The 54,058-nt window shown below is 59.6% G+C and carries 62 protein-coding genes (1 of these 62 cut by a window edge); 37 read left to right on the forward strand and 25 right to left on the reverse strand.

The window, feature by feature from the left end; all coding sequences use genetic code 11:
* From QEZ52_RS03270 to cobD, 3 genes are all read right to left on the reverse strand, one after another.
* Window positions 1-930: the 5' portion of a lytic murein transglycosylase gene (locus QEZ52_RS03270; RefSeq protein ID WP_406647936.1), read on the reverse strand. 240 nt of this gene lie to the left of the window's left edge; only the first 930 of its 1,170 coding nucleotides appear in the window; it begins with the start codon at window positions 928-930; its stop codon lies off the left edge, out of view.
* Window positions 931-1,142: 212 nt separating this feature from the next.
* On the reverse strand, window positions 1,143-2,054 hold the full coding sequence (gene cbiB, locus QEZ52_RS03275; RefSeq protein WP_406647937.1) for an adenosylcobinamide-phosphate synthase CbiB: 912 nt from the start codon (window positions 2,052-2,054) through the stop codon (window positions 1,143-1,145).
* On the reverse strand, window positions 2,051-3,013 hold the full coding sequence (cobD, locus tag QEZ52_RS03280) for a threonine-phosphate decarboxylase CobD (RefSeq protein ID WP_406647939.1): 963 nt from the start codon (window positions 3,011-3,013) through the stop codon (window positions 2,051-2,053). Before cobD ends, cbiB begins: the two co-directional genes overlap by 4 nt.
* A gap of 629 nt (window positions 3,014-3,642) precedes the next feature.
* On the opposite strand from cobD, the gene QEZ52_RS03285 reads away from it, so the two are divergent.
* Window positions 3,643-4,005 carry a response regulator transcription factor gene (locus QEZ52_RS03285; RefSeq protein ID WP_406647940.1) on the forward strand — a complete coding sequence of 121 codons (363 nt, stop codon included), beginning with the start codon at window positions 3,643-3,645 and terminating at the stop codon, window positions 4,003-4,005.
* Window positions 4,006-4,316: 311 nt separating this feature from the next.
* Here the strand turns inward: QEZ52_RS03285 and QEZ52_RS03290 are convergent, their stop codons facing one another.
* Window positions 4,317-5,291, reverse strand: coding sequence for a glutathione S-transferase family protein (locus QEZ52_RS03290; RefSeq protein WP_406647942.1), 975 nt, complete (start codon window positions 5,289-5,291; stop codon window positions 4,317-4,319).
* A 226-nt stretch (window positions 5,292-5,517) separates the two neighbouring features.
* Here QEZ52_RS03290 and QEZ52_RS03295 point away from each other — a divergent pair, with 226 nt between their 5' ends.
* The gene (locus QEZ52_RS03295; RefSeq protein WP_406647944.1) at window positions 5,518-5,874 is read left to right on the forward strand and encodes a hypothetical protein; all 357 of its coding nucleotides are present in this window, start codon (window positions 5,518-5,520) and stop codon (window positions 5,872-5,874) included.
* 58 nt (window positions 5,875-5,932) lie between these two features.
* Entirely contained in the window at window positions 5,933-6,094 is a 162-nt protein-coding gene (locus QEZ52_RS03300) for a hypothetical protein (protein WP_406647946.1), read from the forward strand.
* A gap of 1,179 nt (window positions 6,095-7,273) precedes the next feature.
* Here QEZ52_RS03300 and QEZ52_RS03305 read toward each other — a convergent pair.
* Window positions 7,274-7,819, reverse strand: a complete 546-nt coding sequence (locus QEZ52_RS03305; protein ID WP_406647947.1) for a murein L,D-transpeptidase family protein — start codon at window positions 7,817-7,819, stop codon at window positions 7,274-7,276.
* A gap of 6 nt (window positions 7,820-7,825) precedes the next feature.
* Window positions 7,826-8,998: a MalY/PatB family protein gene (locus tag QEZ52_RS03310; RefSeq protein ID WP_406647948.1), complete on the reverse strand. Its 1,173-nt coding sequence runs from the start codon at window positions 8,996-8,998 to the stop codon at window positions 7,826-7,828.
* A 97-nt stretch (window positions 8,999-9,095) separates the two neighbouring features.
* Between QEZ52_RS03310 and def (QEZ52_RS03315) the strand changes: the two genes are divergently transcribed.
* The 7 genes from def (QEZ52_RS03315) (at window position 9,096) to QEZ52_RS03345 (ending at window position 13,052) form a co-directional block, all read left to right on the forward strand.
* Window positions 9,096-9,614 (forward strand): peptide deformylase, encoded by a 519-nt coding sequence (gene def, locus QEZ52_RS03315; protein WP_406647950.1) that lies wholly within the window; start codon window positions 9,096-9,098, stop codon window positions 9,612-9,614.
* 6 nt (window positions 9,615-9,620) lie between these two features.
* Window positions 9,621-10,118 carry a peptide deformylase gene (def, locus tag QEZ52_RS03320; protein ID WP_406647952.1) on the forward strand — a complete coding sequence of 166 codons (498 nt, stop codon included), beginning with the start codon at window positions 9,621-9,623 and terminating at the stop codon, window positions 10,116-10,118.
* Window positions 10,115-10,612 (forward strand): peptide deformylase, encoded by a 498-nt coding sequence (def, locus tag QEZ52_RS03325; RefSeq protein ID WP_406647954.1) that lies wholly within the window; start codon window positions 10,115-10,117, stop codon window positions 10,610-10,612. Before def (QEZ52_RS03320) ends, def (QEZ52_RS03325) begins: the two co-directional genes overlap by 4 nt.
* A 55-nt stretch (window positions 10,613-10,667) precedes the next feature.
* Window positions 10,668-11,573: a methionyl-tRNA formyltransferase gene (gene fmt, locus QEZ52_RS03330; protein ID WP_406647956.1), complete on the forward strand. Its 906-nt coding sequence runs from the start codon at window positions 10,668-10,670 to the stop codon at window positions 11,571-11,573.
* Window positions 11,574-11,586: 13 nt separating this feature from the next.
* Window positions 11,587-11,820: a hypothetical protein gene (locus QEZ52_RS03335; RefSeq protein WP_406647958.1), complete on the forward strand. Its 234-nt coding sequence runs from the start codon at window positions 11,587-11,589 to the stop codon at window positions 11,818-11,820.
* A 12-nt stretch (window positions 11,821-11,832) separates the two neighbouring features.
* Window positions 11,833-12,072 carry a GlsB/YeaQ/YmgE family stress response membrane protein gene (locus QEZ52_RS03340; protein ID WP_406647959.1) on the forward strand — a complete coding sequence of 80 codons (240 nt, stop codon included), beginning with the start codon at window positions 11,833-11,835 and terminating at the stop codon, window positions 12,070-12,072.
* Window positions 12,073-12,326: 254 nt separating this feature from the next.
* A complete protein-coding gene (locus tag QEZ52_RS03345) occupies window positions 12,327-13,052 on the forward strand; it encodes an NYN domain-containing protein (RefSeq protein ID WP_406647961.1) in 726 nt (241 codons plus the stop codon).
* Window positions 13,053-13,100: 48 nt separating this feature from the next.
* Here QEZ52_RS03345 and QEZ52_RS03350 read toward each other — a convergent pair whose 3' ends face one another.
* Entirely contained in the window at window positions 13,101-13,934 is an 834-nt protein-coding gene (locus tag QEZ52_RS03350) for a TauD/TfdA dioxygenase family protein (RefSeq protein WP_406647963.1), read from the reverse strand.
* An 88-nt stretch (window positions 13,935-14,022) separates the two neighbouring features.
* On the opposite strand from QEZ52_RS03350, the gene QEZ52_RS03355 reads away from it, so the two are divergent.
* A complete protein-coding gene (locus tag QEZ52_RS03355; protein WP_406647965.1) occupies window positions 14,023-14,928 on the forward strand; it encodes a LysR family transcriptional regulator in 906 nt (301 codons plus the stop codon).
* Between the two features lie 4 nt (window positions 14,929-14,932).
* Here QEZ52_RS03355 and QEZ52_RS03360 read toward each other — a convergent pair whose 3' ends face one another.
* The 5 genes from QEZ52_RS03360 to ispH all read right to left on the reverse strand — a co-directional run bounded on the left by QEZ52_RS03360 (window position 14,933) and on the right by ispH (window position 18,337).
* Window positions 14,933-15,556, reverse strand: a complete 624-nt coding sequence (locus QEZ52_RS03360) for a trimeric intracellular cation channel family protein (protein WP_406647966.1) — start codon at window positions 15,554-15,556, stop codon at window positions 14,933-14,935.
* Complete coding sequence (gene rnhA / locus QEZ52_RS03365; RefSeq protein ID WP_406647968.1) at window positions 15,553-16,020, reverse strand: ribonuclease HI; 468 nt, start codon at window positions 16,018-16,020, stop codon at window positions 15,553-15,555. The genes QEZ52_RS03360 and rnhA overlap by 4 nt, the downstream gene beginning before the upstream one ends.
* Entirely contained in the window at window positions 16,013-16,606 is a 594-nt protein-coding gene (locus QEZ52_RS03370; protein ID WP_406647970.1) for a bifunctional 2-polyprenyl-6-hydroxyphenol methylase/3-demethylubiquinol 3-O-methyltransferase UbiG, read from the reverse strand. Before QEZ52_RS03370 ends, rnhA begins: the two co-directional genes overlap by 8 nt.
* Window positions 16,607-16,636: 30 nt before the next feature.
* Window positions 16,637-17,251 (reverse strand): LysE family translocator, encoded by a 615-nt coding sequence (locus tag QEZ52_RS03375; protein WP_406647973.1) that lies wholly within the window; start codon window positions 17,249-17,251, stop codon window positions 16,637-16,639.
* A 123-nt stretch (window positions 17,252-17,374) separates the two neighbouring features.
* Window positions 17,375-18,337: a 4-hydroxy-3-methylbut-2-enyl diphosphate reductase gene (gene ispH, locus QEZ52_RS03380; protein ID WP_406647976.1), complete on the reverse strand. Its 963-nt coding sequence runs from the start codon at window positions 18,335-18,337 to the stop codon at window positions 17,375-17,377.
* Window positions 18,338-18,487: 150 nt separating this feature from the next.
* On the opposite strand from ispH, the gene QEZ52_RS03385 reads away from it, so the two are divergent.
* On the forward strand, window positions 18,488-18,931 hold the full coding sequence (locus tag QEZ52_RS03385; RefSeq protein ID WP_406647979.1) for a c-type cytochrome: 444 nt from the start codon (window positions 18,488-18,490) through the stop codon (window positions 18,929-18,931).
* 109 nt (window positions 18,932-19,040) lie between these two features.
* Here the strand turns inward: QEZ52_RS03385 and QEZ52_RS03390 are convergent, their stop codons facing one another.
* A complete protein-coding gene (locus QEZ52_RS03390; protein ID WP_406647982.1) occupies window positions 19,041-19,613 on the reverse strand; it encodes an NYN domain-containing protein in 573 nt (190 codons plus the stop codon).
* 136 nt (window positions 19,614-19,749) lie between these two features.
* Here QEZ52_RS03390 and folK point away from each other — a divergent pair, with 136 nt between their 5' ends.
* The 12 genes from folK (at window position 19,750) to recO (ending at window position 29,313) form a co-directional block, all read left to right on the forward strand.
* Window positions 19,750-20,319, forward strand: coding sequence for a 2-amino-4-hydroxy-6-hydroxymethyldihydropteridine diphosphokinase (folK, locus tag QEZ52_RS03395; RefSeq protein ID WP_406647984.1), 570 nt, complete (start codon window positions 19,750-19,752; stop codon window positions 20,317-20,319).
* 93 nt (window positions 20,320-20,412) lie between these two features.
* Entirely contained in the window at window positions 20,413-20,766 is a 354-nt protein-coding gene (gene rpoZ, locus QEZ52_RS03400; RefSeq protein WP_406647986.1) for a DNA-directed RNA polymerase subunit omega, read from the forward strand.
* Window positions 20,767-20,800: 34 nt separating this feature from the next.
* Window positions 20,801-22,933 (forward strand): bifunctional (p)ppGpp synthetase/guanosine-3',5'-bis(diphosphate) 3'-pyrophosphohydrolase, encoded by a 2,133-nt coding sequence (locus QEZ52_RS03405; protein ID WP_406647988.1) that lies wholly within the window; start codon window positions 20,801-20,803, stop codon window positions 22,931-22,933.
* Between the two features lie 32 nt (window positions 22,934-22,965).
* Window positions 22,966-23,598: a DUF2062 domain-containing protein gene (locus QEZ52_RS03410; protein ID WP_406647990.1), complete on the forward strand. Its 633-nt coding sequence runs from the start codon at window positions 22,966-22,968 to the stop codon at window positions 23,596-23,598.
* A 94-nt stretch (window positions 23,599-23,692) separates the two neighbouring features.
* Window positions 23,693-24,442, forward strand: coding sequence for a pyridoxine 5'-phosphate synthase (locus QEZ52_RS03415; RefSeq protein WP_406647992.1), 750 nt, complete (start codon window positions 23,693-23,695; stop codon window positions 24,440-24,442).
* The gene (locus tag QEZ52_RS03420; RefSeq protein WP_406647994.1) at window positions 24,435-25,061 is read left to right on the forward strand and encodes a LysE family translocator; all 627 of its coding nucleotides are present in this window, start codon (window positions 24,435-24,437) and stop codon (window positions 25,059-25,061) included. Before QEZ52_RS03415 ends, QEZ52_RS03420 begins: the two co-directional genes overlap by 8 nt.
* Window positions 25,058-25,477: a holo-ACP synthase gene (gene acpS / locus QEZ52_RS03425; RefSeq protein WP_406647996.1), complete on the forward strand. Its 420-nt coding sequence runs from the start codon at window positions 25,058-25,060 to the stop codon at window positions 25,475-25,477. Before QEZ52_RS03420 ends, acpS begins: the two co-directional genes overlap by 4 nt.
* Before the next feature lie 60 nt (window positions 25,478-25,537).
* Entirely contained in the window at window positions 25,538-26,374 is an 837-nt protein-coding gene (gene lepB / locus QEZ52_RS03430) for a signal peptidase I (protein ID WP_406647998.1), read from the forward strand.
* Window positions 26,371-27,057, forward strand: coding sequence for a ribonuclease III family protein (gene rnc / locus QEZ52_RS03435; protein WP_406648000.1), 687 nt, complete (start codon window positions 26,371-26,373; stop codon window positions 27,055-27,057). Before lepB ends, rnc begins: the two co-directional genes overlap by 4 nt.
* Window positions 27,054-27,962 (forward strand): GTPase Era, encoded by a 909-nt coding sequence (gene era, locus QEZ52_RS03440; protein WP_406648001.1) that lies wholly within the window; start codon window positions 27,054-27,056, stop codon window positions 27,960-27,962. The genes rnc and era overlap by 4 nt, the downstream gene beginning before the upstream one ends.
* Window positions 27,959-28,288 carry a DUF1491 family protein gene (locus tag QEZ52_RS03445; protein WP_406648004.1) on the forward strand — a complete coding sequence of 110 codons (330 nt, stop codon included), beginning with the start codon at window positions 27,959-27,961 and terminating at the stop codon, window positions 28,286-28,288. Before era ends, QEZ52_RS03445 begins: the two co-directional genes overlap by 4 nt.
* 299 nt (window positions 28,289-28,587) lie before the next feature.
* Window positions 28,588-29,313 carry a DNA repair protein RecO gene (gene recO / locus QEZ52_RS03450; RefSeq protein WP_406648005.1) on the forward strand — a complete coding sequence of 242 codons (726 nt, stop codon included), beginning with the start codon at window positions 28,588-28,590 and terminating at the stop codon, window positions 29,311-29,313.
* Here the strand turns inward: recO and QEZ52_RS03455 are convergent.
* The 3 genes from QEZ52_RS03455 to QEZ52_RS03465 all read right to left on the reverse strand — a co-directional run bounded on the left by QEZ52_RS03455 (window position 29,297) and on the right by QEZ52_RS03465 (window position 31,567).
* Window positions 29,297-29,686 carry an META domain-containing protein gene (locus tag QEZ52_RS03455; RefSeq protein ID WP_406648006.1) on the reverse strand — a complete coding sequence of 130 codons (390 nt, stop codon included), beginning with the start codon at window positions 29,684-29,686 and terminating at the stop codon, window positions 29,297-29,299. The genes recO and QEZ52_RS03455 overlap by 17 nt on opposite strands.
* A gap of 73 nt (window positions 29,687-29,759) precedes the next feature.
* Window positions 29,760-30,788, reverse strand: a complete 1,029-nt coding sequence (locus QEZ52_RS03460) for an SDR family oxidoreductase (protein WP_406648007.1) — start codon at window positions 30,786-30,788, stop codon at window positions 29,760-29,762.
* Window positions 30,789-30,853: 65 nt separating this feature from the next.
* Window positions 30,854-31,567, reverse strand: a complete 714-nt coding sequence (locus tag QEZ52_RS03465) for an SGNH/GDSL hydrolase family protein (protein ID WP_406648009.1) — start codon at window positions 31,565-31,567, stop codon at window positions 30,854-30,856.
* Window positions 31,568-31,749: 182 nt separating this feature from the next.
* Here QEZ52_RS03465 and QEZ52_RS03470 point away from each other — a divergent pair, with 182 nt between their 5' ends.
* Window positions 31,750-32,670, forward strand: coding sequence for a DMT family transporter (locus tag QEZ52_RS03470; protein WP_406648011.1), 921 nt, complete (start codon window positions 31,750-31,752; stop codon window positions 32,668-32,670).
* 75 nt (window positions 32,671-32,745) lie between these two features.
* Here QEZ52_RS03470 and QEZ52_RS03475 read toward each other — a convergent pair whose 3' ends face one another.
* Window positions 32,746-34,446 (reverse strand): acyl-CoA dehydrogenase family protein, encoded by a 1,701-nt coding sequence (locus QEZ52_RS03475; RefSeq protein WP_406648012.1) that lies wholly within the window; start codon window positions 34,444-34,446, stop codon window positions 32,746-32,748.
* 146 nt (window positions 34,447-34,592) lie between these two features.
* Between QEZ52_RS03475 and QEZ52_RS03480 the strand changes: the two genes are divergently transcribed.
* A complete protein-coding gene (locus QEZ52_RS03480) occupies window positions 34,593-35,360 on the forward strand; it encodes a sulfite exporter TauE/SafE family protein (protein ID WP_406648013.1) in 768 nt (255 codons plus the stop codon).
* A 103-nt stretch (window positions 35,361-35,463) separates the two neighbouring features.
* On the opposite strand, the gene QEZ52_RS03485 is transcribed toward QEZ52_RS03480, so the two are convergent.
* Entirely contained in the window at window positions 35,464-37,062 is a 1,599-nt protein-coding gene (locus QEZ52_RS03485) for a phosphoenolpyruvate carboxykinase (ATP) (protein ID WP_406648014.1), read from the reverse strand.
* A 339-nt stretch (window positions 37,063-37,401) separates the two neighbouring features.
* On the opposite strand from QEZ52_RS03485, the gene QEZ52_RS03490 reads away from it, so the two are divergent.
* From QEZ52_RS03490 to QEZ52_RS03520, 7 genes are read left to right on the forward strand one after another with little or no spacing between them, the layout of a single operon-like run.
* The gene (locus QEZ52_RS03490) at window positions 37,402-38,103 is read left to right on the forward strand and encodes a response regulator transcription factor (RefSeq protein ID WP_406648015.1); all 702 of its coding nucleotides are present in this window, start codon (window positions 37,402-37,404) and stop codon (window positions 38,101-38,103) included.
* A gap of 45 nt (window positions 38,104-38,148) precedes the next feature.
* Window positions 38,149-39,858 carry a sensor histidine kinase gene (locus QEZ52_RS03495; RefSeq protein WP_406648016.1) on the forward strand — a complete coding sequence of 570 codons (1,710 nt, stop codon included), beginning with the start codon at window positions 38,149-38,151 and terminating at the stop codon, window positions 39,856-39,858.
* A 3-nt stretch (window positions 39,859-39,861) separates the two neighbouring features.
* Entirely contained in the window at window positions 39,862-40,311 is a 450-nt protein-coding gene (locus QEZ52_RS03500) for an HPr kinase/phosphorylase (protein ID WP_406648017.1), read from the forward strand.
* Window positions 40,312-40,318: 7 nt separating this feature from the next.
* Window positions 40,319-41,185 (forward strand): RNase adapter RapZ, encoded by an 867-nt coding sequence (gene rapZ / locus QEZ52_RS03505; RefSeq protein WP_406648018.1) that lies wholly within the window; start codon window positions 40,319-40,321, stop codon window positions 41,183-41,185.
* A 16-nt stretch (window positions 41,186-41,201) separates the two neighbouring features.
* Window positions 41,202-41,594 carry a PTS sugar transporter subunit IIA gene (locus tag QEZ52_RS03510; protein ID WP_406648020.1) on the forward strand — a complete coding sequence of 131 codons (393 nt, stop codon included), beginning with the start codon at window positions 41,202-41,204 and terminating at the stop codon, window positions 41,592-41,594.
* Window positions 41,595-41,609: 15 nt separating this feature from the next.
* Window positions 41,610-41,879 carry an HPr family phosphocarrier protein gene (locus QEZ52_RS03515; protein WP_406648022.1) on the forward strand — a complete coding sequence of 90 codons (270 nt, stop codon included), beginning with the start codon at window positions 41,610-41,612 and terminating at the stop codon, window positions 41,877-41,879.
* A gap of 31 nt (window positions 41,880-41,910) precedes the next feature.
* Window positions 41,911-42,798 (forward strand): lysophospholipid acyltransferase family protein, encoded by an 888-nt coding sequence (locus tag QEZ52_RS03520; RefSeq protein ID WP_406648024.1) that lies wholly within the window; start codon window positions 41,911-41,913, stop codon window positions 42,796-42,798.
* Window positions 42,799-42,900: 102 nt separating this feature from the next.
* Here the strand turns inward: QEZ52_RS03520 and QEZ52_RS03525 are convergent, their stop codons facing one another.
* Complete coding sequence (locus QEZ52_RS03525) at window positions 42,901-43,776, reverse strand: 3-hydroxybutyryl-CoA dehydrogenase (RefSeq protein ID WP_406648026.1); 876 nt, start codon at window positions 43,774-43,776, stop codon at window positions 42,901-42,903.
* A gap of 177 nt (window positions 43,777-43,953) precedes the next feature.
* Between QEZ52_RS03525 and QEZ52_RS03530 the strand changes: the two genes are divergently transcribed.
* On the forward strand, window positions 43,954-44,769 hold the full coding sequence (locus QEZ52_RS03530) for a DUF6473 family protein (protein WP_406648028.1): 816 nt from the start codon (window positions 43,954-43,956) through the stop codon (window positions 44,767-44,769).
* A 51-nt stretch (window positions 44,770-44,820) separates the two neighbouring features.
* Here the strand turns inward: QEZ52_RS03530 and QEZ52_RS03535 are convergent, their stop codons facing one another.
* The 6 genes from QEZ52_RS03535 to QEZ52_RS03560 form a co-directional block, all read right to left on the reverse strand.
* Window positions 44,821-45,750 (reverse strand): electron transfer flavoprotein subunit alpha/FixB family protein, encoded by a 930-nt coding sequence (locus QEZ52_RS03535; protein ID WP_406648029.1) that lies wholly within the window; start codon window positions 45,748-45,750, stop codon window positions 44,821-44,823.
* A complete protein-coding gene (locus QEZ52_RS03540) occupies window positions 45,750-46,508 on the reverse strand; it encodes an electron transfer flavoprotein subunit beta/FixA family protein (RefSeq protein WP_406648030.1) in 759 nt (252 codons plus the stop codon). Before QEZ52_RS03540 ends, QEZ52_RS03535 begins: the two co-directional genes overlap by 1 nt.
* Before the next feature lie 282 nt (window positions 46,509-46,790).
* Window positions 46,791-47,363, reverse strand: a complete 573-nt coding sequence (locus QEZ52_RS03545) for an ATP:cob(I)alamin adenosyltransferase (RefSeq protein WP_406648032.1) — start codon at window positions 47,361-47,363, stop codon at window positions 46,791-46,793.
* Window positions 47,364-47,367: 4 nt separating this feature from the next.
* Complete coding sequence (locus tag QEZ52_RS03550) at window positions 47,368-47,568, reverse strand: twin transmembrane helix small protein (protein ID WP_406648034.1); 201 nt, start codon at window positions 47,566-47,568, stop codon at window positions 47,368-47,370.
* Between the two features lie 97 nt (window positions 47,569-47,665).
* Complete coding sequence (locus tag QEZ52_RS03555; protein ID WP_406648036.1) at window positions 47,666-48,499, reverse strand: SDR family NAD(P)-dependent oxidoreductase; 834 nt, start codon at window positions 48,497-48,499, stop codon at window positions 47,666-47,668.
* Between the two features lie 123 nt (window positions 48,500-48,622).
* Window positions 48,623-49,264: an SH3 domain-containing protein gene (locus tag QEZ52_RS03560; protein WP_406648037.1), complete on the reverse strand. Its 642-nt coding sequence runs from the start codon at window positions 49,262-49,264 to the stop codon at window positions 48,623-48,625.
* A gap of 231 nt (window positions 49,265-49,495) precedes the next feature.
* Between QEZ52_RS03560 and QEZ52_RS03565 the strand changes: the two genes are divergently transcribed.
* The 3 genes from QEZ52_RS03565 (at window position 49,496) to tuf (ending at window position 53,976) form a co-directional block, all read left to right on the forward strand.
* Window positions 49,496-51,844, forward strand: a complete 2,349-nt coding sequence (locus QEZ52_RS03565) for a DNA topoisomerase IV subunit A (protein ID WP_406648039.1) — start codon at window positions 49,496-49,498, stop codon at window positions 51,842-51,844.
* 145 nt (window positions 51,845-51,989) lie between these two features.
* Window positions 51,990-52,676: a hypothetical protein gene (locus QEZ52_RS03570; protein WP_406648040.1), complete on the forward strand. Its 687-nt coding sequence runs from the start codon at window positions 51,990-51,992 to the stop codon at window positions 52,674-52,676.
* A gap of 124 nt (window positions 52,677-52,800) precedes the next feature.
* The gene (gene tuf, locus QEZ52_RS03575; RefSeq protein WP_406646644.1) at window positions 52,801-53,976 is read left to right on the forward strand and encodes an elongation factor Tu; all 1,176 of its coding nucleotides are present in this window, start codon (window positions 52,801-52,803) and stop codon (window positions 53,974-53,976) included.
* Window positions 53,977-54,058: the final 82 nt, after the last annotated feature.

The raw sequence follows: 54,058 nt of genomic DNA on the forward strand, positions 1-54,058 counted from the left end.
CGCGGTCAGCACATAGACAAAGCTTTGATTCCATTCGAAATAGACGTCAAAGTTGGGATAGGCCAGAAACGCGGGGCCCTTGTGCCCCTGTGGCAGGAGCAGCGAAGCGGCCAGGGTCTGATTGGCCCAAGTGCCGCTGCGGGGCGTGACCCCCATCTGCGCCCAGTCCGACACCGACCGCTTTTGCGCCGGGCCCGTTTGCGACAGGTCCAGCCCGGTGGGAATGCGCACCTCTTGCAGCCAGGGCTGATCCGGTGTCCACCCCAGGTGGGACAGCATCTTGCCGCCAGAGACCAACGCATCCGGGGCCGACGTCTTGAGGCTGACCTGACCATCGCCGTCGCCATCGGTGCCGTTGTCCAGAATGTCACGCGGCAGCATCTGCACCATGCCGATTTCACCGGCCCAGGCCCCGGTTGTGGTGCGGGGGTCGAAATTGCCCTGTTCATACAGCTCCAGCGCGGCAAAGATCTGGGGGCGGAACAATTCGGGGCGCCGGCAGTCATGGGCCAAAGTCACCAGCGCGTCGAGCGTGTTGAAGTTGCCCTGAAAGGCACCGTAGTCGGTTTCAAACGCCCAGAAGGCCAGCAAAACCCCCCGGTTGATCCCGTAGTCCCGTTCGATCCGGTCAAAAACGGCATCGTATTTGCGGGCCATGGATTGGCCCCGATCAATCCGGTTCTGAGAAATCAGACGGCGGGAAAAGTCGAGGAACGGTTTCTGGAACACCCCCTGGGCGCGGTCCGCCTTGAGCACCTTGGGGTCCTGTGACACGCCGCGAAAGAAGCTGTCCACGGTGGTGGCGGAGACACCGGCGGTCTGGGCCTCCTGTTTCAGTCCCGAAACAAACGCGGAAAAGCTGCCGCCGCATTTGGACAGGGCAGGAGAGGCAGCGAGCGTGGTGACGAGACACAGGGCAAACAGGCGCATTCGGTTGGAATCCTCGGGCTGTGGAACAGTCTCGTTGATACCGGTGCGGGCGGGCCCGTGGCAACCAAATCCATCGGGGAAAAGCGGTGCCGGTTTCCCAGAAGGCGCAACAGGTTATGTCGGGGCATGGCAGTGCGCAGCACTGCCAGGCCCAACGGGTTGGGATGCGTCGCAGACGCAGCCAAACCGGGCGGGAGCGCACCGGTGCTTTTTTAGAACACAACCGCCAGGGCCACGACGATGACCAGCATCAGGGCCCAGACCTTCCACAGCATGGCAACCGTGGCGTCGATTTCTGGTGCGCCGATGCTTTTGCGTGCGGTGCCATTGACCCAGGCCAGATCCTGCATCCGCCCGTCATAGCTGCGCGGGCCGGCCAGAGCCAGATCCAGAGCCCGGGCCATGGCGGCTTCGGGCCAGCCGGCGTTGGGGGATTTGTGGCGGGCTGCGTCGCGGCGGATGTAATACCATTGGCCGATCTGCCCGCCGATCAGCGCGATCATGACGCTGGTCAGGCGCGCCGGGATCAGGTTCAACAGATCGTCCAGCCGGGCCGCGGCCCAGCCAAAGTCTTCGTAACGCGGGGTGCGATAGCCGATCATGCTGTCGGCGGTATTGATCAGCTTGTACACCAGCAGGCCGGGGACCCCGCCGATCAGGAACCAGAAGGCGGGCGCCACGACCCCATCCGACAGGTTTTCGGACCCGCTTTCGATGGCAGAGCGAGCGACCTGGGCGCTGGTCATCTCTTCGGTGTTGCGGCTGACGATCAGCGCCACGGCGCGCCGTCCCGAATCCAGCGACAGGCGCAGCCCCTGACCCACCGCATCCACATGCTGAACCAGCGAGCGTTGTGCCAGCAGGATGGCGCAGACCGCGACTTCGACAAGGGGGCCGAACATCGACAGCCCCCCGCCCAGCAGCAGTCCGAGCAGGACCAGCGCAAGCGCGGCCAGAATGCCTTTGTTGCGTCGGTTGGCCCCCTGATTGAGACGGGTTTCCAGCGCGGAGACAGCCCGCCCCATCACGATCGCGGGATGCGGCAGCCGGTCCCAGATCCAGCGGGGTTCACCCAACGCGGCGTCCAGCAACAGCGCCGCCACCAGCAACAGGGCCAGGGTCATAGCGCAGCCTCCAGCCGCTCCCAGCCGTCGGCAGGCGGCAGGCCAAGGCGGAGGTAGGTTTGGGAATAGGGAAAGATGCGGCTCCAGATGTGGTGACGGGCCAGACGATCCTGCCAGGCCTGGGCATCCTCGACCCGATAGAGCCGGAACAGAGAGGTGCCCCCCACCAGCTGTGCGCCGCGTGCCAGGGCCAGCGCATCCAGCCGATCACTGTCCTGTTGCAGCCGTGACCGGGTCGCAGCCGCCCAATCCATGTCCTGCAGGGCCTGGGCCCCGATCCGCAGCGCCGGTCCCGAAACCGACCAGGGGCCCAGCCGGGTCTGCATGTCGGCGATGGTGTCGGGACGCGCGATTGCAAAACCCAGCCGAAGACCGGCCAGCCCCCAGAATTTGCCAAAGCTTTTCAGCACGATCCGGCCGGGCTCTGCAGCCAGATGGATCAGGCTGTGCTCTGGGGTCACGTCACAAAAGCTTTCGTCGATCACGCTCAGCGGTGCGGTGGCGTCCTGGGCCGTCCACAGCCGCCCGTCGGGGTTGTTGGGATGGACCAGAACCCGCGCCTGGGAGGGGCTGTGGTCGCTGACCTGCCATCCATGGGCGGCAAAGGCGGCGTGATGTTCGTTATAGGTCGGCGCGGTGATCCGGACGGTGGCGGGCGCGCGCAGGGTCGGGATCATGGCAATCAACACCGAAGCGCCGGGCGCGGGCAGGATCTCTGCGTCGGCCGGAACGTTCCAGAACCGGCGCGCCGCCGCCAGCAGCTGTTGGTGTGCGGCCTGATCGGGCAGGGCGGTCCAATCCTGTGCCGGGCAGTTCCCCACCGGATAGGGGGTGGGGTTGATCCCGGTGGACAGATCCAGCCAGGCGGCCCGTGTTCCGCCAAACCGGGCGACGGCCGCGTCCAGCCCTCCGCCGTGGTCGCGTTTGGATTGAACTGTGACGGCGGTTGTGTTGGTCATGGCGGACCCGCTGGGCTGTGGATGGGTCGGCCCGGAACAAGGGGCCGTTTTTGCCATATGGCGCAGCCCAGAACACAAAGCAACCTTGGTTGCTGGTGAGCGGGGAAATTGTTGGGTCGCGCACCTGTGCCTGCGCTTGTGCCGTCGCACTGTACCCGCGCCCGGTGCAGATCCTGGACGGCAAAGAGTTTTGACAGTGGCGCACACCAGACTGGGGCGCGGGGGCGCGTCGGGCGTGTGCAATTTGCGCGCCCGGCCAGGGGCGACCAGGGGTGACCAGGGGGTGACCGTGGATATTGAATGGATATTGAATGGATATTGAGTGGATTTTGATCCGGGTTTGGCCGGGTGGTGCGCATCCCCGGCCAGAGTCCGGGCCAACGCGGGTTGGGGCGACTTGGCGGGGCCGGAGTCCCGCAAAATGGGGCGTTAACTGTCAGAAATCATGTGAAAATTGAGCGGGCGCAGATCCTGAAAATTTGAGTTAACTGGAGGATGGGCTTGGGTTGGGCGGTATTCACTTTGGTGAAACCTTGGGTGGCATTAAGTATTTGTTAAGGAGAAAGGCAGATCACCATTTCTGGGGAGCGGCGTATACTGAGTGAGAGAATCAGCGCCGGAATACACGAATGAATGTGTTGATAGTTGAAAGTAACCCGGATCTGGGGCTGCTTTGGAAACGACATTTGGAACGACAGGGGGCGCGCGTCACCCTGGTGGAAACGCAGGAGTGTGCGATCCATGCGCTCTATGGTGCCGATTTCAACATCATCGTTCTGGATCTGGTTCTGGAACATGGCAGCGCCCTGGCGGTTGCGGATTTTGCCAGCTATCGCCGCCCGGATGCGCGGGTGATCTTTGTCACCAATACCAGTTTCTTTTCGGATGGGTCGATTTTTTCGCATAGCCCCAATGCCTGTGCCTATGTCCAGAGCGGTACGCCGCCGGAAGATCTGGCCGCGATGGTGGAGCATTATGCCGCCACCCGTTGACGGGAGGTGCGTGTCTGCGCAGGCGTCGGGGCAGGGCTGGCCCAAACAGGGCTGGCACATAGGCGGGGCACCGCAGGTTTGAGACCCCGGTTGAGAACTCTGGGCTAGGGGTTTTGGACTGGGGATCTTGGGCTAGGGATTTTGGGTAGGAATTCCGGAATCGGGCCGCTGTGATCCGTGTTGTTGGAGACTGGGGACGGCGGTCTCCCGCCCGTTGGTCGGGCTTTGGTGAAGCCCGACCACCCGTTGGGCCGGGCGCTGTACAGCCTGGGCTGTACAGCGCAGTTGCGCCGGGGAACGGGCGGGGTTGTTCAGCCCCGACGATGTGGTTCCATATAGTCCAGAATCGGGTTGGTCGGGATGATCCGGAACGGATTGATCGTGCTGTGGCTATAGTGATAGTGGCGCACGATATGGTGCAGGTTGACCGTCTCGGCCACCCCCGGCCATTGGTACAATTCGCGAGTATAGGCCCACAGGTTCGGATAATCCACCAGCCGTTTGCGGTTGCATTTGAAGTGCAGGTGATACACCGGATCGAACCGGATCAGGGTTGTAAACAACCGCCAGTCCGCTTCGGTGATCCGGTCGCCCATCAGGTAGCGATGTTCCGACAGGAGGTCTTCGAGCCAGTCCAGTGTATCGAACAGCGGTTCGACGGCCGCATCATAGGCAGCCTGGGTCGTGGCAAAGCCGCAGCGATAGACCCCGTTGTTGAGCGTGTCGTAGATGCGGGTGTTCACCGCCTCGATCGGTTCGCGCAACTCTTCGGGCCAGAAATCCGTCGTATTGCCCGTTACATCGTCAAATGCCGAATTGAACATCCGGATGATTTCCGAGCTTTCGTTGGAGACGATGGTGTTGCCTTTGGTGTCCCACAGGATTGGCACTGTGACCCGTGTGGTCACATCCGGCACCGCGCGGGTGTAGATCTGATAGGCATAGTCCAGCCCGGTCAGCTGATCCCCGGTGGCCCCATGCGCGTCGGTTTCAAAGGTCCAGCCATTGTCCAGCATATCCGGGTGCACGACCGACACCGCGATATGGGGGGCCAGGTTCTTGAGCTGGCGAAAGATCAGGGTGCGATGCGCCCAGGGGCAGGCCAGAGAGACATACAAATGGTAGCGTCCGCTTTCGGCAGCAAAGCCGCCCGTACCGGAGGGGCCGGCGCTGCCATCTGTCGTGATCCAGTTGCGAAACAGCGCGGCATTGCGTTCAAAGCTGCCCTTGACCGTCTTGCTGATCAGATCCTGCACCTGCCATTTTCCGTCTACCAGCATTCCCATGGGTGTTGTCCTTGTGTGATGTTCGGGGATGAACATAGGGCAGCTGTGCAGGGCGGGCATAGGGCAGCCCGCGCGCAGCGGATCTGCGCCGTTGCACAGCCTGTTGCCCAGAATCCGCGATTCCGGACAACAGCCAAAGGATTCATAAAATTTCACAAAAGGTGCATTGAATTTTTGTGATTCCGAGTCACGGTTGGACTGTTGCCGAACAGGGGAAGCGCGCCAAATGACCACTTATGTTCCCAAAGAAGTGCAGGCCGGGCTCGAAGCTGCCCGTCTTGCCGGATTGAAAAAGACCAGCCGCGTGCGGGTGATGGTAGGGGATGATCTGTATCCGGTGTTGCGGCTGTGGAAGACCGGTTTTGCGGTCGAGGCCGAGGCCGTCCCGTCCTTGCGTGGATTGGTGGATCTGTATGATTCCGGCCGTCATCTGTATCAATGCCTGATCATTGCATCCGAAGAGGACGGTGGCGAGATGCAGTATGAATTCAAACGCAGCACGCTGGCCGCAGACAGGGCACCGTTGGATTTCTTTCGTGATCCCGACGCCCCCATTGCTTTGCTCGGGTCTTCTGGCGATTGATGTCAGGATGGCTGTGACCGGGCCTGTCGCGGTGCTGCACGCGGTCGGTTAGGCCGGATTGCGCGCGACAGCGGCCGGGCCGTTGACCTCGTTGACTCCGATGCCGCGTGGCTGGGTCAAGGATATGGGTGCCGTTGGTGTCCTTGCAGATGGTCATTTTGGTGTGTGTGTGCGGTTCTGGCCGGTTCCTGTGCCGGTTCCTGTGCCGATCCTGTACTGATCCTGTACTGATCCTGTACTGATCCCGTGATCGCTGCCTGATCCGGTCGGCTTGGGTGGGGCGATGGATATGTCGACAGCAGCCGTGCCCCGTCAATGGCCCGTGCCGCTCAGCGGAGGCTCTGGTTCAGGGGCGGTCCCGATGTCGTGCGAGCATGGAAAGGGGTGGGGCCTGTAAAGACCGGCATCTTTTCCAAGCGTTTGTCCAACCTCTGGCACTTGTGCGAGACAGGCACCGTTCTTTGGCACGTCTTTGGCACGGTATTTAGGTCGGATGAAGGTCGGATCGTTTCTCTTAGGGTCGGGATGGACCGTGAAGGAACAGGGGCACCGGCGTCTTTGTGGAGGGCTTGACGGGAGGTTTGGGCCCCGGTTTGGCCGTGGGCCCATGTGGCCGTTGATGTCCGTGGTTGGGCGAACAGGTACGACATGCACGGTCACGTGGCGCAAGAGGACATGCAGAATTGCGCAGGGGGATTGGAGTGCGGCCGAGGTCAGCGATCTCAACCGACGCACCGCGCGGGTCTGCCCAGATGTTGCTACGCTTGGGGAAAAGGCAAGGAAGGGTGCCGAGACTACGGGGGCCACAGAGACCACAGAGGCAACGCAGGCCGGGGCGGGTCTCCCGCTCTGGGCAGGCCAACCGCCATGTCCGCGCGGGCCGCGATCCGGATCTGAGCGCCAGCCACGACCAACTGATGGCACCGGGCACGAGGAAAAGGTCACTGTCACGGCGGTGATGCGTTTGCTGCGCGGTTCCGTGCGGGTCCTGTGTGCGGGTCCAGCGTGCGGTCTTGTGCGGGGCTCAATCCTGTTTCGAAACAAATGCCATGTCTCTCCTGTCATGTCGGAAAGCATGCGCTGCCGGGCCCTGGATGTGCAGCAAACCATGTGGCCAGCGTATCGCGTGGGTCGATGGGCCGGTGCCATGCCCATGGCATCCAGGCGGAAGTTGCCCGCCCGTTTCCATCCCCGAACCGGCGCTTTTGTTGCGCAAAGGCCATCAACAAGAGCGGCATCAAACCGCGACAGCTCCGGTCGGAGCTGCCCTGACCGGCAGAGCGCCCACAGCGCATGGCCCCGCCATGCGCTGCCTGGCCCAACGGCACCTGTGGCTTCGCAGAAGCCCCTGGTGCGGGCGGGAGTGCACCGGGAATGGGGGCCTTGTAAAAAGGGTCTGTCAGGGGCGGATTTCCACTGTGGTCCCGCGATCGACCAGGGTCCACAATGCTTCGATCTCTGCATTGGTCACAGCAATGCAGCCAGCCGTCCAATCCCCTGGCAGAGTGATCAGCGATCCCAGGGAATTGGGCTGTCCGTGGATGAATATATCGCCACCGGGGTCCCTTTGCTCGGCTGTTGCGCGGGCGATGTCCTCGGGGCGGGGATAGTTGATGCCCAAGGACAGGTGGTAGGCGCTGTTGGGGTTCTTGCGGTCTATGACAAACAGACCTTCGGGGGTCTTGCCGTCGCCTTCCTGCGATTTGTCACCGGTTGGGGCAAACCCCAATGCGATCGACGTGGTCATCACCGGCTGTCCGGCCCGCATCGCGGTCAGCCGGCGTGCGGATTTCTCGATCAGGATGTGATCGGCGCGGGCCCCCGCCTCCAATGCGGTGTCCAACATCGGGGGCGGGGTTTGTGGCACCGGGCCAAGTCTGGTCCAGACGATCCAGCCGGCCAAAAGGACGCCGATCAGCACCACGAGACCCAACAGGCGGCGCATCACCGGTTATTGCAGATCGGCAAAGGCGTCGCGCAGCCGCGCACAGGCCGTTTCGATATTGGCGCGCTGGGTGCCGATATTGAACCGCAAAAAGGTCTCGCCGCCGGTGCCGAAGGTGGTGCCGTGGTTGACCGCGATCTTGGCCTGCTTTTCAACCCGGGCGGTGAATTCCGCCTGCTCCATTCCGGTGTCGGCAAAATCGATCCAGGACAGAAATGTGCTTTCCAAATGCATTGACTTGAGACCGGGGATTTCGGCAATGGCGGCGTCCAGCAGCTGGCGGTTACCATCCAGATAGGCGACCTGGGCATCGACCCAATCTGCGCCTTCGGGCGAATAACAGGCCTGGGCCACGAATTGCCCGACCGAATTGGGTGACAGCGCCAGCGCGGTCATCCGGGCAGAGAACCTGGCCCGCAAATCGGCGTCGGGGATGATCACGTTGCCCGTGTGCAGGCCAGCCACGTTGAACGTCTTGGACGGCGCGGTCAGCATGATCAGCCGGGGCAGGATGTCCGGGTCGACATTCGGCATCGGGATATGGGTATGGCCGGGATAGACCAGATCATGGTGGATTTCGTCCGAAATCAGCAACAGGTCGTGACGTTTGCAGAAATCGGCGACGCCCTGCAATTCGGCGCGGGTCCAGACGCGGCCGCCAGGATTGTGGGGCGAACACAGGATCACCATTTTTTCCGATCCGGTCATCTGCGCGTCATAGGCGTCGAAATCCATCTCGTAACGGCCATCGTTGTTGACCAGCGGGCATTCGACCACATCGCGCCCGGCGGCGCGGGTGACGCGGGCAAAGGCATGATAGACCGGGGTGAACAGCACCACGCCGTCACCGGGTTGGGTATAGGTGTCCAGACACAACGCGACCGCGTTGCACAGGCCGGTGGTGGTAAAGATCATGCTGGTGTCGATGTCCCAGCCGTGCCGGTTGGCCATCCACCATTGGATCGCCTTGCGGTAATCTTCCTCGATGCTGGCATACCCGAACACCCCATGGGTCACGATCTCTTGCAGGCGGTTCAGCACATGAGGTGGGGCCTGAAAATCCGTGTCGGCCACCCACATGGACACCCCTTCGTCTGCGGACACGCCATAGATGCTCTCCATCTTGTCCCATTTGGTGGAATAGGTGTTGCGGCGTTCAATCGGGGTGTCGAAATTCATAAGTCTGCTCCTGAGTGGTCGCAGGGAAGCTAGTCAGAATCGCGCTGGGTGCAAGGGGGGCGTTGCGGCGGCGCGGCCAATGGCCTAAATCAGGCGCATGAAACGTCCTATTCTGATCCATCCCGACCCGCGCCTGAAAAAAGTCTGCGCCCCTGTATCCGATCTGTCGGATGATTTGCGCAGGCTGGCCAAAGATATGCTGGAAACCATGTATGACGCACCGGGCGTCGGCCTGGCGGCCCCCCAGATCGGCGTGCTGGATCGCCTGATCGTTCTGGACTGTGTCAAGGAAGAGGGCGAAACCCCGCGCCCGCTGGCCATGTTCAATCCCGAGATCCTGGCCAGTTCGGACGAAACAAATGTCTATGAAGAAGGCTGTCTGTCGATCCCGGATCAATATGCCGAGGTGACGCGCCCAAAGACGGTGGATGTTCAGTGGATGGACCTGAATGGCAATCTGGTGACCGAAACCTTTGACGGGCTTTGGGCGACCTGTGTGCAGCACGAGATCGACCATCTGGACGGCAAGCTGTTCATTGATTACCTGAAGCCGCTTAAACGCCAGATGATCACCCGCAAGATGCAAAAGCTGAAACGCGAACGGGCGCGGGCCTGATCTGACATGGCGGAGCTGGCGATCCTTCAGTGGCCTGATCCACGCCTGTCACAGCGCTGTGCGCCGGTGGAAAACGAGCGGCTGGATGATCTGATCGCCGACATGTTCGATACGATGTACGGCGCGCAGGGCCGGGGGCTGGCTGCGCCGCAGGTCGGGGTGATGAAGCGGCTGTTCGTGATGGATGTCACCTGGAAGGAAGGCCCGCCCAGCCCGATGGTGATGATCAATCCGTCGATCATGGCGGTTGAACGGGTGCCGGTGGTGATGGAAGAGGGCTGTCTGTCGATCCCCGGCGTGCTGGTCCCCGTGACCCGTCCCGTGGCTGTGACGGTGCAGTGGACGGCGGCCGAAGGCGACATTCACATGGCGGATTTTGACGGGTTCGAGGCCCGGTGCATTCAGCATGAATTTGACCATCTGAACGGGATGGTGACGTTTGATCGGATCGACGCGGTGGCCCGCGCCCGGATCGAGGCGGAGTATATGGAGACATTGACATGACTGTGCGCACATGCCTGCCCTGGCCCGACAAACGCCTGCGCAGCAAGGCCGAGCCGGTGAGCGAGATCACCGATGAAATCCGGGCGATCTGGGATGACATGATCGACACGATGGAGGCGATGCCCGGCGTCGGTTTGGCGGGCAACCAGATCGGGGAGATGCTGCGTCTGGCGGTGGTCGATGGATCAACCGAGCGGGGTCGGGCCGTGCGCCTGGCCAACCCGGAGATCCTGCATGCGTCGATCGAGTTGCGCGAGCACGAAGAGGCCAGCCCCAACCTGCCGGGGGTGTCGGCCAAGATCAAACGCCCGCGCGCGGTGACTGTGCGGTTCCTGAACGAACAGGGCATGATTGACCGACGTGATTTTGTCGGGATCGAAGCCACCAGCGTCCAGCATCAGATCGACCATCTGAACGGGCGGATGTATTTCGACAATCTGAGCAAGGTGAAGCGCGACATGTTGCTGCGCAAGGCCCGAAAGCTGAGCACATAACAGACCGGGCAGGGGTGCGTGCAAGCACACACCCTACGGCTGTGGAGGAGACAACATGCGTATCGTATTCATGGGAACGCCCGAATTCTCGGTGCCGGTGCTGGAGGCGTTGGTCGCGGCCGGGCACGAGATCGCGGCCGTCTATTGCCAACCGCCGCGCCCGGCAGGACGGGGCAAGAAAGACCGGCCCACGCCTGTCCATGCCCGTGCAGTGGAACTGGGGTTGGAGGTGCGCCACCCGGTGTCGTTGAAGACACCGGAGGCGCAGGCGGAGTTCGCGGAGCTGAATGCGGATGTGGCGGTGGTTGTAGCCTATGGGTTGCTGTTGCCGCAGGCCGTGCTGGACGCGCCGGAACGGGGCTGTCTGAACATCCATGCCAGCCTGTTGCCGCGTTGGCGCGGGGCTGCGCCGATCCACCGGGCGATCATGGCCGGGGACAGTGAAACCGGCGTTTGCATCATGCAGATGGAAGCGGGATTGGACACCGGGCCGGTGCTGCTGCGGGCCAGCACACCCATTGGAGCCGAAGAGACCACGGCTGGGTTGCATGATCGGTTGTCGGAGATGGGGGCGATCAAGATTGTCGAGGCATTGTCGCGGCTGAATGATCTGACGCCGGAACCACAGCCCGATGATGGGGTGATCTATGCCGCCAAGATCGACAAGGCAGAGGCCCGAATTGATTGGGCCCGGTCTGCCGAGGAGGTGGACCGCCAGATCCGCGGGCTGTCGCCGTTTCCCGGGGCCTGGACCGAAATCGACGGGCAGCGGATCAAGGTGCTGGCATCCCGCGTGGCCGAGGCCAGCGGACCGGCGGGGCAGGTATTGGACGAGACATTGACAGTGGCCTGTGCCACGGGTGCGGTTTCGCTGTTGCGCTTGCAAAGGGCGGGCAAAGGCGCGCAGGATGCAGACATGTTCTTGCGGGGGTTTCCCGTGTCCGAGGGAACACAGCTCTGAGGAGGGGCGTGACATGCTCAACCTGTTTGGGACCGTGGTGATTGCGGGGATCGTCGGCTATGCATCGGAACGATCAGGGTTCACCCACAATGGGTATATCCAGTCGATCATCATCTGTGTGGGCGGGGCGTTCCTGTTCTTTTTCTTTCAGCGCATGTTTGGGTTCGGCTTTGGGTCTGCGGGGATGAATGCCATCGCGGCTTCGGTCGGGGCGCTGGTCATCGTGCCGTTCCATTGGCGCAAATAGGGGACGTGTGAGATGGGTATTATCTATCTGGTCATTATCGGGGCTGCTGCCGGGTTTCTGGCCACAAGGCTGATGAAGATCGAAGCGAACATCATCACCACCGTGGTTATCGGTATGGCCGGGGCGCTGATCGGCGGGCTGGTTCTGCGGACGCTGGCGACCGTCATGGGGTTCATGGCCGGGTTTGTCGGGGCCGTTCTGGGCGCGCTGGTGCTGATCTGGGTCTGGCAGCAGTGGGGCAACCGCCGTTAGGTCGCACAGGCCGGAGACGCAGGCTCTTTTATAAGGTTGAGGCGCGTTAGCAGCCCGGATCAGCCGGGCGTGCGCCTGTGCATTAAACGACTGCTCTGAGCCCATTGTTGTCCTCAAATGCCATGATGTCTTTGTGATAGAGCGGCGTTTACGCGCGCTTACCCTTTCCAAAGAGTTCGCTGGTGTTCGCTTGTGCGGCTCAATATCAATAGCCCGAGTGATGCAGTAATGACGACTCTAGGAACACCAAAAAGATGAACGAACGTGATCAACCGCTCTTGGCAACATTGATTGATGCCGACAATGTTCCAGCTAAGTTTGCTGAGGCAATTCTGAAGGAGGTTGCGTCAATTGGCGAACCCGCGCTCCGGAGAGTTTACGGAGATTGGACAAGCGGTCGATTGAAGGGGTGGTCAGAAAAAATCCTCAAACTGGGGCTCGTCGCACATCAGCAGACTGCGAATACTTCGGGAAAAAACGCGTCGGATATCGGTCTGGTCATAGATGCCATGGACATACTTCATGGAAGGCGTTTTGATGGATTTGTTCTCGTTTCTTCTGACAGTGATTTCACCAGTTTAGCCAACCGGCTTCGTGAGGACGGCCTGACAGTGATTGGCATTGGCGAGAAGAAGACGCCCGAGCCGCTACGGAACGTTTGCAACCGGTTTATCTTCATTGAAAACCTGATTGCTGACGAAGAACCGACAGATGCCAAAAAACCACTTTCGGCAAAGGAGCACCCTAACAAGGCTGCCAAACTACTGCTTGAGGCCATGGAACGCATACAACAAGAAGATGAATGGTTTCATCTCGGCCAATTGGGGCAATCTGTCGTCGCTTCACATCCAGACTTTGATGCAAGATCGTACGGAAAATCGAAACTGAGCGAACTTGTTTCAGCGATCAATATTTTTGAGTCAAAGAGAGAGGGCAACAGCGTATTTGTCCGAGAAGTGAAGCGGCAGGCAAAAAAATAGGGAGAACAGCCCGACCTTTGCGCCTGCTTTGCCCCGCAAATCGACCGGTTACGCCCCGGTCAGGGCGCAGCCGTTGACCGTGATGCGGTGCATGTAGCGGCGGTAGCCGTGGTAGTCGTTGATTGCCTTGTGCCAGGTGGCGCGGTTGTCCCACATGGTGATGTCGCCTGCGTTCCAGCGCACCCGGCAGTGCAGTTCGGGTTGCTGGCAGTGGGCATAGAGAAATTGCAGGAGCGCGTCGGATTCCGCCGGGGTCAGCCCGTCGATCCGGGTGGTAAAGACCGGGTTCACGAACAACCCCTTGCGCCCGCTCAGCGGGTGACGGATCACGATGGGGTGCAACACGTCCTGTGTCGCAGCATCGGCATTGGCGAGACGCCCGGATTTTACCGCTTCGCTGTCGGCGGCGGCTGCGCCAAACACGTGGCGCGAGCTGTGCCAAGCGCTGAGCCCCATAAGGAAGGTTTGCAGGGTCGGCGACAGGGTATCAAAGGCCATGCCCATCGACACGAACAGCGTGTCGCCCCCAACGGGCGGGACGTCGATGGCGCGCAGGATGGACCCCATCGCGGGTTCGTCGTCATAGGAATGATCCGTGTGCCAGCCTTCGCCGACGGCCTCGGTCTGGTCCTTTTCCTTGAGCACAGTGGCGATTTCCGGATGACCGGGGACCGGGGTAAAGAACCGGTTGACGTTGATGGTCCCGAATTGGCGGGCAAAGGTCAGGTGATCCTCGGGGGTGACGTCGGTCTGATCCCGGATGACGATCACCGAATGGGTGGCAAAGGCCTGGGCGATCGGGTCGAAATGCGCCGGGTCGCGAATGTCGGCACCGTGGAGTTCGGCGCCGAGGCCGCCAGTCAGGGGAGAGATCTGCATCATGTCGTCCTTGGTTGATTGCAGACCAGGATAGGGCGACTTGCAGCAAAGAAAAAACTTATTAAAATTGGTGCAAAGGTAGAAAAAAGTAATGATTGATTATTCGCTGCGCCAATTGGAGTATTTTGCCGCCACGGCCCGCATGGGCAGCATTTCGGATGCGGCGCGGGCAATGGGGGTGAGCTCGGCGGCGGTGGCCTCGGCCATTGGCAAGCTGGAAGAGCTGTGCCAGCTGACCCTGTTTGACCGATTTCCGGCCCAGGGCGTGCGGTTGACGCCGGTGGGGGTGCGGTTTCTGGTCGAAGCAGAGCAGGTTCTGGGACAGGCACAAAGCCTGCGCACCACGGCGCGGGCGCTGAGCGAACAGACCAGCGGACATGTGCGGTTCGGGTGCTATTTTGTGCTGGCCTATGTTTTTGGTCCGGTGCTGTTGGGCGCGCACAAGGACCGTTGGCCCCATGTGACGGTCGAGGTGTTGGAGAACCACGGTGCGGGCATGGTGGCGCAGTTGGAGCGGCGCGAGGTGGATCTGATCCTGACCTATGAGGCGGGTGTGCCCCTGGATCGGTGCGACGTGCAGCGGGTGGCGCAGGTTGCGCCCCGTGTCGTTCTGCCTGCCGCACATCCGTTGGCACGTCGCGATGCATTGGAGCTGAGTGATCTGGAGGGCATCCCGTATCTGCAGGTCAAGGAACCGGGGATGGGGCCCAGTTATCTGGACATGTTGCAGGCGGCGGGGTTGACCCCAGACGTGGCGCTGGTGTCGCGGTCTTATGAAATGGTGCGATCCTGTGTGGGCAAAGGGTTGGGGTTTACGTTGATGGCGTTTCAGCCGCCCAACAGGCACAGCTATCATGGCGACGCTGTGGTCAGTGTTCCACTGCGCGAACCGTTGGGGGTGTTGCAGATTGTGTTGGCGGCCCAGAAGGGCGAGATGGACACGCCAGTGGTGCGCAATTTTGCCGATCTGTGCCGGGAGGTGCTGACCACCGGCTAGGGTGTTATTGACGCGGGGGGCGGCTTTTGTAGACCGGGATGTGCCAGCCAAAGGCGATGGACCCAGCCCGCAGAACCCAGCAACTGGCCGCGCAGGTCAGCAGCGCCGGTTGCACCGGCAAGCCGAACTGAATGGCAGCAACTGCCGTGATGGCCCCGACCATGGCGCAGGACACATACAGTTCGCCCTGCTTCAGAACCAGCGGCACGTCGTTGCAGACGACATCGCGCATCAGCCCGCCCATGCAGCCGGTGGTCATCCCCATCAGAACCACGATGATCGACGGCTGGTCCAGCGCCAGGGCCACGCCGGATCCGGCTGCGGCCGCGATGGAGAGGGCAAAGCTGTCGAGCCAGACCAGCCAACGCATCCGGCTTTCGACCCGGTGCGCGGTAAAGAACACTGCCACGGCAGCGAGCACGGCAATGATGATATGGGTCGGATCGGCAACCCAGAACACCATGTCCCTGTTCAGCAGCAGATCCCGCACCGTGCCGCCGCCCACTGCGGTCAGGCAGGCGACAAAGGCGAAACCGACCACATCCAACTGTGCCCGGCTGGCCACCAGCGCACCGGTCAGGGCAAACACCAGGACCGACGCATAGTCGAGCAGAGCCAGGATCGTCATGCGCTTTTGGCGGGTTTCTTGAACGGGGCCATGCCGGCGCGGGCCAGTTCGTCCGCGCGTTCGTTTTCCGGGTGGCCTGCGTGGCCCTTGACCCATTCCCAGGTCACGGTATGGCGGCGTTGCGCTTCGTCGATGCGTTGCCACAGTTCCACGTTCTTGACCGGTTTCTTGTTCGAGGTTTTCCAGCCGTTGCGCTTCCAGCCGTGGATCCAGCTGGTTACACCGTTTTTCACATAGGCGCTGTCGGTGACAATGGTGATGACCGATGGGCGCGACAGGCTTTCCAGCGCGTGGATGGCGGCCAGCAGCTCCATCCGGTTGTTGGTGGTGTCGGGCTCGCCGCCCTGAAGTTCGCGTTCCTTGATCACGGTGTCGCCGTCCATGGCGCGCAGCAAGGCACCCCATCCACCGGGGCCGGGATTGCCGGAACAGGCACCATCGGTATAGGCATAAAGATCAGGCATGGGCACGCACCACCATCCAGTCGGCCACGGCTCCATCCAGCCCGACCCCGGCACCAAAGGCGTGATCCACAGGTGTAAAGCCAGCAGTCTGCAACAATCCGTCCAATTCGTCCTGCGTGTAATAGGTATAGAGGCGTCCAATGGCGTCGCGTTTTTCGCCAGTGCCGGTTTTCAGACCGATATGCAACATGCCACCGGGTTTCAGCGCGCTGTGCAGGGCGCTCAGGTGATCGGGCATGTTGGCGCGCGGCGCGTGCAGCAGGCTGAAATTGGCCCAGACCCCATCATAGATCCCGTCGCCGGAAATCTGTTCAAAGCTGGCCTGATGGGCGCGGACGCCGGGGTGCTGGTCTGCCATGGCCACCATTTCCGCCGAAGCATCGGTGGCCGTGACGGTCAACCCGGCCCGGGCCATTGCGGCCGCAGAGGTGCCCGGTCCACAGCCCAGATCCAACACGTGCCCCCCTGTGGGGATCGCGTTCAGGAAGGCATCCAGATGCGGGTCGTCCTGATTGTGGGCATCGGTCATTTCGGCGTATTTCGCCGCCTGATCGTCGTACACTCGAATGGTTTCCGGATCGCTCACCACGGTGCTCCTGTTGTCAAGGTTGAAGGGTCATGCGCGTTCGGCTGCCAGGCGCACGGCGAGCCCGGCAAAGATCGCGGCAAAGCCCCGGTTGAGCCAGCGCAGCACAGTGTCGGAGCCAAGGATATACGTGCGGGCGGCAGCGGCAAAGCTGCCGTAAAGGGCAAAGACAACAAAGGTCAGCGCCATGAAGATCGCGCCCAATGTCGTCATTTCCAATGTCGCGGTGACCGGGTTGCCGGACAGAAACGGCGGCAGCAGGGCCAGAAAGAACACCGAGAGTTTTGGGTTCAGGATATTGATCAGCGCCCCGCGCTGGGCAATGCGTGGCCCGGATTGGGTGGTCTTTTGCGACGAAATCGCCAGCGCCCCGCCGGATTTCAGCGCCTGCCACGCCAGATACAGCAGATAGAGGACACCCGCGAATTTGACGATCTGAAACACCAGCGCCGAACTGTGCAGGATGGCCGCCAACCCCAGAGTCGCCGCCGCAAGATGCGGCACAATCCCGATGGTACAGCCCAGTGCCGCCCACAATGCCGCCCGACGCCCCTGGCCCAACCCCAGCGCCAGCGTATAGATCACGCCGGTCCCGGGGGCGATCACAACCACCAGAGCGGTCAGAAGGAAATGCGCTGAAATCACGATGTTCTCCGGGGCAGGTCGGGGCAGTTAAGGTCTGAAAGCATGCTCTGTGCACACCATAAGGAGCCCCCTGGGATTAGGCCAGTCTGTGGGGCTGGGTCATGCACAAAGAGGAGCCGCTGGTCACGTGGGGGTCCGCAGCACGCGGGGGACTTTGAATTCGACGGATTCCACGGCTGTTTCCACCATCTCGACAGTCACCTCGTACCGGGCGCGAAAGGCGTCGATGACTTCGTTGATCAGCACTTCGGGGGCCGAAGCCCCGGCGGTGATGCCGATGCTGGTGATCCCGTCCAGCGCGCGCCAGTCGATGTTTTCGGCGCGTTGGACCAATTGGGCGTAATTGCACCCGGCCTTGGCACCGACTTCGACCAGACGGCGCGAGTTCGACGAATTCGGAGCGCCCACGACCAGAATGGCATCCGCCCAGGGGGCGATGGCCTTGACCGCTTCCTGACGGTTGGTGGTGGCGTAGCAGATGTCTTCCTTGTGCGGGCCGACGATGGTGGGAAATTTTGCGTGCAGGGCGGCGACGATGCCTTTGGTGTCATCCACCGACAGCGTGGTCTGGGTGACATAGGCGATGCGGTTTGGATCCCGCACCGGGACGGTTGCGACGTCTTCGGCGGTTTCCACCAGCAGGACTTCGCCTTCGGGCAGCTGACCCATGGTGCCGACGGTTTCCGGGTGGCCCTTGTGACCGATCATGATCATCTGCAACCCGGCTTCGGCGTGACGCTGGGCTTCGATGTGGACCTTGGACACCAGCGGGCAGGTGGCGTCGACATAGACCATATTGCGCCTGTCGGCTTCGGCGGGGACGGTTTTTGGAACGCCATGGGCGGAAAAGATCACCGGGCGATCATCGGGGCAATCCTCCAGCTCTTCGACAAAGATCGCGCCTTTGGCCTTGAGCCCGTCGACCACGAATTTGTTGTGCACGATTTCGTGGCGCACATAGACCGGCGCCCCCCATTTTTCGAGCGCCATTTCCACGATCTTGATGGCCCGGTCTACGCCGGCGCAGAACCCGCGCGGCGCTGCGAGCAGCAGAGTCAGGGCAGGTTTGGAATCTTGCGATGTCATGGCGGCGCCTCCTTGATGGCCGAGAGGTAAGACTTTGTGCTGGCAAGGTCCAGTGGCTTGGGCTTATCACCGGGATGTTACTGGAGCTTCCTGCGCCGGAAGGCGCTAGCGACGCGGCATCAAAAGTCGGGGATACCTATGACAAGATCAATGATCATACTGGGATGTTTGAGCATCGCGGGGGCGGCCGCGCTGCTGGTGCAGGTGCGGAGCGAGGCCACCGCCGGGGGCGTGCCCTATACGGATCCGGCCGCCGTTTCGCAGGGGGCGCAGCTGTATGAGGAAAACTGTGCCTCGTGTCATGGGGATGCCCTGCAGGGCGAAGCCGATTGGCGCAGCCGGGATGAGGAGGGGTATCTGCCCGCCCCGCCGCATGATGCATCGGGGCATACCTGGCATCACCCTGATGAACAGCTGATCGCCATCACCACACAGGGGACCGAGGCCATCGTCGGCAATGGCTATCGCAGCCGGATGATCGGGTTTGGCGACAGTCTGAGCTCGGATGACATTCTGGCGGTGCTGGCCTTTATCAAGAGCACCTGGCCGCAGGACATCATTGACCAGCACAATCTGATCAATGCCGAGCGATAACGGATCTATCGCGGCTCAGAGCCAGCTCTGAACCGGGGCGGCAAGTCGTCATTATCGGAGAGTCGGCGCGATAATGTGCAGGCGCGGGGGGATAAATCCGCGCCTGACGTTATTGAGCAGATGCCGCGACGCTGCGGACTTCGTCGGGAAGCTCGCGTGGCGGACGTCCGATGACTTCGCGCAACTCTTCGAGCTCGATGAAGTTGTCGGCCTGCCGGCGCAATTCGTCCGAGATCATCGGCGGTTGGCTGCGGATGGTCGACACCACCGAGACACGCACACCTTGACGCTGCAGGCTGGCAACCAGCGGCCGGAAATCCCCATCTCCGGAAAACAGCACGATGTGATCAACACGAGGGGCAAGTTCCATCGCGTCCACGGTCAGTTCGATGTCCATGTTGCCTTTGACTTTGCGTCGGCCCATGCTGTCGGTGTATTCCTTGGCCGGTTTTGTCACCATGGTGAACCCATTGTAATGCAACCAGTCTACAAGCGGGCGAATTGGCGAGTATTCATCGTTTTCAAGCAGAGCCGTATAGTAGAACGCGCGCAGCATCTTGCCGCGGCGCATGAATTCCTGGCGCAGGAGCTTGTAGTCGATATCGAATCCCAGCGCTTTTGCGGCGGCATACAAATTTGACCCATCGATGAACAGCGCAAGCCGTTCGTCTTTGTAAAACATAATTTTCCCTTCCGGTACAAACCGGTCCGCCGTTGTTCCGTGAGTGAGTAATAAAATATTGGCAGTCCGGATTGGCAGAATGTAGGTGAAAAACCTGCTAGGGCAAGGTCCATTGATCGGGAAAGGGAACGCAAAAATGACCGAATTCCGGTCAAAAGCGCTGATTGCGCTTGGGGGAAACCTCCCATCTGACGTTGGTTCGCCGCAGGAAACGTTGAGTGCGGCGATATCACGGCTTTCAGAATATCAAATTGACGTGAGGGCGATCAGCCGGTTTTTCGCCACCCCCTGTTTTCCTGTCGGGGCCGGTCCTGATTTTGTGAATGCAGCGATTGCCGTCGCATATGATGGCACGCCGGCACAGCTGCTGGCGCATCTGCACACGGTCGAAGCCAGCCTGTTGCGCAAGCGCGATCAGAGATGGGGTGTGCGCACCGTCGATCTGGACCTGTTGGCAGTCAACCAGATGATCCTGCCGGACGTCGCAGGGTTTCAGAGCTGGCTGGATCTGCCGATGGACCAGCAAACGCAAGTGGCACCAGACGAGTTGATCCTGCCGCATCCCCGCATTCAGGACCGGGCATTTGTCTTGGTCCCGTTGTGCGATATTGCGCCGAACTGGCGTCATCCGGTGCTGGGTCGAACGGTCTCGGATCTGTGCGCGGCGCTGCCGGTTGACGAAATCAACGCGGTAAAGCCAATTTGATCTGTGCGAGGGCTGGATTTCCGCCTTGTCAAGGGAAAGATTCGGGCTTACATACACCCCTTCTGGACCAATTTTCTTTTCTGGAGTGTCCCAATGGCCCGCGTAACAGTTGAAGACTGCGTAGACAAAGTTCCTAACCGGTTTGAACTGGTAATGCTGGCGTCCCATCGGGCGCGTGAAATTGCGGCCGGTGCCCCGGTGACCGTGGACCGTGACAACGACAAGAACCCTGTTGTTTCGCTGCGCGAAATCGCAGATGAAACCCAGACTGCGGATGATCTGCGTGAACGCCTGATCGAAAGCAACCAGTCGCAGATCGAAGTCGACGAACCCGAAGAGGATTCGATGGCGTTGCTGATGGGTGCGGAATCCGACAAGCCGGTTGAAGACGACATGTCCGAAGAAAAGCTGCTGCGGGCATTGATGGAGGCCCAAGGCCAGGGCTGACCGCGCAAAGAACACTCAAGGATGCGGACCGGAAATGATTTCATCTGAAGACCTGATTGCGCTGGTCCGCAATTACAATCCAAAAACCAATGCTGAACGATTGGCGCTGGCCCATGAATTTGGCGAACAGATGCACGAAGGGCAGACCCGCCATTCGGGTGAGCCCTATTTCACGCATCCTGTTGCGGTCGCCGCGATCCTGACCGAACAGCGTCTGGATGATGCCACCATCATCACCGCCCTGCTGCATGACACCATCGAAGACACCAAGGCGTCTTATGGCCAGGTGGCGGAATTGTTTGGCAAGGAAGTTGCCATGCTGGTCGATGGCGTTACCAAGCTGACCAACCTGCAACTGTCGAGCCGGGAAACCAAACAGGCCGAGAATTTTCGCAAGCTGTTCATGGCCATGTCCAAGGACCTGCGGGTTATTCTGGTCAAACTGGCCGACCGTCTGCACAACATGCGCACGATCAAGGCAATGCGCCCGGAGAAACAGGCGCAAAAGGCCCGCGAAACCATGGACATCTATGCGCCTCTGGCGGGGCGCATGGGGATGCAATGGATGCGCGAAGAGCTGGAAGATCTGGCGTTTCGGGTGCTGAACCCCGAAGGGCGTCAGTCGATCATCCGCCGGTTCATCACCTTGCAGCGCGAAACCGGCGATGTGATCCACCGGATCACCGGGGACATGCGGTCGGAACTGGAAAAGGCCGGGATCGAAGCCGAAGTGTTCGGCCGGGCCAAGAAACCCTATTCGATCTGGCGCAAGATGCAGGAAAAGGAACAGGGGTTTTCGCGCCTGTCCGACATCTACGGCTTTCGCATCATCACCGAGAGCGAAGAAGATTGTTACCGTACCCTGGGCGCGATCCATCAACGGTGGCGTGCGGTGCCGGGCCGGTTCAAGGATTACATCAGCCAGCCCAAGACCAACGGCTATCGGTCGATCCACACCACGGTGTCGGGACGCGATGGCAAACGAGTCGAAGTGCAGATCCGCACCCGGCAGATGCATGACGTGGCTGAAACCGGTGTGGCGGCGCATTGGTCCTATCGCGACGGGGTGCGCACCGAAAACCCGTTTGCCGTTGATCCGGCGAAATGGATTGCCAATCTGACCGAACAATTCGATGCCGAAGAAGATCACGAGGATTTCCTCGAGGCGGTCAAGCTCGAGATGTATTCGGATCAGGTGTTCTGTTTTTCTCCCAAGGGCGACGTGGTCAAACTGCCTCGGGGGGCGACGCCGATCGACTATGCCTATGCAATCCACACCCGGATTGGTCATGCCTGTGTCGGGGCCAAGATCGACGGCATTCGGGTGCCGCTGTGGACCCGGCTGAAAAACGGCCAAAGCTGTGAGATCATCACCGCCGAAGGTCAGACCCCGCAGGTGAGCTGGTTGGAGATTGCCGTGACCGGCAAGGCGCGCACCGCCATTCGCCGCGCCCTGCGCGAAGCGGACCGTGAACGGTTTGTCAAACTGGGGCGCGAATTGGCGCGGGTCGCATTCGAGCAGGTCAACAAAAAGGCCACCGACAAGGCGTTGGATACCGCGGCCAAGAACATGCGCCTGAGTGGACGCAATGAGCTTTTGGCGCGGCTGGGCAGCGCCGAATCCACCGCGCATGACGTGATCCAAGCGGTGTATCCTGATCTGGCACCCGACGAGGGCGAACAGATTTCTCCGCGCCGCGCGGTGATCGGTCTGGAACCGGGCCAAAGCTTTGAGCGGGCACCCTGTTGCCAGCCCCTGCCGGGGGAACGCATCATCGGCATCACCTATCGGGGGCGGGGCGTTGTCGTTCATGCGGCCGATTGCGATTCTCTCAGCCGCTACGAAGAGCAGCCTGAACGCTGGGTGGATCTGCATTGGAATGCCGGGACCCATCCCGCCGTCTATGGCACCACGTTGGATCTGACCATTGGCAATGATGCGGGTGTGCTGGGACGTATTTGCACATTGATTGGTGAGAAGAAGGCCAATATCAGCGATCTGGAGTTTTTGGATCGCAAGCCGGATTTCTATCGGCTGAGGACAAATGTCGAATTGAGAGATGCCGAGCAATTGCATTCTCTCATGCTGGCATTGGAAGCAGAAAGCGATGTGGCTGCGGTCGAGAGATTTCGTGAAACGGTGTCGCCTGCTCCGGCGGCGCGATAGGTCGAAACAGGATCAATTAGAGGGCGACATCGTTGGTTTTCAGACGCCGAGACCGTCGCTCCGTGTTGCGCACAATATGGGAGTTCCTCTGGCCCCGCGGTGGTTGGAAGCGTGCGTTCCTGTATGTCAAACACCGGGTCCGCCGGCTCCCTGATTCACCGCAACGGATTGCTCGGGGTGTCTGGGCCGGGGTGTTCACCACCTTTACGCCGTTTTACACGATGCATTTTCTGGTGGCGGCCCTGATCGCACGCGGCATGAATGGCAATATCCTCGCCGCGCTCAGCGCGACCTTCTTTGGCAATCCGCTCACCTATGTTCCGATTGGTGTCGTGTCGCTGAAAACGGGGCATTTTCTGTTGGGGACCGAATTCGATGAAACGGTCGACAAATCACTGGTCGGAAAATTCGTCGATGCCAGCAAGGATCTCGCTGACAATCTGCTCGCCCTGATGATGGATCGCCCTGCCGATTGGGAAGGGTTGAAGCTGTTCTTCAACGAAGTGTTCTATCCCTATCTGGTGGGCGGGTTGATCCCCGGTGCGATCACCGCCACGGCGGCCTATCTTCTGACGCTGCCGCTGATCGCGGCCTACCAGAAACGGCGCCGCTCCAAGATCAAGGCGAAATTCCAGGCCATCAAACGCAAGGCTGAAGAGCAGTGATGCGGAATCGCTGAGGGTCGGGGCGGAAAACTGGTTTCACCCGCCCGATTTGCATCCTAATGTCGGCGCATAGCGGATCAGAGGAGCTGTGTGCATGTCCGGGAATAAACTGCGTTTGGGCGTGAATATCGACCATGTTGCCACGGTGCGAAATGCACGCGGCGGGGCCTATCCCGATCCGGTCCGGGCGGCCATCCTGGCCGAGCAGGCGGGCGCGGACGGGATCACGGCGCATCTGCGCGAAGATCGCCGCCACATCGTTGATGCGGATATCGAACAGTTGATGGATGCGCTGAGCGTGCCGTTGAATTTCGAGATGGCCGCGACCGAGGAAATGCAGCAGATCGCGCTGCGTCATAAACCCCATGCGGTGTGCATCGTGCCGGAAAAGCGCGAGGAACGGACAACCGAAGGCGGGTTGGAAGTGGCGCGCGAAGAGAACCGGCTGGCCCATTATATCGCGCCGCTGCGGGACGCCGGGTGCCGGGTGTCGATTTTTGTCGCAGCCGAACAGAAACAGATCGAAGCCGCGCATCGCATTGGTGCCGAAGTGGTGGAGCTGCACGCCGGGGCATTCTGTGATGCCCATTCCGAAGGGCGGTTTGACGATCGCGACCGTGAATTCGAGGCGCTGCGCAATATGTCGTCCTTTGCCCATTCATTGGGGTTGGAGGTGCACGCGGGGCATGGGTTCACCTATGATTGTGTGAAACCGGTTGCGGCTTTTCCAGAGGTCATGGAACTGAACATCGGCCATTTTCTGATTGGCGAGGCGATTTTTCAGGGATTGCAGCCGGCGATTGCCGAAATGCGCCGCCTGATGGACGAGGCGCGTAATGGATAGCGCCCAATATCTGATCCCTGTCTGGGCGATCATAACCGGATGGATCGTTGCGGGCGGCAGCCCGGGGCCAACCAATATGACCATTGTTGGCACGTCGATGTCATTGGGGCGCGGTCCGGGGCTGTTGGTGTCCAGTGGCGTTTTGGTCGGATCGGCCACCTGGGGTATCGCGGCGGCATTGGGGTTTTCCGCGATCATGATGTCCAATGTCTGGGTGTTTGAAACCGTGCGTTATGCCGGTGCGGCCTATCTGTTGTATCTGGCGGTGAAGTCGCTGCGCTCAGCCTGGCAGGGGGGATCGGTTGTGCCCGTTAAACCCTCTGGCCGGTCGCTGTTCACCAAGGGGATCCTGTTGCATCTAACCAACCCAAAGCCGGTTCTGGCCTGGGGGTCGGTTTATGCCATTGTGCTGGCCCCCGGTGCGGAATGGGCGACTGTCTGGCAGCTGTTTGGCACTTTGATCTGCACGTCTGCGTTTGTGTTCTGGGGCTATGCGTTGCTATTTTCCTGGGCCCCGGTGGCGCGGGTTTACGCGCGATCACGGCGGTGGTTTGAATTGACATTTGGCCTGTTGTTCGGCGCGGCCAGCATCAAGATTCTGACCCTGCGGCTGACATGATATTGGGCATCGGCACCGATCTGGCGAATATCGAGCGTATTCAAAGAACGCTGGATCGGTTCGGGGATCGGTTCCGCAATCGGGTGTTTACTGAAACCGAACAGCGCAAAGCCGAACGCCGCCGCGATGTGGCGGGAACCTATGCCAAACGTTGGGCTGCCAAGGAGGCCTGTTCCAAGGCGTTGGGCACTGGTCTGCGCATGGGAATCGCCTGGAAAGACATGTCTGTGACCAACCTGCGTACGGGGCAGCCAGTGATGCATGTGACGGGATGGGCCGCAGATCGCCTGGCCAAGATGACACCGCCCGGACACAAAGCGGTCATTCACGTGTCCCTGACCGATGATCACCCCTGGGCCCAGGCCTTTGTCGTGATCGAGGCGCACCCCTGCGCTGGTGATCCTGCGTCGCCTTGACTTCGTCCCTTTGGCCCCGCATGTAGCCCCAATAGTCCCCAACCCCACTCGGAGAGCTTTATGGCCACCAAAGCCAAGTCCGGAAATGCCATTGTCGAGACCATCAAGACCATTGTCTATGCGCTTTTGATCGCCGGTGTCTTTCGCACCCTGTTCTTTCAACCGTTCTGGATCCCGTCGGGGTCGATGAAAGAAACCCTGTTGATCGGGGATTTCCTGTTCGTGAACAAGATGGCCTATGGGTATTCCTATGCGTCCTGCCCAACGGTTTCGATTCCGGTGGTGGGGTTGAATGTGGATGCCGAAGACGTCTGTGGATTTCTGGACGGGGACAACACCCGCCTGTTTGGTGGCGATCCTGAACGCGGCGATGTGGTGGTGTTCCGCCACCCTGTTTCGGGGCGCGATTATATCAAACGGCTGGTTGGCCTGCCGGGCGACAGGGTCCAGGTCAAGGACGGAATCCTGTATCTGAACGGCAAGATGGTGCCACAGACGCCGGCCGGAAACTTTGACGAAGTCATGGGGCGTCAGGGCCCCCAGGGGTTGACCCCGCGCTGCGGCAACGGACCTGTGGGCGAAGGTGGAACCTGTACCAAGACCCGTGCCGTTGAAACCTTTGACAATGGCAACGAACATGTCGTTCTGAATATTGGCAGCCAGGCGTCGGATCACACGCCGGTGTATCTGGTGCCCGAAGGGCATTATTTCTTTATGGGTGACAACCGGGACAATTCGGCAGACAGCCGTTTGCCGCAGGCGGCAGGCGGGGTGGGGTTCGTGCCCTATGAAAACCTGATCGGGCGCGCGGATCGCATCATGTTCTCGTCAGCGGGCCGATCCATGTTGTATTTCTGGACCTGGCGCAGCGATCGATTCTTCAAGGGGGTCAATTGAAACTCTCGGCCGACATAAAGGCACTGGAAGACCGGATCGGGCATGAATTTGCCCGCCCCGAGCTGTTGATTCGTGCGTTGACACATGCGTCGATTTCCTCGTCCACCCGCCCCGACAATCAGCGGCTGGAGTTTCTGGGGGATCGGGTTCTGGGGTTGGTGATGGCCACTGCGCTGTTGGAACATGACAAATTGGCGTCCGAGGGGCAGCTGGCCCCGCGGTTCAATGCGCTGGTGCGCAAGGAAGCCTGCGCCGATGTGGCCCGCGAGATTGATCTGGGATCGGTGTTGAAACTGGGTCGGTCTGAAATGATGTCGGGCGGGCGGCGCAAGCTGGCGCTGTTGGGTGACGCGATGGAGGCGGTGATTGCGGCCGTGTACCGCGACGCCGGGTTCGAGGCCGCACAGGCGATGATCCTGCGTTTGTGGGGCAGCCGGATCGGCACCGTCGAAGAAGACGCACGCGACCCCAAAACTGCCTTGCAAGAATTTGTGCAGGCGAAACGCCAAAAACCCCCGGCCTATGTGCTGGTGTCGCGCGATGGACCGGACCACCAGCCCATGTTCACCATCGCCGTGCGACTGGAAAGCGGCGCCGAAGCCCGGGCCACCGCCGGATCGAAACGTCAGGCGGAACAGGCGGCGGCAAAGACGCTGCTGGAAACTCTGGAGAATTCAAAATGACCACCCGCGCCGGATTTGTCGCCCTGATCGGAGAGCCCAACGCGGGCAAATCCACCCTGACCAACCGTATGGTCGGGGCCAAGGTGTCGATCGTCACCCACAAGGTTCAAACCACCCGCGCCCGGATTCGGGGTGTCGCCATCGAGGGCGAGTCACAATTGGTATTTGTGGACACTCCCGGTCTGTTCCAACCGCGCCGCCGTCTGGACCGTGCCATGGTGGCTGCGGCCTGGGGCGGGGCTGCGGATGCGGATGTTGTGGTGTTGCTGGTCGAAGCTCATCGGGGCGTGACCGAAGGTGTTGAGCGAATCCTCGAAGGGTTGCAGGGCATTGGCAAGGGGCGCACCGTGGCGCTGGCGATCAACAAAATCGACCGGGTGGCGTCGGAAAAGCTGTTGGGGTTGACCAAGGATCTGAACGATCGGTTTGATTTCGCGGAAACGTTCATGATCTCTGCCGAAAAAGGGCATGGGGTTGATCACCTACGCACCTGGCTGGCCGGCAAGCTCCCCGAAGGGCCGTGGCTGTACCCGGAAGATCAGATTGCCGATTTGCCGATGCGCATGATTGCTGCTGAAATGACCCGGGAAAAGCTGACCCTGCGCTTGCATCAGGAGCTGCCGTATCAATTGACCGTGGAAACCGAAAGCTGGCAGGAACGCAAGGACGGGTCCGCCCGCATTGATCAGGTCATCTATGTGATGCGCGACGGGCACAAGGGGATCGTTCTGGGCAACAAGGGCGAAACCATCAAATCGGTCTCCCAGGCGGCCCGGATGGAGCTGGAAGAGTTTCTGGGCCGCAGGGTACATCTGTTCCTGCAGGTCAAGGTGCGCCCCAACTGGCTCGAAGAATCCGAACGTTATTCGGAAATGGGTCTGGATTTCAAAGACGGCAATACATGACCGGGCTGGTCGCATCCTTTTGGGTTCAGGCCTATCTGACCCGGTTGCGGCTGTCCGACATTCCCGCTTTTGTGGTGTCGCACGGCGATGATGATGCCGGTGCGGTTCTGGTCAAGGTCAATACATTGGACGGTCAGGCCCAGGCGCTGCACCGATCCTATGATTTGATGAGCGGCGATCGAAAATGGGTCGAGCTGATCACTGGAGCCGAACCCGACGTGGACGCAGCCATCCAGCGTCAGAAGGGGTTCGACCCGGACCTGTGGGTGATCGAGCTGGAAGACCGTCAGGGACGCCACCTGCTGGGTGAGGCCGGGCTGGAATAGACTGGGCTGGAATAGCGCGGGTTAGGTGTGCCTGCCATGCGTTCTGAGCGCAATACAGCGTCCCCGGGCCGACACACCACGCCCCGACACACCACGCCCCGACACACGACCAACCAACACATTGCCGCCCGACACATTACCCCGGCCAAAGATCTCCGCCCAAGTGCGCTGATCGGGCTGGCCAGGTGCGGGTGCCCCCCGGATCTGTTGTGGCAGAACCGCGCTGCTGGCGGCAGGGTTGCAGTTCGTCTGGGGATGCGATCTGGTATCGGGGCGACAGGCAAGGCGAGGAACAGGGTATGGAATGGCGCGATCAGGGAATCCTGCTGTCCATGCGCCGTCATGGCGAAACGTCAGCGATCATTGATGTCTTTACGGCGGAACACGGGCGGCACGCCGGGGTTGTCCGGGGTGGCACCAGCCGCAAGCTGGCCCCGATTCTGCAACCCGGAGCCCAGCTGGACGTGACGTGGCGGGCCCGGCTGGAGGACCATCTGGGCAGCTATCACCCCGAACCACTGCGCAGTCGCGCGGCGGCGGCGTTGTCGGGGCGGTTTGCCTTGGCCGGGCTGAATACGGTCACTGCGCTGTTGGGCTTTTGCCTGCCAGAGCGGGAGGCCCACCCGGCGTTGTATCGCCAATCCGAGCAGCTTTTGGATCTCTTGGGGCAAGACGACATCTGGGGATTGGCCTATTTGCGGTGGGAAATGGCCCTGTTGAACGAAATGGGGTTCGGGTTGGACCTGTCGACCTGTGCCGTAACCGGAGCGCGGGACGGGCTGATCTATGTGTCCCCCAAATCCGGGCGGGCGGTGTCGCGCGATGGTGCGGGCGATTGGGCACACAGGCTGTTGCCGCTGCCGCCCATCTTGCGGGGCGAGGGCGACGCATCAGACGATGAAATTGTTATGGCCCTGCGCACGACGGGGTTCTTTCTCGAATCCAGGCTGGCCCCGTCGTTGGGCAATCGCGCCTTGCCAGAGGCACGCGGTCGCTTTGTCGATGCGTTTATTCGTCGGCTTTAAACAGCATCTCGCGGCCATCTTCGGCGCGCAGCACCAGGGTGTTGCCGGAGACTTCGGATTCGGTCATCGCATCCAGCGTGGAGAGGAACAAGTCTTCTGCATCCAGGTCGGGGCAGGCCATTCTGGTGGCAATCACCGGCCCCGTGTCGAACCACGGATAGGGGGCCTCCATGATGGCCGAATACCGGTTGCAGGGTGCCTGACCTGCGATCTGCCCGCGGTCAGGGAATGTCAGCGTGGCGCGGCTTGCAAACGGCTGTCCGTCGATTTCGACCAGGGTCCACACCCGATCCCCGCCCCCATAGCCGGATACGGTTTCATCGCTTTGACACGCGCCGGGTATCAGAAAGGCCAAGATCATCATGAAGCGCATAGATGGAAACTCCGGTTTGTTGACGGGCGGTTTGGCGCTGATGGGTCCCTGTATGGCGCACGCGGTGCCGGGGTCAGACCAACCGATTGTCGATTAGATATTGTCCGGCTTCGCGAATACCAGTGCGGACGTCGCGGAAGTCGATCCCGAGCAGATCGCGGGCCTTGCTGTTGGACACTTGTGGTGACGTCCCGAGAATCGGAAGGATGGACCGGATTTCGGCGTCAAACAGGCTGAGAAAGCGAACGATGAGATTGGGCGCGACGCGTGTTACGATCCGGCGGTCGGGAAATGCGCCTTTCAGGGTCAGGGCCATGTCCGCATACCACAGCGAGCGGTCCACCCCGAGGATGCGCTGGCCCGCGCTGTCGGGGCGTTCCATGGCCCGAATATGCATCAGGGCAATGTCGCGCACATCGACACAGGGCATCCCGAAACGTGCCAGCATCGGATCCTTGCTGGTGATCAGCCGGACAATCACGTCAATCGACGATCCATAGTTGTTGTCCAATGGTGGCCCCATGACAAAGGTCGGGTTGATCATGGTGATCTGCATGTCGGGGGCGTCTTTGGCCTGCCAGTCCCAGACTGCGCGTTCGGCCAATGTCTTGGATTTCACATAGGGCGTGACCGACGGGTAATCCAAATCGCTCCAGTCCTCTTCATCGTATGTCGTCTTGCCCTGTGGCAGGTCGCCGTTCATCACCGCGACAGAGGACGACGTCATGATCACCCGGTTGATCCCGGCGGCCTTGGCGGCGTTGACCGCGCGCAAGGCCCCGTCAACCGCCGGGCGGATCAATTCGTTCTCGTCCTTGGGCTGGGCGATGGGAAAGGGCGATGCTGTGTGCATCAGCACGTCCACCCCGGTCATCGCGGTGTCCCATCCCGGATCGGACATCAGGTCCAATTGCACAACCCTGAGCCGGGACAATGCATTCGGATCGGTCAAATGGGGGGCCAATGCGGTGTGCAGCTCGGCTTCGCGTGCCATGTTTCGCAGCGATCCGACAACGTGATAACCGGCATTCAACAGCTGCAATACAAGGTGTTTGGCAATATATCCTGTCGCGCCAGTGACCAGAACAGTTGTTTCAGGCATGTTGGTTCCCCCAAGTTGCTAAGGCATCAGGATCGGGGAATTTCAGATTAATACAAGCGGGATGATCATTCGGTACTGTTGGGACCGGCCGGAGCAGGGGCGTTGCTGATGATCGCGGCCACCCGGTTGCCGATTTCGTCGCTGGCCTTGAGCGACGGGTGGATCATGTCGATGCCATGAAAGGACCTGTCACCATGCGGCACCAGATCCGCGAGCGACAGGAAATGCACCCCCGGATCCAAGTCGGCCAGCTTGTCGATCCGGCGCTCCAGTTCTTCGCCCTCGTCACGGCAATGTTCGATCGGAGATCCCAGACCGGGGCTGCGCAGATAGCCGACATAGATGACCTGTGCGCCGGTTTGGCGCAGTTTGTACAGAAATCCGGGAATCGTGCCCCGGCGCCCATCTTCGGAAATGAGTTTGTTCATCTTGCCCTTGCAGACAAAACACCCGCACCCCAACCACAAATCATTGCCACCGCCGTTGACGATTACCCAATCCCAGTCGCCTGTGCGGAACTGTTTGGGGATGCTCATTCCGGCAGCACCCGACACCGGCAGGTTATAGATCATGCGGGCCCCGATGACCGACCGGTCCACCACTTCTTCGTTCAGTTGCTGTTCCACAACATTGGAAATGGCGCGTCCCGTCATGCTGTGAGTCGCCATCAGCGAATCCCCGACAGCCAGAATGCGGGCCTCGCGGGTTTCGCTTGGGACTTCACCGCAACCGGACAAAAACAGAAAAGGAGCTAAAAACAGACCAAGGCGGGAAAGCATGATGTGGGTTTAATCCGTGTACTGGGTGTTTGGGGCTATGCGATTCATTTATCATTTAATGTAAACCAAGGGCGGAATTATGGCGACCGAGCTCGGGATCCGTGTATTCCGCAGGATCCGGGTCGTTTTTGATCAGACCGTGCGGCATTTGGAACGGGACGCCCAATCCAGGATGTATTCCAATGCCCCGCGCCTCAGCCACTTCCATGAACTTCAGGACCATCTGCCTGCTGTTGCTGTTAGCCGTTGTTTGGGGTGGCTCATTTTTCTTTGCCGAGATTGCGCTGCGTGAGGTACCGCCGTTGACCATCACGCTGCACCGGGTGCTGTGGGCGGTTCCGCTATTGATGGTGATCGTTTGGGTCAAGGGGATCCGTTGGCCACGGTCGGCGCGTGTCTGGGGCGCTTATCTGGTGATGGGGGCGTTGAACAACGCCATCCCGTTTTCATTGATCTTCTGGGGGCAGACGCAGATAGAAAGCGGTTTGGCATCGATCCTGAATGGCACCACCGCCATGTTTGGCGCGGTTGTGGCAGGGGTGTTGCTGGTTGATGAACCGCTGACCGCCCGAAAGCTCATCGGGGCAGGGTTGGGGCTGGCAGGGGTTGCCTTTATCATGGGGCCATCGGCGCTGAGCGATTTCAACCCGGGCAATCTGGCGCAGCTGGCCATTTTGGGGGCGGCGCTATCCTATGCATTTGCCAGTGTCTGGGGCAAGGTGGCCCTGTCCGGGCAACCGCCGCTGATGAATGCCCTGGGGATGCTGATTGGTAGTACAGTGTTGATGATCCCGATTGTGATTGTCATTGACGGGCCGCCGAATCTCGGGTTGTCAGCCAGTGTCTGGGGGGCATTGCTAGGGGTCGCGGCGCTGTCGACTGCGCTGGCTTATGTGCTGTATTTTGCGATCCTGGCACGAGCCGGGGCCGCGAACCTGATGTTGGTGACGCTGTTGATTCCGCCGTTTGCCATCGGGTTGGGCGTATTGTTTCTGGGCGAGCGAATGGGGCCCGAGGCGTGGATCGGTTTCGCTATTATCGCTGTCGGCTTTGCCGTCACCGATGGTCGATTGTTTGCGTTGCGGCGTCGGATCCGTGCTTGAGCGTGGTTCAAAAAAGAAGGCCCGGCACAAATGGCCGGGCCCAAGGTTCGGGGAAATCCCCGGGGAGTGTTCGAGTTATCCCAGAAGGCGGCGCGCAATGACCTGTGCCTGAATTTCGGCAGCACCTTCAAAGATGTTCAGGATCCGTGCGTCGCACAAAACGCGGGAAATCTTGTATTCCAGGGCAAAACCGTTGCCGCCGTGGATTTGCAGACCATTGTCGGCCGCCGCCCAGGCGACGCGGGCCCCCAGCAGTTTTGCCATGCCTGCTTCGAGGTCACAGCGGTGTCCGTGGTCCTTTTCCCAAGCCGAGAAATAGGTCAGCTGACGGGCGATCATGATTTCGACGGCCATCATCGCCAGCTTGCTTGAGACGCGCGGGAAGTCGATCAGCGATTTGCCGAACTGTTTGCGGTCCTGGGCGTATTGCATCCCGATATCCAGCGCACATTGCGCCACGCCGATGGCGCGGGCGGCGGTCTGGATGCGGGCGGATTCAAAGGTTTCCATCAGCTGTTTAAAGCCTTTGCCCTCTTCGCCGCCCAGCAGGTTTTCGCCTTTGACTTCGAACCCGTCAAAACCCAGTTCATATTCCTTCATGCCGCGATAGCCCAGCACTTCGATCTCGCCGCCGGTCATGCCGGGCGTGGGAAAGGGGGCGTCATCCGTGCCGGGGGTCTTTTCGGCCAGGAACATCGACAGGCCCCGGTGATCGGTGGTGTCGGGATTGGTGCGGGCCAGCAGGGTCATCACATGGGTGCGGGCGGCGTGGGTGATCCAGGTTTTATTGCCTGTCACCTTGTAATTGCCATCCTCGTCTTTGACCGCGCGGGTGCGCAAGCTGCCCAGATCGGACCCGGTGTTGGGTTCGGTAAAGACCGCGGTAGGCAGGATTTCGGCGCTGGCCAGTTTCGGCAGCCAATTGGCCTTTTGTTCGTCGGTGCCGCCGCACAGGATCAGCTCGGCCGCGATTTCAGAGCGGGTGCCAAGGCTGCCGACGCCAATATAGCCGCGCGACAGTTCTTCGGACACGACAACCATCGACGCCTTGGACAGGCCAAAGCCGCCGTATTCTTCGGGGATGGTCAGACCAAAGACACCCATTTCGGCCAGTTCCTCGATGATTTCCATCGGGATCAATTCGTCCTTGAGGTGCCAGTCATGCGCGTTGGGTTCCACGCGTTCGACGGCAAAGCGGCGGAACTGTTCGCGGATCATTTCCAGCTCTTCGTCCAGGCCGCTGGCCCCGACGGTGATATTGGCGGATTGCTCCTGCATCAATTCGACCAGACGGGTGCGGGCGTCCTGGGTGTTGGCGGATGCCATCAGGGTCTGTACTTCGGCGCACTGGAAGCCCGAAAGCGCGTCCCAGCCGAGGCCCAGTTCCTGCAGGCGCACGACTTCGCCCTGGTTCATCGGGATGCCGCCGGCCAGCTGGTGCAGGTATTCGCCGAATGCGATCTGGTGGATCAGCTGTTCGATCTCGCCGAACTTTCCGTCCGCTTGCAGGCGCTCGGCCCAGGCCTGCATCTGTTTGAGCGATTGTTCATAGGTTGCCAGCCACGACAGACCGTGCGCAGCCGATTGGTGGCGTTCCATCAGCTTGCCCGATACGCGGCCATCCTGGCTGACCAGCGCCCGGACCGCTTCGCGGCCCTGTTCGAACAATTGCGTGACCGGTGGCAGGGCTGCTGCCGTCAGGGTCAGAAGATCGGGGAGAAGGGGCGCGTTTGCAGTATCGGCGGTCATATGCAGGTCCTGTCCGTCGTGAGCCATGAATCACATCCTATTTCGAGTTGCTTGGTCGTAATCACTTTGCAGGTGCAGCGCAACAAAAATACGTTGCACTGCGGCATTTGTTGCAAAAGTTGCGTGGATATTTTTGCGCGTGCAGAAAAATCAGATAGTGCTAAGACAACCAAATGGAAGCGATTTTATCTCTGATGACCCCGGCCGAGTTTGTTTTCGCCGCGATGGTTGCCCTGATGGGGGGCATGATCAAAGGTATGGTCGGATTTGGGATGCCGATGATCATGATCACGGGGCTCAGCACATTTCTGTTACCCGAACTGGCGTTGGCCGGGCTGATTTTGCCAACGGTCGCCAGCAACGCCATGCAGGCCCTGCGACAGGGGCCACGACAGGCCTGGGCTTCGGTGTATCGGTTCCGGGTTTTTCTGATGGTCGGATTTGTCTTTTTGATGGCGAGCGCGCAACTGGTCCCGCAACTGGAGCCACAGACGTTTCTGTTGGTTCTGGGGGTTCCCATTTGTGTCTTTGCCGGGATTCAGTTGCTGGGCGTGCGGTTCCAGATGCACCAACAGACCCGGTCGGCGGACTCTTTGTTTGGTCTGATGGCCGGGCTGGTTGGTGGGATGTCCGGCGTATGGGGCCCGCCGACGGTCTTGTATCTGACCGCACTGAATACACCCAAGACTGAACAGGTTCGGGTGCAAGGGGTCATCTATGGGTTGGGCGCGTTGGCGTTGGTCGGTGCGCATTTGGGGTCTGGCGTTTTGCGGCTGCAGACCCTGCCGTTGTCGATCGGTCTGATCGCGCCCGCTGTTGTGGGCATGTGGTTGGGCACCAAGGTGCACGACCGGATTGATCAGGCAACGTTTCGCAAAGCGACATTGATCATCCTGACAGTCGCAGGTTTGAACCTTGTGCGCCGGGGGCTCATGGGCTGAGCGGTAGTGCGCGCGGGCCGGGTTGAAAAGGCATGAAAACAAATGCGCCCGACAGATCCGGGGATCCGTCGGGCGCATGTTTTACGACAGTCAGACTGTGGTATCAGCCAATGGCTGCGGCTTTTACATCGTCGTCGATGTAGGGCAGATATTGCTGGAAGTTTTCCGAAAACATCTGAACCAGCTTTTCCGCCTGCCTGTCATAGGCGGCCTGATCATCCCAGGTCCGGCGTGGATCCAGCAGCACTTCGGGCACACCAGCCATAGAAACCGGAACGTCAAAGCCAAAGTTGCTGTCCTTGCGGAATTCGGCCTCGACCAGTGATCCGTCCAGCGCGGCGGTCAGCAGGGCGCGGGTTGCCTTGATCGGCATCCGCGACCCGATGCCATAGGCCCCACCGGTCCAGCCGGTGTTGACCAGCCAGCAGGTTGCGCCGTGCTGGGCGATCTTTTCACGCAGCAGGTTGCCGTAGGCTTCGGGACGACGCGGCATGAAGGGCGCGCCAAAACAGGTCGAGAACGTCGGTTCCGGCTCGGTCACGCCGCGTTCGGTTCCGGCCACTTTCGAGGTAAAGCCCGACAGGAAGTGGTACATCGCCTGTGCCGGTGTCAGCCGCGCGATCGGAGGCAGAACACCAAAGGCGTCACAGGTCAGCATGATGATGTTCTTGGGGTGACCACCCATGGCGCTGCTGGACGCATTGGATATGTATTCGAGCGGATAGGCACAGCGCATGTTGGCGGTCAGGCTGTCATCGTCGAAATCCAGTTCCTTGGTTTCCGGGTCAAACACCATGTTTTCGATGACGGTGCCGAATTTCGACGTCGTCGCGTAGATTTCCGGTTCGGCTTCGGCATTCAGGTTGATGGTCTTGGCATAGCAGCCGCCTTCAAAGTTGAAGGTACCACGGTCCGACCAGCCATGTTCGTCATCCCCGATCAGGGTGCGCGCAGGGTCTGCGGACAGGGTCGTCTTGCCGGTGCCGGACAGGCCAAAGAACACGGCCGCGTCAACCGGGTTGCCGGTGGCGTGGTTGGCAGAGCAATGCATCGGCATGATGCCTTTTTCGGGCAGCAGATAGTTCAGCAGGGTAAAGACGGATTTCTTGTTCTCGCCGGCATATTCTGTGCCACCGATCAGGATCATCTTCTTGTCAAAGTTCATCGCAATGACAGTTTCGGACCGGCAGTCGTGTTTGGCGGGGTCCGCCTGAAAGCTGGGGCAGTTGATGACGGTGAAGTCGGACACAAAGTCGTTCAGGTCTTCGCGGTCGGGGCGGCGCAGCATGGTGCGGATGAACAGACCGTGCCATGCCAGCTCGGTCACCATGCGAACATTGATGGCATGGGCCGGGTCGGCACCGCCAACCAGATCCTGGACGAAATAGTCCTTGCCCTTCATGTGTTCGAGCATGTCGGCATGCAGGGCATCAAAGCCTTCGGGCGACATCGCGGCGTTGTTTTCCCACCAGATGGTGTCAATCACGCTGTCGGTTTTGACGACATGTTTGTCCTTGGGCGACCGGCCTGTGAATTTGCCGGTGGTGACCAGGAAGGCCCCGCCGTTGCCCAATGTGCCTTCGTCGCGCTTCAGCGCTTCTTGGATCAGCGCTGGCTCCATGTAGTTGTAATAGACATTTCCCAGTCCCTCGATGCCCTGATCCTCGAGGCGGAATTGCGGGTTAACCCGTCCAGATGTCATGCGTTTTTTCTCCTGTGTCGGCGCGCGGGCCAAATTCCTGTTGGCAGCGCCGTGGGGCAATAAGATCGAAAATCCTTCGATGGGCGCGGTCTTAACATGACGTTTCGGGGCATGAACAGGACGGTTTGGCGCAGTTAGCGCCATCAAGGCAAGGTTTAGCGCAACCAAGGTTTTTGGGGTCGGTAACTGGGCAAAGATTCAGCGAATGATAATGTATTTTTGCCGAAATGGTTCCGAATAGCGCAGGTGATTCGCAGATTGGGATTGATTCGCGGGGCCGGAAAGGCGATTAATGTAACAAAAAAGAAAGCAGTTTTGAGCAGTATAGGGGCACATCAGATGTCAAAGATTGCATTGGTTGATGATGACAGGAACATCCTGACATCAGTTTCGATGACCCTTGAGGCCGAAGGCTTTGAGGTTGAGACCTACAATGACGGCCAGGCGGCGCTCGATGCGTTCAACAAGAAATTGCCGGATATGGCGGTGTTGGATATCAAGATGCCACGCATGGATGGTATGGATCTGTTGCAGCGTCTGCGCCAGAAAACCCAGATGCCGGTTATTTTCCTGACGTCCAAGGATGATGAAATCGACGAAGTCCTGGGCCTGCGCATGGGCGCAGATGACTATGTAAAGAAACCCTTTTCCCAGCGTCTGTTGGTCGAGCGGATCAGGGCGCTGTTGCGCCGCCAGGACGCCTTTATCGGTGACGCCGCAGGGTCGAGCCCCGAGGCGAAGGTCATGGAACGGGGCGAATTGCGGATGGATCCGCTGCGCCATTCGGTCAGCTGGAAGGGCAACGATGTGTCCCTGACAGTGACCGAGTTCCTGCTGTTGCAGGCGTTGGCCCAACGGCCGGGGTTCGTAAAGTCACGCGATCAGCTGATGGATGTGGCCTATGACGATCAGGTTTATGTGGACGACCGAACCATCGACAGCCACATCAAACGTTTGCGCAAGAAAATGCGAACTGCGGACCCTGATTTTTCGGCGATCGAGACGCTGTACGGGATCGGATACCGGTACAACGAAGAATAGGCGACCGGTCTGAACCAGGATCGGCAACAGGAGCGAACAACGGTTTTGCGCGATACAACCACATCTCAAACTCATCGCAACGGCGATGTTGTGCTGGGCGACGATTGGATCGCGCCAGACAATACTGTCGCCGAAGAGATGCGGGCCAAACGGGCGCGTCGAGGTTTCCTGCCGTTGCGCGGGTCTCCGTTGACGCGCAAGATCGTTACCTTCAACCTGATTGCGCTGATCATTCTGGTCTCTGGGATCCTGTATCTCAACTCTACCCGCGACAGCCTGGTTGTTCAGCGCGCGCGGACCCTGGTCGGAGAGGCCCATCTGGTATCGGATGTCTTTGAGGCCCAGCTGCCCGCGAGCAGCCCGGTCAACCTGACAACGGGTGACGGCATTGATGTGCCCGGCACGCTGAAGGCGCTGACGCTGCAACGCGGTGAAGAGGTGCTGATTTTTGACACCAGCGACACGATTGTCGGACGCATTCAGGGCGTGGGGCAGCAAGAGATTATCCCGGGTGCTCAGTCGGAAACCGAAGGGCGGACGGTGTTGACGGACGGGTTGTCCTGGGTCTGGTCGCTCGTGTCCGGGCTTGTGTCTTCGAACCAGACAACAGCGGCACCAGATCTTGTCTCTCAGTTCAAGGCGTTGGCACCGCTGGCCCTCCAAGGGCAAACCCAGGCCAAAACCCTGATTGGCCCCGATGGGGGGCGGGTATTTTCTGTCGCGACACCCATTCTGCACAATGGGGTGGCGGTCGGCGTCGTCGTCCTGACCAGCCCTTCGGGTGAAGTGGACGCGTTGGTCCGCGGCGAGCGGGAGCGTGTGCTGCAAATGTTCGTTGTTGCGCTGTTGGTCTCTGTCGGGTTGAGTCTGGTTTTGGCGTCCACGATTGCCAATCCGTTGGCTGATCTTGCAGAAGCGGCCGAACTGGGCCGTGAACGCAACAGCCGCAACGCAGACAAGGGGCGGATCCGTATTCCTGATCTCAGCGCCCGCCCGGACGAAATCGGTCGGCTCAGCCGGGCTTTGCGTGGTATGGTCAAGGCGCTCTACAATCGGATTGACGGCAACGAACAATTCGCAGCCGATGTGGCACATGAAATCAAAAATCCTTTGGCCAGCCTGCAGTCGGCCGTGGGAACTTTGCGGATGGTCAAACGCGATGACCAGCGGGAAAAACTGATGGAAGTCATCGAACATGACGTTCGTCGGCTGGATCGGCTGGTCAGCGATATTTCGAATGCGTCGCGGTTGGATGCTGAGTTGGTCAAGGAAGAGCAGGTTGATTTCGACCTGCTGCAAATGCTGGGCAACCTGAACCAGTTCCTGGGCGAAGACGCGCGATCCAAACAAATAGACTATATCACCGACATGCCCGCCGACCCGATCATCGTTCATGGGCTCGAGGCGCGGTTGGCGCAGGTGTTTGTCAACCTGATCACGAATGCGATTTCGTTCTGCGAAGAAGGCGATGCCATTCGGGTTTGGGCCAGACGACGGAAAAACCGGGTTCTGATCGTGGTTGAAGACACCGGACCCGGGATACCGGACCAGGCGCTGACCAAGATCTTCAAGCGCTTTTATTCCCAGCGGCCCGACGAACATTTTGGAAACAATTCGGGTCTGGGGCTGGCGATTTCGAAACAGATCATCGAATCTCATGGCGGTGTCATCTGGGCCGAAAACATCCGCCCGACCGAGGCAGATATCACGTCGGACCCCTTGGGTGCCCGTTTCGTCGTGGGTCTGCCGCTTTGATCCATGTCCGGCTCTGATCCCACCAGCGTCTCCAATACACTGATCCTGCATGCTGCCTGTGTTTCGGTCGATGACAGGGGGGTGCTGATCCTGGGGAAATCAGGAAGCGGAAAATCCGGGCTCGCGTTGCAATTGATGGGGTTGGGCGCGACGTTGGTTGCGGATGACAGGGTGGAGCTCAAGCGGCAGGGGGCCGATCTCGTGGCGCGCGTGCCAGCGGCAATCGCAGGTCTGATCGAAATGCGCGGCCTTGGAGTGTTGCGGGCGGATCACCGCGACACTGCGGTGATCCATACAGTTGTGGATCTGGATCAGACCGAAGAGAACCGCCTGCCGGACCATCATATGATTGAACTGCTTGGGCTTCAGCTTACATTGTTGAAAAGAGTGAACAGTCCGGTTTTTGCGGCGTCGCTGCTGCACTATCTGAAATGCGGGCGTCACACACCATGAGGCCAAGATGAACACTGCTCCCAAACGATTGGTTTTGGTGACCGGGCCGTCAGGCGCGGGCCGTTCCACTGCGATCAATGTGCTCGAAGACCTGGGGTTCGAAACCATTGATAATCTGCCCTTGCGGCTGTTGCCGCGTCTTTTGCAGGGGTCAGAATGGGACCACCCACTGGCGTTGGGTATGGATATCCGTAATCGCGATTTTTCGACCACTGCGCTTTTGGATCTGATCGAAGAACTGGCTGGACGATCGGATATCGAGGTGAACATCCTGTATCTGGACGCAGCTCCGGACGTTCTGTTGCGCCGCTATTCGGAAACCCGGCGCACGCATCCGATGGCACCGGCTGAATCACCAGCAATCGGGATCGAACGGGAATTGGACCTGATGGCCCCGATCCGCGACCAGGCGGACACGCTTGTTGAGACGTCGGACCTGAATGTTCACCAGTTGCGGGACGAGATATTTCGATTTTTTGCGCCCGAGACTGGCAAGATTCTGGCCGTGTCGCTGCAATCATTTTCCTACAAACGGGGATTGCCGCGCGGCGTGGACATGGTGTTTGACTGCCGGTTTTTATCCAACCCGTATTGGGTGTCGCAACTGCGGCAAAAGGACGGTCGCGATATCGCCGTGGCGACGCATGTGCAGGCAGATCCGCTGTTCAAACCATTTTTTGACAGGGTGGTGGATTTGGCCCGGCTATTGCTGCCAGCATACAAGGCAGAGGGGAAATCCTATCTTTCGATCGCCTTTGGATGTACCGGGGGGCAACATAGATCTGTTGTTATTGCAGAAAGCCTGGCCAAGGCCCTTGCAGAAGACGGCCAGCAAGTGTCAATTAGGCATCGCGAGCTGAAAGACAGGCGATAGACTTAGCGAGGCCGATTTGATCGGAATAGTGATCGTGGCACATGGGGGACTGGCCAGAGAATATCTGGCGGCGGTCGAACATGTGGTGGGTGCCCAGATGGGGCTAAAGGCGATTACCATTCTGCCAGATGATGATCGTGACGACAAACAGCAGGAAATTTGCGCTGCTGCCGACGCCGTCGATGCCGGTGACGGTGTGGTTGTTGTGACGGATCTGTTTGGAGGATCTCCGTCAAACCTGAGCCTCAAGGCCTGCACCCCCCAGAACAGACGCATCCTGTATGGTGCCAATCTGCCGATGCTGATCAAGCTAGCGAAAACCCGCCACCTGCCCGTTGGCGATGCGGTTCGGGGCGCGATGGAAGCCGGTAAAAAATATATTAACACCCGCAATGTCAGCCCTGAATAGGGCACTGGGAGCCATATGACACAACGAACATTGAAAATCGTGAACGAAAAGGGACTGCACGCCCGGGCTTCGGCCAAGTTGGTCGAAGTGGTCGAAGGGTTTGACGCCACGGCAGAAGTCGGCCGCGACGGGTTGTCCGCGTCAGGCGACAGTATTATGGGACTTTTGATGTTGGCAGCCTCCAAGGGAACGACTATTGACGTCGAGACGTCTGGACCGGATGCTGATGCATTGGCAGATGCGCTCGAAGCATTGGTGGCTGACAAGTTTGGCGAAGGGTTCTGACCCGGCCAGAAATGAGAACAGGACTGGGATAGTGGCTGATACCGCACATGAAAATAGGGCTGACCTGAGGCCGGATGCGGAACAGCAGTCGGGCGAAATCTATGATCGCCGGACGCTGACTTATGCCAATTCCTTTGACAATCCATGGACATCCTTTGCGATCCGGGCCATCGAGTGGTTTACGGGCAAGATTTCGATCCTGCGGATGGTCAAGAAATTTGAACGTACGAATGCCGTTTACCGGGGACAGAAGTTTTGGCGGGGTGCCCTGAATGTCATGGGTATCGAGCTCCTGACGCCAATCGAACAGATTCGCAATATTCCGGCAGACGGGCCGGTGGTCGTGGTGGCCAACCATCCTCACGGGATGGTTGATGGCATGATTCTTGCCGAGCTGATCGGCCAGAGGCGTGAAGATTATCGGATTTTGACCCGATCCGTTTTGACCGGGCTGGACGAAGCTGCGACATCCTTCATGATTCCAGTTCCGTTTCCACATGACCCCGAAGCCCAACGCAAGATGGTGGAAATGCGGGCCAACGCGATGACACACCTGAAAGAAGGCGGTGTTGTTGCGCTGTTCCCGTCGGGTGTGGTGATGAGTTCGGACAGTTGGTTTGGTCCTGCGATCGAACAGGAATGGAATGTCTTTACAGCGCAGATGATCCGCCGGTCGGGTGCGCGCGTGGTGCCGATTTTCTTTCCGGGCTCCAATTCGCGCTGGTATCTGATTGCAAACCGGGTGTCCGCTATTCTGCGTCAGGGATTGTTGCTGCATGAAATCGTGCGCTCGTGCAATCGCCCGCAAAAGCCGGTCATTGGCAAGCCTTTGACAGACGAAGAAATGCAGCCCCTGCAAAAAGACCCGCGCGGGTTCATGGCCTGGTTGCGCGATCACACCATGCGGCTTGGTAACTGATCCACACACTGCTGAGCGATCGTTTGGCGGTGTCTGGGCTGCGGCCACCCCAAAGCCCCAAGGGGGAAAATCCGCCTTGGGCCTTTGTCGCTGTGGAACAGGTTATCGTGTAGGTACGGGCGTCTCACCCCGATAATCATAAAAGCCACGTTTGGTCTTGCGACCCAGCCACCCAGCTTCGACATATTTGGTCAGCAGCGGGCAAGGGCGGTATTTGGTGTCGGCCAACCCGTCATGCAGGACATTCATGATGGCCAGGCAGGTGTCCAGCCCGATGAAATCCGCCAGCTCCAGCGGACCCATGGGATGGTTCGCGCCCAGTTTCATCGACTCGTCGATTGAACGGACATTCCCCACGCCTTCGTACAATGTGTACACCGCTTCGTTGATCATCGGCATCAGGATCCGATTGACGATAAAGGCGGGAAAATCTTCGGCGCTGGCAGCGGTTTTCCCCAACCGATCCACAACCGTCTTGCAGGCATTGAAGGTGGGTTCATCGGTGGCGATGCCGCGGATCAGTTCCACCAGTTGCATGACAGGAACGGGGTTCATGAAATGGAAACCCATAAACCGTTCCGGGCGGTCAGTCCGACTCGCCAGACGGGTAATCGAAATCGACGATGTATTCGAGGTCAGGATCGTATGCGGTTGAAGGTGGGGGAGCAGATCTTCGAAGATCGCCTGTTTGACAGTTTCCCGCTCTGTTGCGGCTTCGATCACCAGATCTGTGGCCCCAACATCGGGCAGGTTCAATGTGGTCGAGATCCGCCCCATGGCTGCCTTGACGTCTGCATCGGAAATTTTGCCGCGGCTGGCCTGACGGTCCATGTTTTTCTGGATGGCGACCAGAGCGGCGTCCAGGGCCTGCTGGCTGACATCGGTCATGACCACATCGTAGTCCGCCAATGCCATGACGTGGGCGATCCCGTTGCCCATTTGCCCCGCGCCAATAATCCCGATCTTCTGAATTTCCATGGCCTGACTGCCCCTCGGTTTGCTTTGGTCCGACCTTATCGGCTGTCAGGGTTCAAGGACAAGTGGACGTTATGTCCACCCCGCTGTGATCGCCCTAGTTTTGCTAAAATTAACGAATTAGCAATTTGGCAACGGCTGCCCATCATAGTGAGTCTTGGGTGAATATTGGTGGGTAAGATGAGCTATGAACTCTTTGGTGCAGACGCACCGGGAATCGCTCCCTGTCGGTACGGGGAGTCGAAATTATTGGTCCGGGGACCGGAGCGGGACCTGACCAGCCCCTATATCGCGATCCTCGGGGGAACCGAGGTTTTCGGGCGCTTTGTGGACATGCCGTTTGCGGCATTGCTGGAAAGCCAGCTGGGGCGAACATGCGTCAACTTTGGTTGCGTGAATGCGGGATTGGACAGCTTTATGCATGATCCCGGAATTCTGCGACGGGCCCGGTCGTCCAAGGTCAGTGTGGTCCAGGTCATGGGGGCACAGAATTTGTCGAACCGGTATTTTCGGGTCCATCCCAGGCGCAATGACCGGCTGGTGGAGGTTTTGCCAAAACTGGTTGCGCTATTTCCCGAGATCGACTTTACGGAGTTCCACTTTAACCGGCATCTGTTGAATACGATCCAGCAGGTTTCAGAGGCGCGGTTCGCGGTGGTTCAGGACGAATTGCAACGGGTTTGGCTGAGCCGGATGCGCCTGTTGATCCGGGCGCTGGGGGCCAATATCGTCTTGCTCTGGATCCGATATGGCCCGAATGAAAATGCCCATTTTCTGGATCACGAACCGCCCTTGGTCAGCCGACACATGGTCGAGACGCTTGGTCCGCAGGTACGAGGTGTCGTGGTAACTGACGTACAGCGTGCGGATGCCGGCGGAGAAGTTCAGGATATGGAGGTGGGGCCGGTACATCGCCCGATAGCGGGTCATGTGATCGGGCCCTGTGCACATCGCAGGGTTGCCGCAGATTTGGAGGCGTTCTTGCGCGCCTTGTAAAAAAGGCCCGCCTATTTGGCGGGCCTTTTCGATTTGGGAAGCGGTTCGGGATCAGCCGAGTTTTTCGGTGAGTTCCGGGACAGCGGTGAAGAGGTCGGCGACCAGGCCGAAGTCTGCGACCTGGAAGATCGGTGCTTCTTCGTCCTTGTTGATCGCGACGATCACTTTGGAGTCCTTCATGCCGGCCAGGTGCTGGATCGCGCCCGAGATACCAACGGCAACATACAGGTCAGGAGCCACAACTTTACCGGTCTGACCAACCTGCCAGTCGTTCGGGGCATAGCCCGAGTCGACCGCAGCGCGGGATGCGCCAACGGCGGCCCCCAGCTTGTCAGCCAGTTTCTCGATCAGGGCAAAATCCTCTTCGGACCCGACGCCACGGCCACCGGACACAACGATCCCGGCCGAGGTCAGCTCGGGACGATCAGAGGCGGCGACCTTGTCTTCGACCCACGACGACAGACCCGGATCGGCAACTGCCGACACGGTTTCAACCGACGCAGAGCCACCGGTCCCAGCCGCGTCGAATGTCGCGGTGCGGAAGGAGACGACTTTTTTGGCGTCCGAGGATTTCACGGTCTGGATCGCGTTGCCGGCATAGATCGGGCGCTCGAATGTGTTGCCATCGACAACACCGGAGACGTCCGAAATCACCATCACGTCCAACAGAGCCGCCACGCGGGGCAGCACGTTTTTCGCGTCAGTGGTGGCAGGCGCAACGATGTGTTCGTAATCGCCCGCCAGGCTGACGATCAGCGCCGCGGTGGATTCTGCCAGGCGGTGGCCCAGTGTCGCATCTTCGGCAACCAGGACCCGTGCCACACCGTCGATCTTGGCTGCGGCTTCACCGGCAGCAGCAGCAGTGCCGCCCGCAGCCAGCACAGTCACATCGCCCAAACCTTTGGCGGCGGTCACGGCCTTGGCGGTGGCGTCCATCGCCAGTTCGCCGTCGGTCACTTCAGCAAGGAGAAGAACAGCCATTACACAGCCCCCGCTTCTTTGAGTTTCTCGACCAGTTCATCAACCGACCCAACCACGATGCCAGCAGCGCGGGCTTCGGGTTCGGATGTGGTGACGATTTCCAGACGCGGAGAGACATCGACGCCATAGTCGGCGGCTGTTTTCTCGTCCAGCGGCTTTTTCTTGGCCTTCATGATGTTGGGCAGCGACGCATAACGCGGCTCGTTCAGGCGCAGGTCAACGGTGATGATCGAAGGCATCGACACGTTGATGGTCTGCAGGCCGCCATCGACTTCGCGGGTCACGACGGCCTTGTCGCCATCGATGTCCAGGCCCGAGGCAAAGGTGCCCTGGGACCAGCCCAGCAGCGCCGACAGCATCTGACCGGTGGCGTTCATGTCGTTGTCGATCGCCTGTTTGCCGCACAGAACAACACCGGGCTGCTCTTCTTCGACTACTTTTGCCAGGATCTTGGCAACAGCCAGAGGCTCGATGTCGGTGTGCACATCATCCGCTGCAATCACCAGGATCGCGCGGTCTGCACCCATGGCCAGAGCCGTGCGCAGAGTTTCCTGAGCTTGCTTAACGCCGATCGAAACCGCAATGACCTCATCGGCCTTGCCTGCTTCTTTCAGACGAATGGCTTCTTCCACCGCGATTTCGTCGAATGGGTTCATCGACATCTTCACGTTGGCGAGATCGACACCGCTGCCGTCCGCCTTCACGCGGACCTTAACGTTATAGTCAATCACGCGCTTGACAGGCACGAGTACCTTCATTTCTGCGTTCTCTCCTTAGTATGGCAGCCGCCCAGGGCGACTCCCCTCCATGCTCTCGCGGTGTTGATACAGAAGCCGTCCCCGCCATAACAGGGCAAAATCGTCACGTTTTGGCACACCGACGTCGCGTTTGGTGTTTTGCGTCAGATTCTTTGCAAGAATGTTGCGCAGTGCTCGTTTTTCGACGCGGCGGCGGGAGCCGGGGTCGCGGGAATCAATGAAAATGAATACGACCACCCGATAGGGGTGGCCGGTGTCGCAAATCGTCGTATGGATGCGGGGTCAGCGGTTTGCGCCGGGAACCCACAACACATCGGCCGTGCCGTTGTCATTGGCGACACGCGCGGCGACAAAAAACCAGTCGCTCAGCCGATTGAGGTATTTGACGGCGGCCGGGTTGATCTGTTCGACAGTCGACAATTCGGTCGCCAGACGTTCGGCCCGGCGCGCGACTGTCCGGCAGACATGCAATTGCGCCGCCAGCCGTGATCCCCCCGGCAGGATAAAGCTGCGCAAGGGTTTGAGATCTGCATTCATGATGTCAATTTCCGCTTCTAACCGTTCGACCTGTGCCGTGACCATGCGCAGCGGTGGGTATTCGGCGGTCGCATCCTGTTCCATGTCGGGACGGCACAGGTCCGCGCCCAAATCGAACAGGTCATTCTGGATGCGGGCCAGCGCGGTATCGGTTTCCCCGGTGGCGTCCAAACGGGCAACGCCGACAAAGGCGTTCAATTCGTCGGATGTGCCATAGGCCGATACGCGGGCCGAATGCTTTGCGACACGGGTGCCGTTACCCAGGGCAGTGTCGCCTTTGTCGCCGGTGCGGGTGTAGATCTTGTTTAGGACCACCATGTGATCAGCCCCCTTGGCGCAGATAAATGAACAGCAGGATCAGCCCCACAGCGATGAATTGTAGCAGGAGCCGCAATTGCATCAGCTTGTTGCTGTATTTTTTGTTGAATTTACCGCCTTTGCCAAAGCCGCCAATGCCAAGCACCAGAACGACGACAACGGCCAAGATGGCAATCACCACAAGTATAAAGAGCGGGTCGCCCATGATGTCCTCGCAAGGTTTCCAGAATCTGCCGATGGTCTAACGCGGGTCGCCCAGAAAGGCGAATGACTTTTTGCCTCGGCGCGCTGGCCACACAACGCTAACCACCGATACGGGCCAGAAGACGGTCAGATGCCCGGGTCGAGAGAATGCGCCGCAACAGGCCGCCAATATGGGTCGGTGTTGTCACATAATAACGCGGGTGCGGGCGGCGGGATTCGCAGGCGTGGGCCAGTTTGACGGTCACGGCCGAAGCGGGCAGCTCGAACCGGTCGGTCCCGGTGCTTTCATACAGGCGTTTCAGCAGGCTGGATTCGTATTTTGCGCGCAGCGGCGAATTTTCCCAATCAATGAACCGTTCAAAATGAGGGATCGATTTTTCCCGCAGCTTGGAGGTGACAGGGCCAGGCTCGATCAATGATATATGGATGCCCGTGCCGCGCAGCTCGACACGCATGGTGTCGGTCAACCCTTCGAGCGCGTATTTCGTTGCCACATATGCGCCCCGCCACGGAAAGGCGACAAGACCCAGGATCGAAGAGTTCTGAACGATGCGCCCGTGGCCCTGTGCGCGCATCACCGGGATCACCTGTCGGGTCAGTTCATGCCAGCCAAACAGATTGACTTCGAAAATATTGCGCAATGCGTCGGTCGGCAGGTCTTCGACAGCACCGGGCAGGCCGTGGGCACCGTTGTTGAACAGCGCGTCCAATGTGCCGCCGGTGTGATCCAGAACGCTGGCCAGTCCGGTTTTGATGCTGTCAGAGTCGGTATAGTCGATCCGCGGGGCCTGGAACCCTTCGGCGCGCATCCGGTCACAATCGCGTTGTTGGCGGCAGGAGGCAAACACCTGCCAACCGCGGTCCCGCATCCCCCGCGCTGCGTCCAATCCGATGCCAGACGAGCACCCGGTAATCAAAATCGACTTCTTCATGAAGATCTGCCCGCAATTGTCCCGTTAGTGTCCGGTGAGTTTCCTGACCAACAGCCTATGGCGCGACTTAGCGTTCGGATCAATCGGGTCAATCGCGAAATGAGAACAAATGTTGTACGCGCGCTACTGGGACTTCTTGCTGATCAGCGAAGCAGCGATCCAGCCGATGTTCTGACCCTGCACGGATCGCAGGCGCAGCCAACCTGTGCCGCTGTCGTCCAGCACTTCGACCGCATTGCCCAATGACAGCCGCTCGATCACTGGATAAGTGGTGCCGGGTCCGTTGCGCATATTCACGCGGGTGCCAGTTACTTCGCGCAGATCCGGTTCAGGGTCGGCATAGGGCACCTGTTCTTCGGCGGCAGGTGCCGGTTGCGAGATGGAAACCAGCTGGGCGGTACCATCTGCAAGCGATGCCACCGAGAGTCCCGTAGACGCGGCCTGGACCGGGAACAATTCGAACCCGCCGGCTAGCCCGCGGCTCAGGACATCGCGCCGCGCTGCTGCGGCCTCTTCGGTCAGGGCAACCTGCTGGGTCGTTTGTTCCTGGGGCATGGGAAAGCTGCGGGTGACGCGTTTGGCCAGCACAGGTTTGGGTTTGGTCACGGCTGTTGCCGCAACGCGTTCGATGACGCCGAGGCGTTGGGTGACGTCCTGTTTGGCAAGCTGATCGGGTCGTTCAGGGGGCTGAAAATCAGCGCCCCCGCTCAGCTCGTAAAAGGCCCATCCAAGAAAGGCGAATGAAACAACAACAAAGCGCGACATGGCGCACCCCCCAAAGGCAATCATAAAAGAATTTTTAGCGCGACTCCGGTGGCAGACAATCCGGATGTCTCCAATTGTTACCGAATTGAACGATTCGGAACACCGGGGAACCAATAGTTTTTTCTCCCCACACCAAAAGGTTGTAGAAAACCGGTACAGGACATGAACAAGGTTGGGGACAACTGGAAACGGTCGCTTTACCCTGCTTGCATTGATGCGTATCAGTAAACCATGACCGAAGTGGTAGACGACCCCGCCAAGAATGAGGGCCCCCAGGGCTCTGAGATATCTGAACCGCTGCGCCGTGCAATCGGCGAGCGATATCTGACCTATGCGCTGAGTACGATCATGCACCGGGCGCTGCCGGATGCGCGTGACGGGCTAAAGCCAGTGCATCGGCGGATTCTATATGCCATGAGCCGCCTGCGTCTGAATTCGACAGGAGGATTTCTGAAGTCCGCCAAGATTTCAGGCGACACCATGGGGGATTTCCACCCGCATGGCGATGCCGCGATTTATGATGCGATGGCGCGTTTGGCCCAGGATTTTGCAGTGCGCTACCCGCTGGTCGACGGGCAGGGGAATTTCGGCAACATCGACGGCGATAATCCGGCGGCCTCGCGTTATACCGAAGCCCGGATGACCTTTATCGCCGAGGCGATGTTGGAAGGGTTGAGCGAAAATGCGGTCGATTTTCGCGACAATTATGATGGGCGCCTGCAGGAGCCCAGCGTATTGCCGGCGACCTTTCCCAATATTCTGGCCAATGGTGCCGCCGGGATTGCGGTGGGGATGGCCACGAACATTCCGCCGCATAATATTGCCGAACTGATCGATGCCTGTGTGCATTTGATCAAGACACCGGATGCCCGTGACGACACATTGTTGAACTATGTACCAGGACCGGATTTTCCGACCGGCGGTGTGATTGTCGAACCACGCGAAAACATCGCCCAGGCCTATAGCACTGGACGTGGATCGTTCCGGTTGCGCTGTTCTTATGAGGTCGAGGATCTGGGCCGTGGTCAGTGGCAGGTCGTTGTCACCGAGATCCCGTATCAGGTGCAGAAGTCCAAGCTGATCGAAAAGATTGCCGAGGCGATCCAGACCAAGAAAATCCCGATTCTGGCCGATATCCGAGACGAGTCAGCCGAAGATATCCGGATCGTTCTGGAACCTAGATCCAAGAATGTGGACCCGGATGTGCTGATGGGCATGATGTATCGCAATTCGGATCTCGAAGTGCGGTTCAGCTTGAACATGAACGTTCTGATTGACGGCGTCACCCCCAAGGTCTGTTCGATGAAGGAGGTGCTGCGCGCCTTTTTGGATCACCGGCGCGAGGTGCTGCAACGCCGTTCTGAACACCGGATGGAAAAAATCGACCACCGGTTGGAAGTGCTCGAGGGCTTTATCGTTGCCTTTCTGAACCTGGACCGTGTGATCGACATCATCCGGTATGACGATGATCCCAAGGCCGCTTTGATGCGCGAAGATTGGAGCCGTGATTTTGTCCGGGCGATGGACGAATCTGATTACGTCAGCCCGCCACCGGGCGAGGGCGAGCTGTCCGAAGTCCAGGTCGACGCCATTCTGAACATGCGGCTGCGCAGCTTGCGCCGCCTCGAAGAGATGGAGTTGATCCGCGAACGCGACGCATTGATGGAAGAGCGGGCAGGGCTCGAAGACCTTCTTGCGTCGGATGATCTGCAATGGTCTCGGATTTCGGATCAGCTGAAAGAGACCAAGAAGCAGTTCGGAAAAGACTACGACGGCGGCGCGCGGCGCACCCGCTTTGCCGAAGCAGGCGAAGTCGAAGAAGTGCCGCTGGAGGCGATGATTGACCGCGAGCCGATCACCGTGGTCTGTTCACAGATGGGTTGGATCCGGGCGATGACGGGTCATATCGACCTGACCCGCGAGCTCAAGTTCAAGGATGGAGATGGGCCACGGTTCATTTTCCATGCGGAAACCACGGACCGATTGCTGGTCTTTGGGTCAAACGGACGCTTTTATACCTTGTCCGCGGCCAATCTGCCGGGGGGGCGCGGGATGGGCGAGCCGGTGCGATTGATTGTCGATCTGCCCAATGAGGCTGAAATTCTCGACTTGATGATCCACAACCCGGACGGCAAACTGCTGGTCGCTTCGAGCGAGGGCAACGGTTTTGTCTGCGAGGAAAAGGAAATCGTCGCGCAGACCCGGACCGGCAAGCAAGTCCTGAACGTCAAGGGTGACGACAAGGCCAAGCTGTGTATCCCCGTCATTGGTGACCACGTGGCCATTGTGTCCGAGAACGGAAAATTCCTGGTGTTCCCAACCGAAGAATTGCCGGTGATGAGCCGCGGCAAAGGCGTGCGGTTGCAGAAATACAATATGGCGCGGGGCAAACAGGGTGCTTTGGAATTGGATGGCGGGCTGAGCGATGTCACCACCTTTGACTGGTCCGACGGCCTGAGCTGGGAAATGGGAGGCGGCAAAACCCGGCATGAACCGGATTTGGCCCAATGGCTGGGCAAACGCGCAGGTGTGGGTAAACGACCGCCCTATGGCTTTCCGCGTACCTATAAGTTCAAATGACATTGAACATGCCGGGATTGGGCGGCTTCCGGCCGCCGTCCTGTTGCCTGCGCGCACCTGTGGGAGCCTTGGGTGCAAGCGCCTGTTTACCCCCCGCCCTCAGTCGGTCTAATGGAGCGATGTGTTTTTCTTGGGGTTCCGACAGATGATCCGAATTTTCGCCGCTTTGGTTGCAACGATGCTGGTGGTTGGGTGTACGCCTACGACTCCGGACGAGCCTTTGGCCGATTTGGGCGCGTTCCGCCTGGGGCATAACATCGTGATTGCCGATAACTTGCAGAAAGTTCCCGGATCACGCGATGCGTCCAAAAAGGAATGGACCGACGCCCTGACCCGTGCGGTCGAAGAGCGGTTTGGCCAGTACCAGGGGGATCAGCTGTATCACTTTGGTATCAGTATCGAAGGGTACAACCTGGCGACAGGCGGTGTCCCATTGGTATTCACGCCCAAATCGGTTCTCGCAGTCAATGTGACGATCTGGGATGATGCCGCCGGGGCCAAGCTGAATTCGGAAGTCGAGCAGTTTACCATTTTTGAAACCACATCGGCCGAAAGTGCCGTGGTCGGATCGGGGTATACGCGATCCAAGGAAGAACAGGTTCTGGGATTGGCGCGCAACGCTGTCGGTCAGATCGAGGACTGGATGATCGCGCAACGCAAAGCCGAAGGTTGGTTCGACTCCCGTCCCGGAGCGGCCACCGATGCGGTCGTGGTGCGTCCGCTTCTGGTTGACACGCTCGACGAAGACTCCGCGCCTGCACCTGACGCGACGCAACCGGTGCAGGATCCGGCCGCCAATGCCCCATTGGATTCAGCGGCGCAAAACGGCTGATTCACTTTGTGGTCTTGGGGGCGTGCTTCAAGAGCCCCTTGATTTTTGTCGCTGAACCAAATATGTCGCGCGCGCAGAGGAACGGGTCCGGTGACGACCCCACATTTTAAAAGGGCGCCTTACCATGGCAAAGGAAAAGTTTGAGCGTAACAAGCCGCACGTCAACATCGGCACCATTGGCCACGTTGACCACGGCAAGACCACGCTGACCGCAGCGATCACCAAATACTTTGGTGACTTCAAAGCCTACGACCAGATCGATGGCGCACCGGAAGAAAAAGCGCGCGGGATCACCATCTCGACCGCGCACGTGGAATATGAGACTGAAACACGTCACTATGCCCACGTTGACTGCCCCGGCCACGCCGACTACGTCAAGAACATGATCACCGGTGCTGCCCAGATGGACGGCGCGATCCTGGTTGTGAACGCAGCTGACGGCCCGATGCCCCAGACCCGCGAACACATCCTGCTGGGCCGCCAGGTTGGCATCCCGCACATGGTCGTCTACATGAACAAAGTTGACCAGGTTGACGACGAAGAGCTGCTGGAACTGGTGGAAATGGAAATCCGCGAGCTGCTGTCTTCGTATGACTACCCTGGCGATGACATCCCCGTCATCCCTGGTTCGGCTCTGGCCGCGATGGAAGGCAACAACCCTGAAATCGGCGAAGAATCCATCAAGAAGCTGATGGCTGCTGTCGACGAATACATCCCGACTCCGGCGCGTGCTGTTGACCAGCCGTTCCTGATGCCGGTCGAAGACGTGTTCTCGATCTCGGGTCGTGGTACTGTTGTGACCGGTCGTGTGGAACGTGGCGTGATCAATGTTGGCGACAGCATCGAAATCGTTGGTATCCGCGACACCAAAACCACCACCTGTACCGGTGTTGAAATGTTCCGCAAGCTGCTGGATCGCGGTGAAGCCGGCGACAACATCGGCGCCCTGCTGCGCGGTATCGACCGTGACGGTGTTGAGCGTGGCCAGGTTCTGTGTGCTCCGAAATCGGTTCAGCCGCACACCAAGTTCGAAGCCGAAGCCTATATCCTGACCAAGGAAGAAGGCGGTCGTCACACCCCGTTCTTTGCGAACTACCGTCCGCAGTTCTACTTCCGGACCACCGACGTGACCGGGACCGTGACCCTGCCCGAAGGCACCGAAATGGTTATGCCTGGCGACAACCTGAAGTTCGACGTTGAACTGATCGCCCCGATCGCGATGGAAAACGGTCTGCGTTTCGCCATCCGCGAAGGCGGCCGCACCGTCGGCGCTGGCGTCGTGTCCAAAATCACTGAGTAAGGCCGAGTTTTCGCAGAAAACTCTGGCCAGTGGCAACAGGCGGTTTTCCCTTCCGGGAAAACCTGCCAAGCGCCACACCGGT

Origin of the sequence: Aliisedimentitalea scapharcae (genome assembly GCF_045277565.1) — a bacterium.
Taxonomy (GTDB): Bacteria; Pseudomonadota; Alphaproteobacteria; order Rhodobacterales; family Rhodobacteraceae; genus Aliisedimentitalea; species Aliisedimentitalea scapharcae.

What these genes read in the sequence shown, in the direction of transcription:
- cobD (WP_406647939.1), bottom strand. Translation starts at nt 3,013, where the DNA reads ATGACCAACACAACCGCCGTCACAGTTCAATCCAAACGCGACCACGGC.
- QEZ52_RS03405 (WP_406647988.1), top strand. Translation starts at nt 20,801, where the DNA reads ATGATTTCATCTGAAGACCTGATTGCGCTGGTCCGCAATTACAATCCA.
- QEZ52_RS03470 (WP_406648011.1), top strand. Translation starts at nt 31,750, where the DNA reads ATGCCCCGCGCCTCAGCCACTTCCATGAACTTCAGGACCATCTGCCTG.
- rpoZ (WP_406647986.1), top strand. Translation starts at nt 20,413, where the DNA reads ATGGCCCGCGTAACAGTTGAAGACTGCGTAGACAAAGTTCCTAACCGG.
- QEZ52_RS03390 (WP_406647982.1), bottom strand. Translation starts at nt 19,613, where the DNA reads ATGTTTTACAAAGACGAACGGCTTGCGCTGTTCATCGATGGGTCAAAT.
- QEZ52_RS03465 (WP_406648009.1), bottom strand. Translation starts at nt 31,567, where the DNA reads ATGCTTTCCCGCCTTGGTCTGTTTTTAGCTCCTTTTCTGTTTTTGTCC.
- rnhA (WP_406647968.1), bottom strand. Translation starts at nt 16,020, where the DNA reads ATGCCTGATCTTTATGCCTATACCGATGGTGCCTGTTCCGGCAATCCC.
- fmt (WP_406647956.1), top strand. Translation starts at nt 10,668, where the DNA reads ATGCGTATCGTATTCATGGGAACGCCCGAATTCTCGGTGCCGGTGCTG.
- QEZ52_RS03290 (WP_406647942.1), bottom strand. Translation starts at nt 5,291, where the DNA reads ATGGGAATGCTGGTAGACGGAAAATGGCAGGTGCAGGATCTGATCAGC.
- QEZ52_RS03555 (WP_406648036.1), bottom strand. Translation starts at nt 48,499, where the DNA reads ATGAAGAAGTCGATTTTGATTACCGGGTGCTCGTCTGGCATCGGATTG.
- QEZ52_RS03285 (WP_406647940.1), top strand. Translation starts at nt 3,643, where the DNA reads ATGAATGTGTTGATAGTTGAAAGTAACCCGGATCTGGGGCTGCTTTGG.
- QEZ52_RS03550 (WP_406648034.1), bottom strand. Translation starts at nt 47,568, where the DNA reads ATGGGCGACCCGCTCTTTATACTTGTGGTGATTGCCATCTTGGCCGTT.
- QEZ52_RS03480 (WP_406648013.1), top strand. Translation starts at nt 34,593, where the DNA reads ATGGAAGCGATTTTATCTCTGATGACCCCGGCCGAGTTTGTTTTCGCC.
- lepB (WP_406647998.1), top strand. Translation starts at nt 25,538, where the DNA reads ATGGCCACCAAAGCCAAGTCCGGAAATGCCATTGTCGAGACCATCAAG.
- recO (WP_406648005.1), top strand. Translation starts at nt 28,588, where the DNA reads ATGGAATGGCGCGATCAGGGAATCCTGCTGTCCATGCGCCGTCATGGC.
- QEZ52_RS03560 (WP_406648037.1), bottom strand. Translation starts at nt 49,264, where the DNA reads ATGTCGCGCTTTGTTGTTGTTTCATTCGCCTTTCTTGGATGGGCCTTT.
- QEZ52_RS03420 (WP_406647994.1), top strand. Translation starts at nt 24,435, where the DNA reads ATGGATAGCGCCCAATATCTGATCCCTGTCTGGGCGATCATAACCGGA.
- ispH (WP_406647976.1), bottom strand. Translation starts at nt 18,337, where the DNA reads ATGACATCGCAAGATTCCAAACCTGCCCTGACTCTGCTGCTCGCAGCG.
- QEZ52_RS03530 (WP_406648028.1), top strand. Translation starts at nt 43,954, where the DNA reads ATGAGCTATGAACTCTTTGGTGCAGACGCACCGGGAATCGCTCCCTGT.
- QEZ52_RS03295 (WP_406647944.1), top strand. Translation starts at nt 5,518, where the DNA reads ATGACCACTTATGTTCCCAAAGAAGTGCAGGCCGGGCTCGAAGCTGCC.
- def (WP_406647954.1), top strand. Translation starts at nt 10,115, where the DNA reads ATGACTGTGCGCACATGCCTGCCCTGGCCCGACAAACGCCTGCGCAGC.
- QEZ52_RS03515 (WP_406648022.1), top strand. Translation starts at nt 41,610, where the DNA reads ATGACACAACGAACATTGAAAATCGTGAACGAAAAGGGACTGCACGCC.
- QEZ52_RS03540 (WP_406648030.1), bottom strand. Translation starts at nt 46,508, where the DNA reads ATGAAGGTACTCGTGCCTGTCAAGCGCGTGATTGACTATAACGTTAAG.
- QEZ52_RS03565 (WP_406648039.1), top strand. Translation starts at nt 49,496, where the DNA reads ATGACCGAAGTGGTAGACGACCCCGCCAAGAATGAGGGCCCCCAGGGC.
- cbiB (WP_406647937.1), bottom strand. Translation starts at nt 2,054, where the DNA reads ATGACCCTGGCCCTGTTGCTGGTGGCGGCGCTGTTGCTGGACGCCGCG.
- QEZ52_RS03535 (WP_406648029.1), bottom strand. Translation starts at nt 45,750, where the DNA reads ATGGCTGTTCTTCTCCTTGCTGAAGTGACCGACGGCGAACTGGCGATG.
- QEZ52_RS03340 (WP_406647959.1), top strand. Translation starts at nt 11,833, where the DNA reads ATGGGTATTATCTATCTGGTCATTATCGGGGCTGCTGCCGGGTTTCTG.
- QEZ52_RS03335 (WP_406647958.1), top strand. Translation starts at nt 11,587, where the DNA reads ATGCTCAACCTGTTTGGGACCGTGGTGATTGCGGGGATCGTCGGCTAT.
- QEZ52_RS03345 (WP_406647961.1), top strand. Translation starts at nt 12,327, where the DNA reads ATGAACGAACGTGATCAACCGCTCTTGGCAACATTGATTGATGCCGAC.
- acpS (WP_406647996.1), top strand. Translation starts at nt 25,058, where the DNA reads ATGATATTGGGCATCGGCACCGATCTGGCGAATATCGAGCGTATTCAA.
- rapZ (WP_406648018.1), top strand. Translation starts at nt 40,319, where the DNA reads ATGAACACTGCTCCCAAACGATTGGTTTTGGTGACCGGGCCGTCAGGC.
- QEZ52_RS03445 (WP_406648004.1), top strand. Translation starts at nt 27,959, where the DNA reads ATGACCGGGCTGGTCGCATCCTTTTGGGTTCAGGCCTATCTGACCCGG.
- QEZ52_RS03355 (WP_406647965.1), top strand. Translation starts at nt 14,023, where the DNA reads ATGATTGATTATTCGCTGCGCCAATTGGAGTATTTTGCCGCCACGGCC.
- QEZ52_RS03455 (WP_406648006.1), bottom strand. Translation starts at nt 29,686, where the DNA reads ATGCGCTTCATGATGATCTTGGCCTTTCTGATACCCGGCGCGTGTCAA.
- QEZ52_RS03310 (WP_406647948.1), bottom strand. Translation starts at nt 8,998, where the DNA reads ATGAATTTCGACACCCCGATTGAACGCCGCAACACCTATTCCACCAAA.
- def (WP_406647952.1), top strand. Translation starts at nt 9,621, where the DNA reads ATGGCGGAGCTGGCGATCCTTCAGTGGCCTGATCCACGCCTGTCACAG.
- QEZ52_RS03500 (WP_406648017.1), top strand. Translation starts at nt 39,862, where the DNA reads ATGTCCGGCTCTGATCCCACCAGCGTCTCCAATACACTGATCCTGCAT.
- QEZ52_RS03475 (WP_406648012.1), bottom strand. Translation starts at nt 34,446, where the DNA reads ATGGCTCACGACGGACAGGACCTGCATATGACCGCCGATACTGCAAAC.
- def (WP_406647950.1), top strand. Translation starts at nt 9,096, where the DNA reads ATGAAACGTCCTATTCTGATCCATCCCGACCCGCGCCTGAAAAAAGTC.
- QEZ52_RS03305 (WP_406647947.1), bottom strand. Translation starts at nt 7,819, where the DNA reads ATGCGCCGCCTGTTGGGTCTCGTGGTGCTGATCGGCGTCCTTTTGGCC.
- QEZ52_RS03525 (WP_406648026.1), bottom strand. Translation starts at nt 43,776, where the DNA reads ATGGAAATTCAGAAGATCGGGATTATTGGCGCGGGGCAAATGGGCAAC.
- QEZ52_RS03415 (WP_406647992.1), top strand. Translation starts at nt 23,693, where the DNA reads ATGTCCGGGAATAAACTGCGTTTGGGCGTGAATATCGACCATGTTGCC.
- QEZ52_RS03350 (WP_406647963.1), bottom strand. Translation starts at nt 13,934, where the DNA reads ATGATGCAGATCTCTCCCCTGACTGGCGGCCTCGGCGCCGAACTCCAC.
- QEZ52_RS03545 (WP_406648032.1), bottom strand. Translation starts at nt 47,363, where the DNA reads ATGGTGGTCCTAAACAAGATCTACACCCGCACCGGCGACAAAGGCGAC.
- QEZ52_RS03360 (WP_406647966.1), bottom strand. Translation starts at nt 15,556, where the DNA reads ATGACGATCCTGGCTCTGCTCGACTATGCGTCGGTCCTGGTGTTTGCC.
- era (WP_406648001.1), top strand. Translation starts at nt 27,054, where the DNA reads ATGACCACCCGCGCCGGATTTGTCGCCCTGATCGGAGAGCCCAACGCG.
- tuf (WP_406646644.1), top strand. Translation starts at nt 52,801, where the DNA reads ATGGCAAAGGAAAAGTTTGAGCGTAACAAGCCGCACGTCAACATCGGC.
- QEZ52_RS03385 (WP_406647979.1), top strand. Translation starts at nt 18,488, where the DNA reads ATGATCATACTGGGATGTTTGAGCATCGCGGGGGCGGCCGCGCTGCTG.
- folK (WP_406647984.1), top strand. Translation starts at nt 19,750, where the DNA reads ATGACCGAATTCCGGTCAAAAGCGCTGATTGCGCTTGGGGGAAACCTC.
- QEZ52_RS03570 (WP_406648040.1), top strand. Translation starts at nt 51,990, where the DNA reads ATGATCCGAATTTTCGCCGCTTTGGTTGCAACGATGCTGGTGGTTGGG.
- QEZ52_RS03490 (WP_406648015.1), top strand. Translation starts at nt 37,402, where the DNA reads ATGTCAAAGATTGCATTGGTTGATGATGACAGGAACATCCTGACATCA.
- QEZ52_RS03460 (WP_406648007.1), bottom strand. Translation starts at nt 30,788, where the DNA reads ATGCCTGAAACAACTGTTCTGGTCACTGGCGCGACAGGATATATTGCC.
- QEZ52_RS03485 (WP_406648014.1), bottom strand. Translation starts at nt 37,062, where the DNA reads ATGACATCTGGACGGGTTAACCCGCAATTCCGCCTCGAGGATCAGGGC.